Below are 57,671 nucleotides of genomic sequence, written 5' to 3'. Positions count from 1 at the left end.
ACCCCATCATCAACTTCCTCGGCTCGAAGGTCGCGGGCGGCCAGCCGCCGGACATCGCGATGCTGCCGCAGCCCGGCGCCATCAAGCAGGCCGTCGACAAGAAGTGGGCCAAGCCGCTCGGCGCCGACGCGGTCAAGGAGCTGCAGGAGAACTACTCCCAGGGCTGGCAGGACATCGGCAAGGTCGACAACAAGCAGTACGGCGTCTACTACAAGGCCGCCAACAAGTCCCTGATCTGGTACAACAACGCGGTCTTCGAGAACGCGGGGGCCGACGAGCCCAAGACGTGGGACGAACTGCTCACCACCGCGCAGACGGTGTACGACTCCGGCGTCACCCCGTTCTCCGTGGGCGGTGCCGAGGGGTGGACCCTGACCGACTGGTTCGAGAACGTCTACCTCTCCCAGGCCGGTCCCGAGAAGTACGACCAGCTGGCGAAGCACGAGATCAAGTGGACCGACCCGTCCGTGAAGGACGCGCTGACCACCCTCGCCCAGATCTGGGGCAAGAAGGACTATGTGGCGGGCGGCGCGAAGGGCGCGCTGCAGACGGACTTCCCGGCGTCCGTCACCCAGGTCTTCACCGGCGGTGACCAGCCGAAGGCCGCCATGGTCTACGAGGGCGACTTCGCGCAGGTCAACATCACACAGGCCAAGGCGGAGGTCGGCTCGGACGCGAAGGTGTTCCCGTTCCCGGCCGTCGGTGACACCGCGCCCGTCGTCTCCGGCGGCGACGCGGCCGTCATCCTGCAGGACTCCAAGGCGGCGCAGGCACTGGCCACCTGGCTGGCCTCCCCGGACGCGGCGACGATCCAGGCGAAGCTGGGCGGCTACCTCTCGCCGAACAAGAACGTCGACAACTCGGCGTACCCGAACGACGTCCAGCGGAAGATCGCCAAGGCTCTCATCGACTCCGGCGACGACTTCCGCTTCGACATGTCCGACCAGGCCCCGCAGGCCTTCGGCGGCACGCCCGGCAAGGGCGAGTGGAAAGCGCTGCAGGACTTCCTGAAGAACCCCTCGGACATCGCGGGCACGCAGCGCAAGCTGGAAGCCGACGCGGCCGCGGCGTACGGAAACTGACGCCATGGCGTCGGCGGAAGCGGCAGGGATCTCCTCGAAGAGTCCGGCCCCTGCCGCACCCAAATCGCGCAAGAGCGTGACCGGCACGCGCTGGACGATGGCGGCGCTCTTCCTGCTGCCCGCTCTCCTGCTGCTCGGCGCGCTCGTGGTCTACCCGATCGGGTACTCGGTCGTCCGCAGCTTCTACGACCAGTCCGGCGACGGCTTCGCCGGCTTCGACAACTACGAGTCCCTCTTCACGGACGACGGCATCCGCACCGCCCTCAAGAACAACGTGATCTGGGTGGTGTTCGCCCCGACGATCGCCACCGCGCTCGGTCTGGTCTTCGCGGTGCTGACCGAGCGGGTGCGCTGGGGTACGGCGTTCAAGCTGGTCGTCTTCATGCCGATGGCGATCTCGATGCTGGCGGCGGGCATCATCTTCCGGCTGGTGTACGACCAGGACCCGGACAAGGGCGTCGCGAACGCGGTGTGGGTGGGCGTCCACGACACCTTCGCGCAGGCGTCCGCGTTCCCGAAGGCCCACCCGGGCCGGGAGTCGCCCCTGGAGGCGGCACCGGGCGGCGCCTTCATCACCAAGGCCACCGTCAGCGCCGGCACCCCGGTCACCCTGCCCCTGGTCGGCGTCGCCCCCGACCAGATGCCGGACGACGCCAAGAAGGCCGTGGCGGCGAAGGCCGAGCCGGGCAAGGTCACCGGCACCACCTGGCAGGACTTCACGCGCGGCAAGGGCGTCGGCACGCTCGGCGGCGTCGACCCGGCCGAGCTGGGCTATGCCGGGATGAAGATCGAGGCGGTCAAGGACGGCAAGGTCGTGGCCTCCACGAAGGCCGCCGACGACGGCACGTTCACGTTGCCGGCCGCTGCCGACGGGGCCCGGCTCCGGCTGCCCGGCAGCAACTTCAAGGAGCCGTACAACGGGCTGGACTGGCTCGGCCCGTCCCTCGTCACGCCGTCCATCATCGGGTCGTACATCTGGATGTGGGCCGGCTTCGCGATGGTGCTGATAGCGGCCGGGCTCGCGGGCATCCCCCGCGATCTGCTGGAGGCGGCACGGGTCGACGGCGCCAACGAGTGGCAGGTGTTCCGCAGGGTCACGGTGCCGCTGCTGGCCCCCGTGCTCGCGGTCGTCACCGTCACCCTGATGATCAACGTCCTGAAGATCTTCGACCTGGTCTTCATCATCGCCCCGGGCTCCTCCCAGGACGACGCGAACGTGCTCGCGCTGGAGCTGTACCGCAAGGGCTTCTCCGAGGACCAGCCGGGCATCGCCAGCGCGATCGCGGTGTTCCTGCTGCTGCTCGTGATCCCGGTGATGTGGTTCAACGTCCGTCGGTTGAGGCGGGAGGGCAGGCGATGACCACCGACGTAGGCGGGCTCAGGAAGAACACACCCGAGCCCCTCACTGTCGTCAAGGCCGAGCAGTCCCTCGGCGCCCGGCTCGCCGCGTTCGTCAGCGGCGGGCTGGTGCGGGTGTTCCTGATCGTCGTCGGCCTGTTCTGGCTGGTCCCGACGATCGGTGTGCTGCTGTCCTCGCTCCGCTCGCCGGGGGACATCGGGGCCAGCGGCTGGTGGGAGGTCTTCAGCAAGCCCTCCCAACTCACCTTCGACAACTACGACAAGCTGCTGAGCAACAGCGACATCACCGACTCGATCCTCAACACCGTGCTGATCACGGTCCCGGCGACGGTCCTCGTCGTCGTGATCGGCTCGCTCGCGGGCTACGCGTTCGCGTGGATGGAGTTCCCGGGCCGCGACTGGTGGTTCCTGGCCGTGGTCGGTCTGCTGGTCGTGCCCGTGCAGGTGGCGCTGATCCCGATCGCCGAACTCTTCGGCGACATCGGCATCTTCGGCTCCCTGACCGGCGTGATCCTCTTCCACGTCGGCTTCGGGCTGCCGTTCGCGGTGTTCCTGCTGCGCAACTTCTTCGCGGAGATCCCGAGGGAGCTGCTGGAGGCGGCCCGCCTGGACGGCGCCGGTGAACTGCGCCTGTTCTTCCGGGTCGTGATGCCGCTGGGCGGGCCGGCGATCGCCGCGCTCGGCATCTTCCAGTTCCTGTGGGTGTGGAACGACATGCTGGTCGCGCTGATCTTCACGGACGCCGACAGCCAGCCGATCACGGTCGCCCTGCAGACGCAGGTACGGCAGTTCGGCAACAACGTCGACGTCCTGGCGCCCGGCGCGTTCATCTCCATGGTGATCCCGCTGGTCGTGTTCTTCGCGTTCCAGCGGCAGTTCGTGTCCGGCGTGATGGCGGGCGCGGTCAAATAGACGGAAATTCAGCACACTTGAGGGGGACGGGCCGTCACCGGCCCGTCCCTTTTCGTTTCTTCACCGTCCCCCGTATGCCGTACCACGCCGTAACCAAGTCACTCCATTGGCCGTTCCCGGCAGGGCGACAGCCCCACCGCCCAGGTCGACCCAGTGGATGTCCCTTGCCCAGGTTCAGTGTCATCGTCCCCGCGTACAAGGTCCAGGCGTACCTGCACGAGTGCCTGGAATCGGTGCTCTCCCAGTCGTATCCCGATCTCGAACTGATCGCCGTCGACGACTGCTCGCCGGACGCGTGCGGCGCGATCATCGACGAGTTCGCCGCCCGCGACCCACGGGTACGCCCGGTGCACCTCGCCGAGAACCAGGGGCTGGGGCCAGCCCGCAACGCGGGTATGGCCGAGGCCACCGGCGACTACCTGGTCTTCCTCGACAGCGACGACACTCTCACCCCGGACGCCCTGCACGCGATCGCCGACCGGCTGAAGGAGACCGGCGAACCGGACGTCCTGGTCTACGACTACGCGCGCACCTACTGGACCGGCGAGACGATCCGCAACCAGGCCGCGGCGCAGCTCTCCGAGCAGGGCCCGGCGCCGTTCCGGCTGGCGGACCGGCCGGGGCTGCTGCGGCTGCTGATGGTCGCCTGGAACAAGGCGTACCGGCGGGAGTTCGTCGAGGAAGAAGGCTTCGTCTTCCCGTCCGGCCACTACGAGGACACGCCCTGGACGTACCCGGTCCTGATGACGGCGGAGTCGATCGCGACCCTGGACCGGGTGTGCGTGCACTACCGGCAGCGGCGCCGGGGCGGCATCCTCGGCACGGTCAGCCCGCGGCACTTCGACATCTTCGAGCAGTACGACCGTGTCTTCGCGTACGTCGACCGCACCCCCCGGCTCGACTGCTGGCGGCCGCTGCTGTTCCGCCGGATGGTCGACCACCTGATCGTGGTGTTCGGCCGCCGCGACCGCCTCCCGCGCCGCCGCCGCGCCGAGTTCCTGCGCAAGGCGCGGACGTACTACCGCCGTTACCACTCCCCCGGCGGCGCCCCCGTCCCGGCGCGCACCCGCCTGCACTACACGCTGGTCCGCTTCGGCCTGCACCGCACCTACCACGCCCTGCAACGGACGGGGGCCCTTCTCCGCCGTACCGCCAAGCTCACCGACCGCCTGCTGAAGGGCGTGCGTTCCACCGCCCTGCGCCTCCACTACCGCATCCAGCGCTGCCTCCCGGTGCGCTCCGACCGCGCCGTCTTCGCGGCCGACGGCGTCCGCGGCCACGGGTGCAACCCCGGCGCCCTGGAGCAGGCGTTCCGCACGCACGCCCCGGGCATCCGTACGGCCTGGATCGCCGACACCGGGCAGCACGGCTCCGTCCCCACCGGCACCCGCCGTCTGCGCCCCGACACGGCCGCCTACTGGACGGCCCTCGCCCGCTCCAAGTACCTCGTCCACAACGCCGACTTCGACCGGCGCCTGGTCAAGCGCCCCGGCCAGGTCCTCGTCCAGACCCGGCAGGGCACCCCGCTCAAGCGCATGGGCCTGGACCTGCGGGAACGCCCGGCGGCCTCGGGGGACACGGACTTCGACGAGCTCCTCGACCAGGTCGACAAGTGGGACTACGTCCTGTCGGCCAACCGCCATTCCACCCTGACCTGGGAGCGCGTCTTTCCGGGCGGCTACACGACGCTGGAGTACGGCAGCCCGCGCAACGACCGCTTCCAGCAGGCGACGTCGGCGGACGTGGCCCGGATCCGCGAGTCGCTCGGCGTCCCCGAGGGCGCGGTCGCGATCCTGTACGCCCCCACCCACCGCGACTACCGCCGCACCCAGCGCGGCACCCTCGACCTGCATCGCGTCCTGCGTCGCCTGGGCCCCGGCCACGTCATCCTGGCCCGCGCCCACCACCGGCACGGCGGCCCGCTCGCGCCCACCGGAGGCCAGGTCATCGACGTCACCGACCACCCGAGCGTCGAATCGCTGTGCCTGGCCTCGGACGCCCTGGTGACGGACTACTCGGCGATCATGTTCGACTACGCCAACCTGGACCGGCCGATCGTGATCCACGCCGACGACCGGGAGGCGTACGAGGCGGCCCGCGGCACCTACTTCGACCTGCGGTCCTTCCCGCCGGGGGCGGTGTCGCGCAGCGAGGACGAGCTGATCGACATCTTCGCCACCGGCCACTGGCGCGGGTCGCGCTCCGCGCAGCTGCGGGCGGCGTTCCGGGAGCGTTTCTGCCCGTACGACGACGGTCGCGCCGCCGAGCGGGTCGTACGCCATGTGGTGCTGGGCGAGCGGGGAGTCCCACCCTTCGTCCCACTCGAGCAGCGTCATCCGGTGCCGAGCGCTGTGCCGGCAAGGCCGCGCTAGGCGACCGGCCCGGGTCCCCCGAAGAACCTCGACAGAAAGAGCAGTATGCCCCGCTTCAGCATCATCGTTCCGTCCCATGGGGTCGCGGGCCGGCTGTCCCAGGCGCTGGACTCGGTCCTCGCCCAGTCGTTCGGCGACTTCGAGCTGATCCCGGTCTGCGACGCGCCCGACTCCCCGGCGGCGGACGTCGTCGCCGGGTACGCCGAGCGGGACTGCCGGGTGGCGCCCGTGCACTCGCCGCCGGCAGCGGGGCTGGCCGGGGCGCGCAATGCGGGGATGCGGGCGGCGCTCGGTGCGTGGCTGCTGTTCCTGGACGGTGACGACGTGCTGGTGCCCGGTGCGCTGGCGGCACTGGACGCCCGGCTGCGTGAGACCGGCGACGTGGACGTCCTGCACTTCGAGCACGAGCGGACCCCGTGGTGGGTGGGCGAGCCGACCAACCCGGCCGCGCCGCTGCTGGAGCGGGCACCGGACGGCGTCTTCTCCCCCGCCCGGGCGCCGGAGCTGACGGGGGTCCAGCTCCCGGCCTGGAGCGCGGCCTACCGCCGGGCCTTCCTCACCGAGCGGCATCTCGCCTTCCCCGACGGCCACTTCACCGATGTCGGCTTCGGTGGCCTGGTGATGGCGCGTGCCGAGCGCGTGGCGGTGCTGCGGCAGGTCGTCGTACGGCATCTGCTGCGGCGGCAGGGCAGCCGGCTGGGCCTGCCGGGGGAGCATCATGTCGAGCTGCTCGACCAGGCCGAGCTGGTGCTGACGCGGGCGGCCGAGGAGGGGCTCTCCGGGGAGCGGTTCGCGGCGCTGTTCGAGCAGCTCTTCGCCGCCGTACTGAAGACGGCGGCCCATCCGCGCCGGCTGCCGCGCGGGCGGCGTGCCTTCTTCCGCCGGGCGAGCAGGCTCTACCGGCGGCACTGTCCCGCCGGGTTCCGGGTCCCGGGCGGCAGCCTCGGCGTGCAGCACCGGCTGCTGGCGAAGGGGGCGTACGCGGCGTTCCGGGCGCTGCGCGGGGCCAACCAGGCGGCGGCGCGGATGGCGGCGGGTGTGCCGCGCCCGCACGGGCTGCGCACCCGGCTGCGCTACCGGCGTCAGCTGCGGCGCCCGCTGGACCACAACCTCGCCGTGTACTGCGCGTACTGGGGCCGCGGCTACGTCTGCAACCCGGCCGCGATCCACGCCAAGGCGCGCGAACTCGCCCCGCACCTGCGCTCGGTGTTCCTCGTCGAGGCGGACCAGGCGCACACCATGCCGAAGGACGTGGAGTACGCGGTCATCGGCAGCCGTGAGTACTGGGACGTGCTCGCCCGGGCCAAGTACCTGGTCAACAACGCCAACTTCGCGGACGCCGTCGTCAAGCGCAAGGGCAGCGTGCATCTGTCCACCCAGCACGGCACCCCGCTGAAGAAGATGGGCGCCGACCAGTCGACGTATCCCGTGGTGGCCGCGGCGACCGGCAGCTTCGCCAAGCTGCTGGCCCGCGTCGACCGCTGGGACTACAACCTCACCTCCAACCGGCACTCGACCGAGATGTGGGAGAGCGCGTACCCGTCGGCGCACGAGCCGCTGGAGTACGGCTATCCGCGCAACGACGTCTACTACACGGCGACCGCCGCCGACGTCGCCCGCGTCCGCCGCGAACTCGGCGTCCCCGACGGCAAGAAGGCCCTCCTGTACGCGCCCACGCACCGCGACTACGCCACCGGCTTCGAGACGAGCCTCGACCTGGAGGCCCTCTGCGAGGAGATCGGCGACGAGTACGTGGTGCTGCTGCGCGCCCACTACTTCTACGACCAGGGCAACGCGCGCGGCACCGGCCGGATCATCGACGTCACCGCGCACCGCTCCTCCGAGGACGTGTGCCTGGCCGCCGACGCGCTGATCACCGACTACTCGTCCATCATGTTCGACTACGCCAATCTGGACCGGCCGATCGTCGTCTACGCCGACGACTGGGACGTCTACCGGGAGCTGCGGGGCGTCTACTTCGACCTGATGGAGGCCCCGCCGGGCCGGGTGGCGCGGACGCCGGGGGAGCTGGCGGCCGTGTTCCGCGACGGCTCGTACGCGGACGAGGAGGCCCGGGCCCTGCGCGCCGCGTTCCGGGAGCGCTTCTGCCAGTTCGACGACGGACGCGCCGCCGAGCGCGTCGTACGCCGGGTGCTGCTCGGCGAGCCGCCCGAGGCGATCCCGCCGGTGATCCCGCTCGCCGAGCGCATCCCCGCCCCCGCCGCGACGACCCTCGTGAGGAACTGACGTGCCCCGCTTCAGCATCATCGTCCCCGTCTTCAAGGTGCAGGGCTTCCTGCGGGAGTGCCTGGACTCGGTGCTCGGGCAGTCGTACCGGGACTTCGAGGTGATCGCCGTCGACGACCGCTCCCCCGACGGCTGCCCCGAGATCCTGGACGCCTACGCCGAGCGCGACGCACGCATGCGCGTGCTGCACCTCCCCGAGAACGTGGGCCTCGGCCGGGCCCGCAACGCCGGTCTGGAGCAGGCGAGCGGCGACTACGTCCTCTTCCTCGACAGCGACGACGCCTACACGCCGGGCCTGCTGGCGGCGGTGGCGGCCCGTCTGGAGGCGTCCGAGGACCCGGACATCCTGGTCTTCGACCATGTGCGCACCCACTGGTGGGGGCGCGGCGGCCGCAGTTCGGCGGCGGACCTGCTGGCCGCGGCCGGCACCGGCACCTTCACCGTCCGCGAGAGCCCCGAGTACCTGCATCTGTTCCTGGTCGCCTGGAACAAGGCGTACCGGCGTGACTTCTTCATCAAGCACGAGCTGCGCTACGCACCCGGCCTGTACGAGGACGCGCCCGTGACCTACCGCTCGATGGTGCTGGCCGACCGCATCGCCTGTCTGGAGCGCATCGGGGTCGAGTACCGGCAGCGCCGGCAGGGTGCGATCACGAAGACGCCGGGGCGGCGGCACTTCGACATCTTTCCGCAGTACGAGGGCCTGTTCGCGTTCCTGGAGGGGCGCCCGGACCTGGCGTGGGCGCGTCCGCTGCTGTTCGAACGGGCCCTGGACCACATGCTGTTCGTGCTCGCGCGCGAGGACCGGGTGCTGCCGAAGGACCGCGGGGCCTTCTACCGCGGGATCCGCTCCTTCTACACCCGTCACGTCCCGGAGGGCTTCACCCCGCCCGACGGCTGGCGCGGCAAGGAGATGCGGCTGCTGGCGACGGCGCCCTACGCGCGGTACGCCGTGGCACGCGGTCTGCACGAGGCGCGCAGGACGGCGGGGAACGGCAAGCGGCGGGTGACGCGGGCGGCGTCGGAGCGGGCCGGGCGGGTCTGGTACGGCGCCCGGTGCAGGCTGCCGCTCGATCCGCACCTGGCCGTCTACTCTTCGTTCTCGCACCGCGGCGTGCTGGGCGACCCGGCGGCGATCCACGCCAAGGCGCGCGAGATCGCCCCGCACCTCAAGGGCGTCTGGGTCGTCCAGGAGGACGCGGTGGACGCGCTGCCGCCCGGCACCGACTTCGTGCTGCCGGGCTCGCGGCGCTACCACGAGGTCATGGCGCGGGCCACGTACTGGGTGAACAACGTCAACTGGCCGGGCACCCTGGCCAAGCGTCCCGGCAGCGTCCACATCCACACCCACCAGGGCACCCCGCTCAAGTACATGGCGGCCGACCTGCTCACCAAGCCCGGAGCGCGGCACGGCTTCGACGTGCCGAAGATGCTGTGGCGCGCCGACCGCTGGGACTACAGCCTGGTGGCCAACCGGCACTCGGAGCTGGTGTGGGAGCGGGCGTATCCCTGTCACTTCACGTCGCTCAGGACGGGGAGCCCGCGCAATGACGTGCTGGTCGGTGCGGGACCGGAGGCGGGTGAGGCCGCCCGTGCGCGGCTCGGCGTCCCCGCCGGGCACACCGTCGTGCTGTACGCGCCGACCCGCCGCGACTACCGGCGGGGCGGCCATGTCGACCGGATCGACCTGGCCCGGTTCGCCGAGGACCTGGGCGCGGGCCATACGCTCGTCGTACGGCTGCACCCGTCGCTGGCGAAGGGCACGGCACGCGGGATGGGCCTGGCCGATCTGCACCGGCGGGGCGTGCTGATCGACGCGACGGACGAGCCGCACGTCGAGGACGTGATGCTCGCCGCGGACGTCCTGGTCACCGACTACTCCGCCCTGATGTTCGACTACGCCAACCTGGACCGGCCGATCGTGATCCACGCCGACGACTGGGGGGCGTACGCGGCGAGCCGGGGCGCCTACTTCGACATCACGGCCGACGCGCCGGGTCATGTCTCGTGCTCCTACCGGGAGTTGGCGTGGCTGTTCACGTCCGGGACGTGGCGGGACGAGGAGTCGGCGCGGTTGCGGGCGGGATTCCGGGAGCGGTTCTGCGAGTTCGACGACGGGATGGCCGCGGAGCGGGTCGTACGGTCGCTGATGCTGGGCGAGCCGGTGCCGGAGCGTCCGGTCGGGACGGAGCGGGTGCCGGCTCCGGCGGCACCGCGGGCTCACTCGATGAGGTGACGTGAGGCAAAGCCGTTGACCCGACCGACCCGGCCGGGAACATACGGCAAATGCCTCAAACCCACACAACCTCCAAGAACAAGACTGCGGGCGCCGCTGCCGGTGTCCTCATCCGGAGGACCGTGCGCGGCGCGAGTGCCCTGCGCGGCGGCCGCAGTTGGCGTCCGACGCCGTACCAGGTCTTCGGTTTTCTGTTCTTCCTGGTGATGACGCTGGCGTACTGTGCCGTGCCGCTGTGCTGCGACGCGGGCCAGCACGCGGCCGTCGTCGAACGCCTCAAGGCGAACCTGCTCCACCCGCGCCATCCGATGGCGGACCTGCCGGGCGCGGGCAGCCCGTACTACTCGCCGTACGCGGTCGCACAGGGCGTGTTCGCCCGGCTGACCGGGCTGGGCGGCTGGGAGGTGGTGCGGCTGGCCGGCCCGCTGAACCTGCTCGTGCTGCTGACCGGCATCGGCCGCCTCGTGCGGGTGCTGACGCCCCGGCCCTGGGCGCCGGTGCTCGCGCTGGGCGCGATGACGCTGCTGTGGGGGACCGAGCGGGCCTGGTGGAGCGGCTATCTGAGCCTGATGTCGATGACGGGGAACCTCGGCTACCCGTCGGCCTTCGCCATCGGGCTGACCTTCTGGGCCTGGGCGCTGACGGGTTCGCGAGCGCGCGGCGAGGGGCTCGTGCGGTACGTGGGGCCGAGCGGACTGCCGGGGTACGCCGGGTACGCGGGGATCGGGGCGCTGTACGGGCTGATCCTGCTGATCCATCCGATCACCGCGGCGGCCGCGCTGCTGGGGGCGGTGGCGTTCGTCGCCGGGTGGCAGCGGGGGTGGCGGGAGGGGCGGGATGCCGTGGGCGTGCGGTGGGGGGTGGTAGTGCGGTGGGGGGTGGCGGCGGCTGCGGCGGTGCTGGTCGCCGGGGTCTGGCCGTACTTCGATGTGTTCGCGCTGGCCGGGGACCGCAGCGTGGACGGGATTCACCGGCAGCTGTACGAGCACCTGGCCGGACAGTTCTGGCTCGCACTGCTCGGGCTGCCGGCGCTGTGGCTGCGATGGCGGCGAGGCCCCTGGCGGGATCCGCTGGTGCTGCTGTTCGCGCTCGACTGCCTGCTCGTGGCGTACGGCTGGGTCAGCGGCCACTACACCTACGGCCGCATCCTCGGGCTCACCCTGGTGCCGTTGCAGTTCGCGCTCGCCGTGGAGCTGGCGGCGCCCCGGCCGTGGGGCAGGGCGCGCCGGGCGCTGGGCGGGGCCGCGGCCGTCGGGGCCTGCGTCGGGTTCCTCACCGTGCAGGGCGGGGCGGTGGTGCCGGGCGCGCTGGATCCGGTCGGGCTGGAGCAGCCGTCGATCTGGCCGTCGTACGCGTGGGCGGCACGGCACATCAAGAAGGGCGAAGTGGTCATCTCCGACGGGCACTTCGCCCCGCGCTCCCTCCCCGGGTACGGGCCGGACCTCGCCGCGCCCATCTGGCCCGACCCCGCCCTGGACGAGCGGGAACGGAAGCGCCGGCTCGCCGACGTCCGCGCCTACCTGTCCGTCACGTCGACCCGCGCCGAGCGCACGGCCGTCGCCCGGCGCTATCACGCGCGCTGGCTGCTGCTGACGCGGTGGAAGCGGGTGCCGGAGGAGGCGGTGGTGGTGGCGTGGAGCCGGGAGACGGGGGAGGTGCTGGCGCGGATCGGGTGACGGGCCGGCGGATCCGGTGACGGTCTGTCCGGTGACGGTTGATCCGGTGACGTCGAACCGGTGACGGTCGATCCGGTGACGGTCGATCCGGGGTGGGGTTACTCGATGACGAGGTCGACGTCGATGTTGCCGCGGGTGGCGTTGGAGTAGGGGCAGACCTGGTGGGCCTGCTCGACCAGCTTGCGGCCGGTCGCCTCGTCCAGGGTGTCGGGCAGCTCCACGCGCAGCGTCACCTTCAGACCGAAGCCCTCGCCCTGCTTGCCTATGCCGACCTCGGCGGTGACGGCGGCGTCGGAGACGTCGACCTTGGCGGCACGGCCGACGAGGCCGAGGGCGCTGCCGAAGCAGGCGGCGTACCCGGCGGCGAACAGCTGCTCCGGGTTCGTGCCCTGGCCGTTGCCGCCCAGCGCCACCGGCATGGCGAGCGCGAGGTCGATCTGGCCGTCGTTGCTGACGGCGCGGCCCTCGCGGCCGTGGGTGGCGGTGGCGACAGCGGTGTAGAGCGCGTCCATGGAAAACCATCCCTCTCGAGTCGAGTCACGGTCCGGCGGCTCTGTTGGCGGCCGCCGCACGACGACAAGTAGAGCACACAATTCAATTGCACACAACTGAATGGCGAGCGCGAGCTACCCTGGAGGCATGACGACCACGCCCACGGCCGACTGGCTCCGCCTCGACCAGCAGATCTGCTTCTCCCTGAACGCCGCGTCGCGCGCCTTCGGCGGCGTCTACCGCGTGGTCCTGAAGGACCTGGGGCTCACCTACCCGCAGTACCTGGTGATGCTGGTGCTGTGGGAGCACGGCGACCTGCCCGTGAAGAAGCTGGGCGAACACCTGCGCCTCGACTCCGGCACCCTGTCACCGCTGCTCAAGCGGCTGGAGGCGGCGGGCCTGGTCCGCCGGGAGCGCAGCGCGCGCGACGAGCGCTCGGTGGAGGTGCGGCTGACGGAGGACGGCGCCGCGATGCGCGAGCGGGCCCTGCAGGTGCCGCGCCGGATCGCCGCGGCGACGGGCTTCGACGTGGACGAGATCCGCGAGCTGCGGGCGCGACTGGACGAGCTCACGGCGGCGCTGGACGCGGCGGCACTGAGGGAAGAGGAGGAGGCGGCGGGACACGGGGCGTAGACGGCGGGGCGCGAGGCGTAGGCGGCGGCCCGCGCCGCCGCAGGGCCGACTTTGTGCTATTAAACGACACGTTCTACTTATTGCTGCCTCATTACCCCTGATGCGGCATTCCGGCAGCTTACGATCCGCGGTGAGGAACTCAACGAGCGATCTCCGACCACTCCCACGATTCCGGAACTCGGCCCCATGCACCCTCGCACCCCCCACACCGCGCGCGACGCGCGGGCCGAAGCCGGCATCGATGTCGGTGTCGGTGTCGTCGTCATCGGCTACAACGACGCCGCACACGTGACGTCCGCCGTCCGCTCGGCGCTCGCGCAGGGGCCCGTCGTCCGGGAGGTCATCGCCGTCGACGACTGCTCGACGGACGGCAGCGCGGAGCTCCTCACCCGCCTCGCCGCGACCGAACCACGCGTCACGGCGGTCCGGCGCCGGGTCAACAGCGGCGGCTGCGGCAGCCCCCGCAACACCGGGCTCGACCGGGTGACCTCGCCGTACGTGATGTTCCTGGACAGCGACGACGTCCTGCCGCCGGACGCGGTGGACACGCTGCTCGCGGCGGCGACGGGGGCGGATGCGGAGGTGGCGGGCGGGCTGTGTGTGCGACGGGAGCTGCCCGAGGGGCGCACGGTGCCCTGGGAGGCATCGCTCTACGCAGCGCACGCCGTGTTCGAGCGCCCCGCACAGCGCCCTCGCCTGGTCCACGACACGCTCTGCGTCAACAAGCTCTACCGCACGGACTTCCTGCGCGGCCACGGCATCCGTTTCCCCGAAGGCCGCTTCCCCTACGAGGACGTCGTCTTCAGCGCGCGCGTGCTGGCCGCCGGTCCGCGCGTCGCCCTCGTCCCGGACCGCGTGTACATCTGGCACGTGCGCCGCTCCGCCGACCGGCTGTCGATCTCCCTGGACCGCGCCAGCATCGCCAACTGGCGGGCGCGCACGCAGGCGTGCCGGCTGGCGTACGAGATCCTGCTGGGCGCCGGGCAGAAGGAGCTGGCACGGGCGGCCCGCGCCAAGTTCCTGGATCACGAACTGCGCATGTACACCCGCGAGTTGGGGTTGCGCGACGCGGACTACCAACGTGCGTGGTGGGCGCACACCCGGGCGTACCTCGCCGAGTACGACGCCGCCGACTGGGCGCACAACCCCACCGCCCCCGGCCGCCTCATCGGCCGCGTCGTCCTCGCCTCCCCGGAGCCCCGCGACCTGCCCCGCCTGAGGGACCTCGCCTCCCGCCCCGCCCGCCTGCTCCCTCCCTACGCCCACACCCCCGACGGCACCCCCGTCTGGTCCCCCGCCCTCCCCCAGGTCACCCTGGAGCCACTGCTGACCCGCCCGGTCCGCCTCCTCCCCCTCACCGTGGACGCGGAACTGCGCCCACGCGCGCGTGCCGCCGTTCTCCGGCTGCGCCTGCATGAGCTGTACGGCAGGGTCGCGCAGGCGGGCCCGCAGGCGCTGGAGGTGGAGTGGCGGTGCCGGGAGACGGGGCGGGCGGCGGGACCGCCCACGACCGTGGCACTCGCGCACTCGGCCGACGGGGGCTTGTGGTCGGCTGAGACGACGGTCTCCTGGACGGCGTTTCCCGGAGCGTCCCCGGCGGGCCGGTCGGCCACCTGGGATTTACGCCTGCGCGTGGGCTTCCGGGGCGGCGCGTACCGCGAGGTCACGGCGCACGCCCGCACGGGCGCCGGCCTGCTGCGCCGCAGAGCCGTGATCACCGCCCGGCACGCCGTAGTACTCGTGCACCCGTACATCACGCACTCAGGCGCGCTGGCTCTCCGCGTGGCCCCCGGCATACAGGGAGCCATGACAGTGGCCCGCGGCAGACTCCGCCGCCTGCTTCACTGGCACTGACACCGCAGCCCCACTGACAAGGACTGACGAGGAGACGGCCGCATGACCTGGCTGATCACCGGCGGCGCCGGTTACATCGGAGCGCATGTCGTACGGGCGATGACCGAGGCGGGCGAGCGCGCCGTGGTGTACGACGACCTGTCGACCGGCATCAAATCCCGCGTACCCGACGGCGTCCCGCTGGTCGTCGGCTCGACGCTCGACGGCGAGCGCGTCGCCCGCGCAATCGCGGCCCATCGCATCACCGGTGTCGTCCATCTCGCGGCGAAGAAGCAGGTCGGCGAGTCCGTCGACCGCCCCCTGCACTACTACCGGGAAAACGTCGAGGGCCTGCGAGCCCTCCTGGAGGCCGTGACGGCGGCGAGAAACGTGAGAGCCTTCGTCTTCTCGTCCTCCGCGGCGGTCTACGGCATGCCGGACGTCGACCTGGTGACGGAGGAGACGCCGTGCGCACCGATGTCGCCGTACGGCGAGACGAAGCTGGCCGGCGAGTGGCTGGTCCGGGCGACGAACCGCGCCACAGGCCTCTCCACGGCATCCCTCCGCTACTTCAACGTGGCGGGCGCGGCCACCCCGGCGCTCGCCGACACCGGCGTCTTCAACCTCATCCCGATGGTCTTCGAGAAGCTGACGGAGAACGCGCCCCCGCGCATCTTCGGCGACGACTACCCGACCCCCGACGGCACGTGCATCCGCGACTACATCCACGTGGTCGACCTGGCCGAGGCCCACGTGGCCGCGGCCCGCGCCCTGCGCTCCACGCCCGGCCTCGACCTCACCCTCAACATCGGCCGCGGCGAGGGCGTCTCGGTCCGCGAAATGATCGACATGATCAACGCCATCACCGGCTACGACCATCCCCCGACCGTCACTCCCCGCCGCCCCGGCGACCCGGCCCGCGTCGTCGCCTCGGCGGATCGCATCGCCACGGAGCTGGACTGGAAGGCCAAGCACGATGTGCAGGACATGATCGCGTCGGCTTGGGAGGGCTGGGTGCGGGCGCATCCGGGGGCGGCGCGGGACTGAACCTCCGGCTTGGCCGACATCGTCGAGCCGCCGTCAGCGGCCCCGCCCGACGGCGGCTCGAAGCTCAGCCGAGCCAGGTCACACGCTGGATGCATACGCGCTTGCGGTAGTCGATGACCTGGTACCACACCATGAGCGGCCCCATGGCAATCACCCGCGAACGAACCGCGCCCTCGGCACAGTCATCGGCTCGGCCGTCGGCGACGCCCTGGGCGCCCCCTTCGAGTTCGGCCCCGAAGGCGCCTTCTCGGCCCGCTTCCCGGAGCTCGGCCACGGCGGCGAGATGTGCGGGGGCGGCGGCTGGGACCCTGGCGAGGCGACCGACGACACGCAGATGGCCGTACTGCTCGGCGAGTCAGTGCTGGAGTGCGGCGGACTCGAACTCCCGGACGTCTTCCGGCGCTTCCAGCGCTTCCAGCGCTGGGCGGCGGCGGGCCCGAAGGACATCGGGCTCCAGACGGAAGCGGTACTGACCGGCGGCGACCCCTGGGACATGGCCGCCGCGCTGCACTTCCAGGTGAATCAACGCGCGGCGGGGAACGGCGCGTTGATGCGTGCCGCCACCTCCGCCGTGCACTTCGCCCGCCACGGCCGCAAGGCCACCATGGACGCGGCTCGGCACCTCGCCGCGCTCACCCACGGAGACCGGGCAACCTGGAAGGTACCGCCATCTTCCATGAGCTGGTCCGGGTCGCCCTGACCGGAGAAGACCCGCTCACCGCCGTCCCCGACACCCTCGACGCGGTCCACCCCGCCACCGCGAGCGCTACACCACCGTCCTCGCCCCCGACTGGCACCCCGACCAGGCAACGGAGTTCAACGGCGCCGTGTGGCCCTGCCTCGGCTCCGCCGTCTGGGCCCTGCGCACCACCTCCTCCTACGAGGACGCCGTACGCGCCGCCGTCGACCTCGGTGGCGACACGGTCACCGTCGCGGCGGTGACCGGCGGGCCGGCCGGGGCGGTGTACGGCATCGACACGGTACCGGCGCGGTGGGCGGCGGCGCTGCATGTGCCGTTGCCGGGGTTCGGCGAGCGGGTGCTGCTGGTACGGGACTTGACCGAGCTCGCGCTGCGACTGAGCGACTGAGTCGCGCACCGCGGCCGTATTGCACTCGATCAGGCCGGCGGCGTGCGACGGCAAAATCCGCACCGAGGTTCCGGAATGTGACGTTCCGCTCAGCCGCAGAACAGGGGCGAATTTCAGCCATAAGGGCTTGATAAGTTTGCGCCGACCATGTGGCCGGGGGCTTGCGCTCCCGGCCTCCTGTGCACTCACTGTGCACTCGCTCCAGGGGGAAACCCAATGATCGCGAGGAAACTCGCCGTGCTCACGGCAGCGGGCGCCTGCGCTGTCGCCGGCCTTCTCAACGTGCCCGCATCCCAGGCGGCGACAGGGGACCCGGTGGCCTTCACCGGGTCGGTCGACACGCAGATACCGCTGGACAGGGCCCTGTTCACGCTGCGCGCCGACCTTCCCGCCGCCCGGACCGCCGGCCTCGCCGACGGCGACGACGTCCCGATGCTGAAGCTGCCGACCGCGGGGATCAGCACCAGCGGCACCTCCTTCAGCGTCGCGGTCGACCCGGCCGACGTGCCCGAGAACTACATCGGATCCAACGGCCTGGTGTCGCTGGAGCTGGAGATCTACGACCCGCAGAGCAACAGCTACGCCTGGACGACCCAGTCCGTGCGGCTCGTCGGCGGACAGTCCACGCGGTCCGCGGGCGCGGCAGGACGGAGCTGGGCGGACCCGCTCATCCCCGGACAGGCCTCGGCCGGCACCCGCTCCGCCGCAAGTCGGCCACCCAAGGTCAAGGTCCACCTGGGCAGGGCACCCAAGGGTGTGAAGAACGCCTTCGTGTCCCGCGCCGACACCTGCCGCACCACGAAGATCGGTCAGAACGACGCCTGGGCCACCATCGGCGAGGGCTACCCGGCCGCCCCCGGTTACGGCACGAAGCGCGGCACGGTGTGGATGACCCACAGCAACGGCTCCGAGATCACCTACGGCGCGGCGGTCACGACGGACGGCCACAAGTGGTCCGCCGAGGGCAGCTCCTCGGTGGCCAACACCCAGGGCTTCGACTTCCAGTGGGACCCCGACAACTTCATGTCCATCTCGTACCGGACCGAGGTGCGCTACTACAAGTACAAGTACGACTGCGGCGGCGTCATCATCAACCGCAAGGTGAAGGCCGCGCTGGAGACCGGCGGCGTCAAGACCATCCACACGGACGGACTTCCGCCGCACTGGCTGTCCCGCTCGAAGTGCACCTTCAACATGCCGTCGGGCACGTGGACGAAGACCACCGGCAAGGCGTACGCCAACTCCGGCGGCGTCAAGATCAGTTCGGTGATCGGCATCGAGCTGAGTACGGCCCGCACCTACACCAAGGGGTCCACGCTCAGCTACAAGATGGACGCCGGACACGACTCCCTGTGCGGCAACACCGACAAGCCGAATCCCGCGTCCAAGGTGCAGCAGTACTACAACCGCATCGAAGAGGAACTGTGATCCGCGGCAGGGCCACGCTGATTCTGGTCGCGACCGGGGCAGCGGTCGCAGTGGCTGTGGCCGTGGCCCTGCTGGTCGTCCGGCCCCTCGGCGATGAGCGGGTGGAACACGCCGACGGGAAGGGCCCGCTCAGCTCCCAGAGCTCCTCGGGCACCACGTCGGTGTACGCGCCCAAGAACATTCCGTGGACGGCGACGTTCGGCAGTTTCCTGCTGTGCTCCGCCGACGGGGATCCCCTCACCATCGACGGCGTCCGGTACCGCGCGCCCGTCAAGCCGACGTCGGTCGCCCTGAAGCTGAGGACCGTAACCCCTCGGATGTGGAAGGACACCATTGACGCGGGCTGGATCGGCGCCGCCGTGGGGCAGCCTCCGCACTTCCAGAACCGGGAGGCACCCGGCCACTACGAGAACGTCCGAGCCGGGGCACGCATCACCCAGAGGTGCGAGGACCAGAAGAAGGACGGCGCCGGTTTCACCGAGTTGCTGTTCGTCCTGGATGTGGGCAAACAGGGCGGCTACATCGACGCGGCATGGGTCGACTACCACGTGGGCGGAAAACCCTACACGCTGCGCCTGGAGTGGAAGATGGTCGCCTGCGGAAACCGCGTCCCGCACACGGTGGACGGCACCGTCGTGTGCGACGGCCGACAGAGCTGACGGTCACCCGAGTCCGTCTACGTCCGGTACGAGGCCGCTCAGGAGTATGAGGAGCTCGGCGACGACCTCGGGGGCCAGGGCGGCGCCGCCGTCAGCGACCCGCTCCAGCGCGTCGAGGAACTCGTCGACCCGGCCGACCCGCCCGTGAGCAGACAACCGACGCCGCTCACGTCGAGGACCGGCAGGCAGGGCATCTCCTTGCCGCGGTGAGAGCGGCGCGCAGTCCCTCGTCACGGAGGTCCGGCGGCATGCGGGCGTCGAGCACGGGGGCGTCGGGGCGGTGGTCCCGCAGGGCGGGCAGGTCATCGCCGCAGCAGCGCGTCGTCCTGGGCGATCGCAGTCCGCTCACAACGCCTTGAGCGCCTGAGCGGTGGCCCGGGCCAGGGCGTCCAGATAGCCCTTGGGCAGCTTGGGGGTGCGGGCCACCACCGAGCGCCAGTACAGAGGGCCCGAGATGATGTCCAGGGCCAGCGCGTCGTCGACGCCGGCGCGGAGCTCGCCGCGCTGTTCGGCCGCCTTCACGATCCCGCTGGCGACGCCCTCCTGCCCCTGCTCCAGCGCCTTCTGCAGAGCCTCGGCGATCTCGGGGTTGCGGGCCGCCTCCGCCTGCAGGTCCGGGATGATCTGCGAGGCCACGGGGTGGCGCAGCGCACGCGAGGTCACCTCGTACAGCAGCCGCAGATCGCCCTCCAGAGAGCCCGTGTCCGGTGCGGGCAGACCCATCACCGCGATCGCGGACACCACGTCGAGCACGAGGTGCAGCTTGGAACGCCAGCGGCGGTACACCGCCGTCTTGCCGACACCCGCGCGACGCGCGATCCCCTCGATGGACATCCGCGCATAGCCGACGGCCGCGAGTTCCTCGAAGACGGCCGCCCGGATGGCCTCCGTCACGTCCTCCCGGAGCACGGCTGCCCCGGCAGGGCTCCGACGGCGCGGACGCGTCTGCGGTTGGTCGGCGTTGGTCGTCATACCGACCAGCATAGGGCGTAGCGACGAAACGGTTGCGTTCCGACGTCTAGTCGGCCTACGCTCACGTTGCGACGATACGGTCCCGTCCCGACGTAAGAGAACGTGAAGAGGAGCGTAAGGAACCGCCGAACCCCACCGGCACCCTCACGCCCACCCCCCGCCCCCCGAACGAAAGCAGCGGATGTGAGCCAGGTCCTCGACACACCGCCCCCGACGACACCCGCCCCGGCCGAAGCCGACCTCAAGGTCCTCGCCGCCCGTCACGGCCTCGCGGTCAGCGGCGCCCGCCCCTCCCTCACCGAGTACGTCCGCCAGCTGTGGGCGCGCCGCCACTTCATCACGGCGTTCGCCACGGCCAAGCTCACCGCCCAGTACAGCCAGGCGAAGCTCGGCCAGGTGTGGCAGGTGCTGACGCCGTTGCTGAACGCGGCGGTGTACTACTTCATCTTCGGCAAACTGATGGGCACCAGCCGCGGCATACCGGACTTCGTCCCCTTCCTGGTGACCGGGGTGTTCGTCTGGACCTTCACGCAGAGCTCGATCATGGCGGGCACCCGCGCGATCTCCGGCAACCTCGGCCTTGTCCGGGCCTTGCACTTCCCGCGGGCCGCGCTGCCGATCTCCTTCGCGCTGCAGCAGCTCCAGCAGCTGCTGTTCTCGATGGCGGCCCTGGTCGTGATCCTGCTCTGCTTCGGCGTCCCGGTCACGGCGTCCTGGACGCTGGCGGTCCCGGCGCTGGTGCTGCAGTCCGTCTTCAACGCGGGCGTCGCGATGATCGTGGCCCGGATGGGTGCGAAGACGCCGGACATCGCACAGCTGATGCCTTTCGTGCTGCGTACCTGGATGTACACGTCGGGCGTGATGTTCAGCATCACCCACATGATGAGCAAGCACCACCACCTGCCGTCCTGGGTGACCCCGGCGTTGCAGGCCAACCCGGCCGCCGTCTATATCGACCTGATGCGCTTCGCACTCATCGACAGCTTCCAGGCGAGCCAGCTCCCGCCGCACGTGTGGGCGATCGCGACGGGCTGGGCGCTGCTCGCCGGAGTCGGCGGCTTCATCTACTTCTGGAAGGCTGAGGAGACGTACGGCCGTGGCTGACAACGCAAAGCTCGCACAGGAGCCGATCCCCACCGTCATCGCCGACGGCGTCGACATCGTCTACCGCGTCAACGGCACGGGCGCCGGCCGCGGCTCCGCCACCGCCGCCCTCAACCGCATCCTGCGCCGCAAGCAGACCGAGAAGGCGGCGGGCGTGCGCAAGGTGCACGCGGTCAAGAAGGTGTCCTTCGTGGCGTACCGGGGCGAGGCCATCGGCCTCATCGGCACCAACGGCTCCGGCAAGTCGACCCTGCTCAAGGCGGTCGCCGGACTCCTCCCGGTGGAGAACGGCCACATCTACACCGACGGCCAGCCCTCCCTCCTCGGCGTGAACGCGGCCCTGATGAACGACCTGACCGGCGAGCGCAACGTGCACCTCGGCGGCCTCGCCATGGGCATGTCCCGCGAGCAGGTCAAGGAGCGCTACCAGGAGATCGTCGACTTCTCCGGCATCAACGAGAAGGGCGACTTCATCACCCTCCCGATGCGCACGTACTCCTCCGGCATGGCGGCCCGCCTGCGCTTCTCCATCGCCGCGGCCAAGGACCACGACGTCCTGCTCATCGACGAGGCGCTGGCGACGGGCGACCGCTCCTTCCAGAAGCGTTCCGAGGCCCGCATCCGCGAGCTGCGCAAGCACGCGGGCACGGTGTTCCTGGTCAGCCACAACAACAAGTCGATCCGCGACACCTGCGACCGCGTCCTGTGGCTGGAGCGCGGCGAGCTGCGCATGGACGGCCCGACGGACGAGGTCCTGAAGGAGTACGAGGCCTTCACGGGCGACAAGTCGGCCAAGCCGAAGCCGAAGACTCCTGTTCCCGCGTGAAGCTCCTACCGGAGGCCTCCCTCGTGAGGCGCAACTCCGGAGGCCCCTTTCATCCTATTAGTGCCACTATGGCGGACACAGGGTCCCCGGCGTGATGCCAAAGGTGAAGGAGTCCCCGCGATGCCCGAGCTCAGCGTCATCGTCCACGGGCCGAACACCCAGGACCGCCTGACCGGGCTCCTCGCCTCCCTGGCCGCGCACCCCCACCCCGAGGTCGAGGTGATCGTGGCCGCGGTCGGCGACTGGGCGCAGGAGGCGGCCCGGGCGTACGCCTCCGAGACGCTGGTGCTGCCCCTGCCGGACGGGACGGACGACACCGTGGCGCGGTCGGCGGGGGCGGCCCAGGCCTCCGGCCGTTGGCTGCAGTTCGTGCACGCCAAGGACGGTCTGCCCGCCGGCGCGCCCCGCACTCTCGCCGAGCGCCTCGCGGATCTCCCGGACGAGGTGGACGTCCTCCTCTTCGACCACGTCCGCTCCACCTGGGACACCTCCGGCCTGCCCTCCGAGGACGGCCCCCTTCTGGCCCGCACGGGTCGCGCCGCCCACCAGCTCGACACCATCGCCCGCACCGCGCTCCGCATCACCCCGCTCCTGGGCAACCGCGCGCTGCGCACCCCCTTCTGGCAGGCGCACGAACAACAACTCACCACCCCCGACGAGCCGTTCGCGGCCTACGCCGCCCTCCTCCTCGCCGACGAGATCGCGGCCCTGAACCAGGTGGCGTACGAGCACTACGAGCTGCGTCCCGAGAGCCTCCCCCCGGTCATCCCCGAGCAGCGCTACGCCCTGATCGACCGCTACGAGGCGCTCCTCACCCTCGCCCGCAACCGCCCCGACTCCCTCCCCACCGCCGGCCCCGCCCCGGACGCCGTCCTGTACGACCTCATGGTCCAGGACTGCCTGCGCACGTTTGCCCGCACCGCCATGCCGGAGGTGGTGGCCAGGGAGTTCTTCCGCCGGGCCGGCGAGGCGGCCGTCCGGCACCGCCCGCCCGGGCACCGTCCCCCCAGCGGCCCCGAGGCCATCCGCCGTGCCCTCCTCGAAGAGAACGCCTACACCAGGTACCGCGCCTTCCAGAGCGCCAACCGAGCCCGCCGCGCCGCGAAGTCGGCCGTACGAACCCGTGGACGCCAGGTCGCCGCCGCCCTCGGCGACCACCACTACCGCAAGTCCCTGTCCCGCCCGGTCGACCCCAACCTGGCGGTCTTCGCGGCGTACTGGAACCGCGGGGTCGCCTGCAACCCGGCGGCGATCGCGGCCAAGCTCACCGAACTCGCCCCGCAGATCCACCCGGTGTGGGTGGTGACCCCGGAGAACGCCCCCCTCCTCCCGCCCCACACCGACCACGTACTCCCCGGTACCCGCCGCTACCGTGAGGTGCTGGCCACGGCGAAGTACCTGGTCAACAACGTCAACTACCCCAACGCGGTGGTGAAGCGCCCGGACGCGATCCACCTCCAGACCCACCACGGCACACCGCTCAAACGCATGGGCGTGGACCAGCTGGACTTCCCCGCGGCGGCCAAGGGCCTCGACTTCCAGGCCCTGCTGGCCCGCATCGACAAGTGGGACTACAGCGTCTCCGCGAACAGCCACTCCACCCGCATGTGGGAGCGCGCGTACCCCTCCCGCTTCGTCTCGCTCGACTACGGCTATCCGCGCAATGACGTCTTCTACTCGGCCACAGCGGCCGACATCCGGACGATCCGCGACCGCCTGGGCATCGCCCCGGCCCACCGCGCGATCCTCTACGCCCCCACCCACCGCGACTACGAGGCCGCCTGGACCCCCCGCCTCGACCTCGCCACCCTCGCCGACCAACTCGGCGAGGACACGGTCCTGCTGGTCCGCGGCCACTACTTCTACGACGGCACGCCGTCCCCCCTGACCGCCCTGCGCCGCACCGGCCGGATCATCGACGTCTCCGCCTACGACCCGGTCGAGGACCTGGCCCTGGCCGCGGACGCGCTGGTCACGGACTACTCGTCCATCATGTTCGACTACGCCAACCTCGACCGCCCGATCGTCGTCTACGCCGACGACTGGGAGACGTACCGCTCCACCCGCGGCGTCTACTTCGACCTGATGGCCGAGCCGCCGGGCCAGGTGGCCCGCACCCAGCAGGAGCTGACGGAGATCCTGGCCACCGACGCCTGGCAGGACGAGGGCGCGACGAAGGCACGGACGGCCTTCCGCCGCCGTTTCTGCGAGTACGACGACGGACGCGCCGCCGAACGGGTCGTACGCCACGTGTTCCTGGGCGAGAGCGAGGACGCCCTGCCGCCGGTGATCCCGCTGGAGGACCGCACACCGGCACCGAGCCCTCGGGAGGCCGTATGAACCCCGAAGTCATGGCCTCCGACGTCATGACCCCCGACGTCACCGTCACGGTGATCGTCCACAACGACGCGGAACGCCTCCCGCGAGCCGTGGAGTCGGTGCGCCGCCAGACCCACGCCGCCGTCGAGATCATCATCAGCGACGACCACTCCACGGACGAGACCCCGTACGTGGCAAGGCGGTTGGCGGCCGAGGACCCCCGCATCCGCCACCTGCGCCTGCCGCAGAACAGCGGCGGCTGCAGCGCCCCGCGCAACCGAGCCCTGGAGATCGCGCGAGCGCCGTACGTGATGTTCCTCGACAGCGACGACGAACTCACCGACAACGCCGTGGAGCTGCTCCTGGCGGCGCACCGCGAACGGGAGATCGACTTCGCGATGGGCGCGGTGGAACGGGTCCGGGAGGACAGCGGCCGCCGCAGACGATGGATGCCGCACCTGGTCGCCGAACGCCGCACAGTGCTCGGCATCGACTCCGAACCCCGGCTGCTCTTCGAGCACTTGGCGACGAGCAAGATGTACGCCCGCGCGTTCCTGGACCGCCACGACCTGCGGTTCCCGGAAGGCATCCACTACGAGGACCAACTCTTCACCACGCAGGCGTACTGTCTGGCCAAGGAGTTCACGATCATCCCGGAGCCGGTGTACCGCTGGCACATCGCGCCGTACGCGGCCACGGACGCGGCATCGATCTCCAACCAGCGCCACAAACTGGACAACGTCCACGACCGCGTCCACGTGCAGCGCCTCATCGACGACTTCCTCGCCGAGAGCGGGCACGGGGCGCTGCGCGAGGACAAGGACTACAAGTTCCTCAAGCACGACTTCCGGATGTACGCCGGGGACCTGCCGTACCGCGACGAGGACTGGCTCGCGTCCTTCGCGGACATCATGCTCCCCTACCTGGAAACCCTCTCCCCCACGGCCTACGCCCGCCTGCCCCGCACCGACCGGGTGGTCCTGCAGCTGATCCGCGAACGCCGCTTCCCCGAGGCGCAGCTGGCGGCACGCGGCCTGGGCCGCGCCGTCGCACCGCGCCAGGTGACCCCTGACACGGAAGGCAACGTGTACTGGGGCGACACCGTCCCCACCACCGACTGGGCCCGCCGCGAACTGGACGTCACGGACCTCGACCTGGACACCCGGCCCTTCCGCAGCGCCCAGTTCCGCCACGAGATCACGGAACTCACCCGCGGCCCCGGCGCGTCGATCGACCTCACCGTCCGGACCTACGACCCCGGCCTGCGCCTCCCGGTGGGCCCCCACCGCGCCAGCCTCCTCCTCACCCCCGGCCGGCGCCGCCTCACCACCCCCTTCCGCCTCTCCCCCGTCCGCCCCGGCATCTTCGAAGGCCAGGTCCACCTGGACCTGACCTCGGCCCCCGTCCCCCACCACGGCTTCGAGGGCGTCCGCCACCCCCTCCTCCGCATCGACCACCAGGGCCAGACCCACACGGCCGTACTCCTGGCCCCCCTGTCCTTCCCACCCCTGACGGCCCACATCAACTACCACACCGGCACGGCCCCCCACCGCCTCACCATCGAACCCGAGGGCCGCGGCCCAGGCCGCCTCCAGCTCCGCTGGCAACCGGTGGGCGTCACGGCAAGGCTGGTACGCCCAGTGGTACGCCACATGGCACGCCCGAGGGTGAGAAGGGCAGCCCGCTTGCTGAGGAGCGCACTGAGATAGAGCAAGGACTTCGGCGCCGGGCTCCGCCTTTCAGCCCCCCTCGACACCGGCCAGCTCCACTCAGCCCGGGGCTCCACCTCTCCTCGCCGGCCGCGTCATCCAGCCCGTCCGACGTCCGAGGGCGAGACCACACCATCCCCAACCCCCACCCACCCACAGAGACGCGGCCACCTATCAACGCCGGCCCGCACACTTCAGCCCGTCCGGCGTTTGAGGACGAGGCCCCTTCAGGGCCGAAAGCGGGGGTCTGGGGGCCGCAGGCACCCAGGGACCGGGGTCGAAGGGGCAGAGCCCCTGGAGGATGGGACGGGTAGGGGCGGCGGGGGCGAGAACCCTCCTTACCGCACCACCTCATACAGCACCTGCCCACCCGGCCCCCAAGCCACCACCCGCAACCCCGCATCCCTCCGCACAGCCCCCCGATCCACCACCCACCGCACCCGATACGCCTCCGCAATCCCCCGCCGCACACCCCCCGAAGTCCCCTCGGCGAAATACCGCCGCACAGCCGCCACCCGCCGCCCTTCATCCGGCAGGAAGAAGTCGGGATACCCAGGCGCCACGGTGTACGCCCCATACGCCGGAATCTGCCGCGCCGGAACCGTCCGCGCCATCACCACATCCCCGTACTTCACCCACGGCGTGACCCAGTGATACCCCACCCAAGGCGCCCGGTACTTCTCCGCGACCACCCCCGGCAGCACGCCTCGCGGAACGACATACCCCACCGTCCCGACCTGCGTCCAAGCCCCCACGACCAGCGCCCCGACCAGCACCACCGCCCCCACCCCACGCCGCCGGCCCCGCCACCCCTCGACCACCCCCACCGCGGCAGCGACCTGCGCCGGAATCACCACCGCAGGCAGCGCCCGCCCCCACGAGTAGTGCCCACTGACCCCACCCACCCCCACAACCACCACTCCCGCCGCAAAGAACAGCACCAGCGGATCCCACCGATCCCGCCACCACCGCACCCCCAGCGCGGCCACCCCCAGCAGGACCAGCCAGTACCTCCCCACCAGATCCCGATACAGCCCCCGATGCACCGACTCCAGCTCACCGCCCGCCCCGAACAACGCGAAGAAGTCGTAGTAGGGCCACCCCCACAGCACCACCATCCCCACGGCCAGCCCACCCGCCGCCCGCAACCACACCCGTCGCCCCACCCGCGCAGCGACCACCGTGGCCAGCGCCCCCAGAGAAGCCACCACCCCGGAGAACTGATGGCAGAGCAAAATCACCGCCCACAGCGCCCCGAGCCCGATCCACACCCCCCACCCCGCCGCCGGCTCGCGCACCGCCCCCGCCAGCCACGCCCAGAAGTGAAAGGCCAGCCCCAGCGCGAACACACTCGGATACGACACGGTGAGCGCCAGGGAGTTCAGGCCGAGAAACCCGCTCCACGCGAACAGCGACGTCCCCCACAGGAACACCAGACACAGCACGGCAAGCGCAGGCGCGGCCCGATGCGCGCTCAGCGTCCGCACGTACCGCCACACCCCGCTGACGAGCAGCCCCAGCCCGACCACCGCGCCGATCCGCAGCACGACGAAGACCGAAACCCCCGTCACCCGCGCGACGCACCCGAGCACCAGCATCCAGGGCGAGTAGTACGGGCTCGATGTATCGGCGTCGACCAGCGGATTGCCGGGGTCGACGAGGTCGTGCCGCAACCGTTCGACGGTCGCCGCGTGCATCCCGAGGTCACCGGCCCAGGGAAGCCGAACGATCACCAGAAGCAGCAGAACGACGACCAGCGCGGCGGCGACCTGCGGAACGACCGTGGTTCTCCGCAACGCGGCCCGCATCGTGCTCACCCGAGCACTGTAATTCCCGTTTTGTCCCGAATGCGTGAGCGCCCCGGGCTGTCACAGCCCGGGGCGCCCTGACGCACATACGGCCTACGAATGCTGCCGCAGCAACGTCCGCATCGTCCGCATGGCCACCGACAGGTTGGCCAGGTCGAAGGCCTCCGACCCCTGGATCTCCTCCAGAGTCGTCCGCGCCCGGCCCAGAATCGCCGCGTTCCTCTGCTCCCACGCCTTGAAGCGCTGCTCGGGCGTCGCACTGCCGTTGCCGGCCGCGAGCACGTCCGAGGTCAGGGCCGCGTGGGCGGCGTAGAGGTCCTCACGGATGGAGGCGCGGGCCATGGACTGCCAGCGGTCGGCGCGCGGCAGCTCGATGATGCGGTCCATGAGCTGGGTGATGTGGAGGCGGTCGGCGAGGTCGTAGTAGACCTCGGCGACGTCCATCGGGTCCTTGCCCATGCGGTCGGCCACGGACACGATGTCCAGCGTCGGGAAGGCGGAGGAGAACCCGGCCACCCGGCTGGCCAGTTCGTCCGGGACGCCGGCGCCGGTCAGCTCGTCGTAGATCTGCTGGTACCACTCCAGGTCCGCGCCGCGCAGCAGCTTCGGCAGCTGCGACCACACCTGCTCGACCCGCTCGGCGAAGAAGTCGACGGTCTCGGCGAGCTCCAGCGGCTGCGGCCGGTTGTTGAGCAGCCAGCGCGTGCCGCGCTCGACGAGACGGCGCGAGTGCAGCCGGATCCGGGTCTGGACGTCGGCCTCGACCTTGTTGTCGAGCGCCTCGACCGCGTCCCACACCGCCGCCGAGCGGAAGATCGCGCGGGCCACGGTCTGCGCCCGGACGATCTCCTCCAGCGAGGCGCCGGTCTCCTCGCGCAGCCGGTGCAGATACGTCGTACCGCCCGTGTTGACCGTGTCGTTGACCAGCACGGTCGTGGTGATCTCACGGCGCAGCGGGTGGCTGACGAGGTGCTCCGGGAACCGCTCGCGCAGCGCACTCGGGAAGTACGCGTGCAGCAGGGTGCTCAGATACGGGTCGTCCGGCAGCGAGGTGTGCAGCAGCTCCTCGGCGACCGTGATCTTCGTGTACGCCAGCAGGACGGCCGTCTCCGGGCCGGTCAGGCCGTGGCCGGTGCCGAGGCGTTCGCGGATCTGGCGGTCGGTGGGCAGGAACTCCAGCGCACGGTCCAGGTGCCCCTCCCTGACCAGGTGCTTCATGAAGCGCTGCTGGGCGTGGAGCATGTCCTTGGACTGGGCGAGGGCGTTGGCGATCGCCGTGTTCTGCGCGTAGTTGTTGCGCAGCACCAGGCGGCCGACCTCGTCGGTCATCTCGGCGAGCAGCTTGTTGCGCTGCTTGACCGTCATGTCGCCGTCCGCGACCAGGCTGTTGAGCAGGATCTTGATGTTCACCTCGTGGTCGGAGGTGTCGACGCCCGCGCTGTTGTCGATGGCGTCGGTGTTGATCTTGCCGCCCTGCCGTGCGAACTCGATCCGGCCGAGCTGGGTCAGGCCCAGGTTGCCGCCCTCGCCGACGACCTTGACGCACAGGTCTGCGCCGTCGACGCGGATCGGGTCGTTGGCCTTGTCGCCGACGTCCGCGTGGGACTCGGTGGAGGCCTTGACGTACGTACCGATGCCGCCGTTCCACAGCAGGTCCACCGGCGCCTTGAGGATGGCCCTCATCAGATCGGCCGGCGTCATCTTGGAGACCTTGCCCTCGATGCCGAGGGCCTCGCGGATGTGCGCGTTGACCGGGATCGCCTTGGCGCTGCGGGGGAAGATGCCGCCGCCGGCCGACAGCAGGTCGGTGTTGTAGTCCTCCCAGCTGGAGCGGGGCAGCTCGAACAGGCGGCGGCGCTCGGCGTAGGAGGTGGCCGCGTCCGGGTTCGGGTCGATGAAGATGTGCCGGTGGTCGAAGGCGGCGACCAGGCGGATGTGCTCGCTGAGCAGCATGCCGTTGCCGAACACGTCACCGGACATGTCGCCGATGCCGACGACCGTGAAGTCCTCGCTCTGCGTGTCGACGCCCAGCTCGCGGAAGTGCCGCTTGACGGACTCCCAGGCGCCGCGGGCGGTGATGCCCATGCCCTTGTGGTCGTAACCCGCGCTGCCGCCGGAGGCGAAGGCGTCCCCGAGCCAGAAGTTGTACTGCTCGGCGACCCCGTTGGCGATGTCGGAGAAGGTCGCGGTGCCCTTGTCGGCGGCCACGACGAGGTAGGTGTCGTCCTCGTCGTGCCGTACGACGTCGGCGGGCGGCACGACCTCTCCGGCCACCATGTTGTCGGTGATGTCGAGCAGCGCCGAGATGAACGTCTTGTACGACGCCACGCCCTCCGCGAGCCACGCGTCCCGGTCCACGCTCGGGTCCGGCAGCTGCTTGGCGACGAAGCCGCCCTTGGCGCCGACCGGCACGATGACGGTGTTCTTCACCATCTGCGCCTTGACCAGGCCGAGGATCTCGGTCCGGAAGTCCTCACGCCGGTCGGACCAGCGCAGGCCTCCGCGCGCGACCTTGCCGAACCGCAGGTGCACGCCCTCGACGCGCGGCGAGTACACCCAGATCTCGAACGCCGGGCGCGGCGCCGGCAGGTCGGGGATGGCCTGGGGGTCGAACTTCATGGAGACGTAGTCGTGCGGGTGTCCGCCGGCCGCCTCCTGGAAGAAGTTCGTGCGGAGCGTGGCCTTGATGACGGTGAGGAAGGACCGCAGGATCCGGTCCTCGTCGAGGCTCGCCACCTGGTCGAGCGCCGCGTCGACCTCTTCGAGCAGCGCGTCGACGATCTCGCGGCCCGCGCGCTGGCGGTCCGGCGACATCCGTGCCTCGAACAGGGAGACGAGGAGGCGGGTGGTGTGGACGTTGTTGCGGAGGGTGTCCTCCATATAGTCCTGCGAGAAGGTGGAGCCCGCCTGCCGCAGGTACTTCGCGTACGCCCGCAGCACCATCGCCTGCCGCCAGGTCAGCCCGGCGCTGAGCACGAGGGCGTTGAAGCCGTCGTTCTCCGCCTTGCCGGTCCAGGTCGCGGCGAACGCCTCCGAGAACCGCTCGCGTGCGTCGTCGCCGAGATAGTCGCCGCCCTGGAACTTGGGCATGCGCAGACCGAAGTCGTAGATCCAGGCGACGCTGCGGTCGGTGCAGCGCAGTTCGTACGGCCGCTCGTCCACGACCTCGACACCGAGCCGGTTGAGGACCGGCAGAACGGCGGACAGGGAGACGGCCGCACCCTTGCGGTAGATCTTGAACCGGCGCTCCTCGGGGGCGGCACCGACCGGCTCGTACAGGCTCAGCGAGAAGTTGTTGTCCTCGGTGAGCTGTTCCAGGTGGACGAGGTCGGAGACCGCCGAGCGCGGGGAGTGGTCGGCCTTGTAGCCCTCGGGGAAGGCGTTGGAGTAGCGGCGCAGCAGTTCGGCGGCGTGCTCCTCGCCGAGTTCGGCGTTCAGCGCGTCGGCGAAGCCGTCGGCCCAGGAACGCGCGGCCTCGACCAGGCGGGCCTCGATGCGCTCCTTGTCGCTGTCGCTGAGCTGCGGCAGCTCGGTGCCCTGCGGGACGCGGACGACGAAGTGCAGCCGGGAGAGGATCGACTCGGTGTTCCAGGCGGTGAAGTCGACGCTGGTGCCGCCGAGCTCCTCCTTCAGGATGTCGATGATCCGCAGGCGCACGCCGGTGGTGTAGCGGTCGCGCGGGAGGTAGACGAGGGCGGAGTAGTAGCGGCCGTACTCGTCCTGGCGGAGGTAGAGGCGCAGCCGCCTGCGCTCCTGGAGGTAGAGGACGGAGGTGGCGATGCGCTGGAGCTCGGGGACCGGGGTCTGGAAGAGCTCGTCGCGCGGGTACGTCTCCAGGATCTGCAGCAGGTCGCGCCCGTCGTGGCTGTTGGGCGAGAACCCGGAGAGCTGCAGCACGTCGTCGACCTTGCGCCGGACGACGGGCACGCGGCGCACGGACTCGGTGTAGGCGGCGGAGGAGAACAGGCCGAGGAAGCGCCGCTCGCCGACGACCTCACCGTTCTCGTCGAACTTCTTCACTCCGACGTAGTCGAGGTACGACGGCCGGTGCACGGTCGCCCGGCTGTTGGCCTTGGTCAGGACGAGGAGCTTGTGCTCACGGGCCTTGGCGCGGGCGTCGGCGGGCAGCCGCTCGAAGGACGGGCTGACGGGGTGCTTCTCGTCCTCGGCGTGGTGCGGGTCGGAGCGCAGGATGCCCAGACCGGTGCCGGGCACGGCGGCCAGCGAGTCGTCCTCGCGCAGCTGGTACTCGCGGTAGCCGAGGAAGGTGAAGTGGTCGTCGGCCAGCCAGCGCAGCAGCTCGCGGGCCTCCTCGATCTCCTGCTCACGCAGGTCGGAGGTGGGCTCCCGGGGCAGCTCGTCGGCCATGCGCAGGGCCGCGTCCCGCATCTTGCTCCAGTCCTCGACGGCCTCGCGGACATCGGACAGGACGCGCAGCAGGTCGGCGGTGATCTGCTTCAGGTCGCCGCGGTCGGTCTCGCGGTCGAACTCGACGTGGATCCAGGACTCGGCGTGCGTGTCGTGCGGCAGCTCGCCGGCGGGCGCTGCGGGGAGCACCTCGATGAGCTTGCCGGTGAGATCGCGGCGGACGTGGACCAGCGGGTGGATGACCACATGGATCCCCCGCCCCTGCCGGGTCAGCTCGTTGGTGACGGAGTCGACGAGGAAGGGCATGTCGTCGGTGACGACCTCGACGACGGAGTGGCTGCAGGTCCACCCGTTCTCTTCGACGGTGGGCGTGTGCACCCGCACGTTGGCCGTGCCCTGGGGGCGGTTCTCGGCCAGACGGTAGTGCGAGAAGGCGGCTCCGAAGATGTCGACCGGGTCGCGGTCGGTGAGGTCCTCCGGGGCGGTGTGCAGGTAGTAGCGCTGGAGGAACGCGAGCACGGTGTCGTGGTCCGGGGTGCCGGGCGTGCTCTCGTCCGTCGTCCCGGTCGGTAGATACCCCCCGACCGGGCTGTTCTCAGCTACCCGGGCAGCCCTCTCGAGCAGCTCGGCCTTGGCTTCGTCCAGCTTGGTCTGCATTGTCCTCTGGCTCCTGTCGCGCGCCGTTGCGTGACGTTGAAGGAAGTACGGTCTCTTCCCCTCCGGCGTAACGCCGCGACGCGGGGTGTCCGGTCTGCTTCGACGCTATGCCGCGAGGTGAGATGAGCGGGGATATATGAGCCAATTTTGAGCTGCCCACGGGGTGTGACGCTGCTCTCTGCGACGTCCGGGCCCAGGGTGTGCATGACGTCCCGGGAACCCTTACGCCCCCCTCCCGCCCGCGAAGACCAGCGACCGCCGCCCGGTCACGGATGTCGTCCGTGCTCGCCGGGCGCAGGGCAGGGGCTCCAGTGCCCCCGCGAGCTATCGCGCTGATCACGCCACTAAGGCTATCGCTCCTTACAGGGGGCCCGTCATGAGCCGTATGTGTACAAAACCAGGGGTGGAACTTTGACGTTCTGCACAGGGGCAAACGGGGCGGGCAGGGCGTAACTGGCGAGGTGGGGCGGCGAGCGCGAGGCTGGTATCCACGGCCGAGGCGGAGCTTGAACGGCGAACCAAGACGAAAGCACGCCACCTGGAGGCAGCCCGTGTCCGAAAACAGACGGTGACCCGAAGCCGCACGGCAACACCCACGGCAGCGGCAACACCCACGGCACCGGCGAACGGTTCCGTAGCGCCCGTAGCTGCGGGCAGTCGTGCCGCTGGGGCGGTCCCGACCCAAAGAAAGGCGGCACCCCGCAGCGCCGGACTGCGCAACGGCCAGGCCTCAGCTACAACGCCCGGCACCCAGCAAACACCGCCAAGCGAAACCCACCGTCCCGGCACCCCCGACGACGCACGGCCCCTTGGCAAGACCCCGCCCCCGAGGCACGTTGCCCATAAGGCCCCACGGAGACGCAGACCACGGCCAAAAAGAGGAGCGCACCCGACATGACAGCGAAAATCCTCATCGTCACCGGCGACGCCGCAGAGTCCCTGGAGGTCCTCTACCCCTACCAGCGCCTCCGCGAAGAGGGCTACGACGTCCACATCGCCGCCCCCACCCGCAAAAAGCTCCAGTTCGTCGTCCACGACTTCGAACCCGGCTTCGACACCTACACCGAGAAACCCGGCTACACCTGGCCCGCCGACCTCGCCTTCTCCGAGGTCGACCCCGGCGACTACGTCGCCCTCGTCATCCCCGGCGGCCGGGCCCCCGAGTACCTCCGCAACGACCTCGAACTCCGCAAGATCCTCAAGTCGTTCTTCGACGCCGACAAGCCGGTCGCCCAGATCTGCCACGGCCCCCTGCTCACCGCCGCGATCGACAGCCTCCGCGGCCGCCGCGTCACGGCGTACCCCGCCCTGGAGCTGGACATGCAGGCCGCCGGCGCCACCTTCCAGGACGCCGAGGCCGTGGTCGACGGCACCCTGGTCTCCTCCCGCGCCTGGCCGGACCACTCCCGCTGGATGCGGGAGTTCCTGACGGTGCTACGGGCGAAGGCACCGGTGACGTGATGTCCACGGCACCGATGACCTGACCGGCCCAGCACCATGGCTGCGGGCAGTCGTACCAACCGGGTACCTCACCGCCGAACCCAGCGGCACCACCGGACCCGGCGGAACCACTGAACCCGGTTGCGCCCACCGGACACCGGCTGCCCGCCGCCTACGCCGCCAGCCGCTCCGCCTCCGCGACCGCCTCACCGAGCGTGTCCACCACCGGCACGCCCACCTCCTCAAGGCTCGCCCGGCTGTGCGATCCCCCGGTGTAGAGCACGGCCCGCGCCCCCACGTGCAACGCCGCCACCGCATCGTCGGCGGCGTCCCCGATGACCACCGTGCGAGCGGGATCCACGCTCGCCAGCGCCGCGATGTGCCGCACCATGTGCTCGGCCTTGCTGCCCCCGGACGGCCCGGTCCGCCCGTCGACGCGTATGAAGTGCTCCTCGATCCCGAACCCCCGTACCAGCGGCACGAGTTCGTCATGCACATACATGCTGAGGATCGACTGACTGCGCCCCGCCGACCGCCACTCCACGAGCAGCTCCGCCACGCCTTCGGTGAGACCGCACCGCACCCGGTGCTCGGCGTAGTACCGGTGGAAGGTCACGTCCATGACCTCCCACTCGGCCTCGGTCGGCAGCCGCCCCATCAGCCGCTCGTAGAACTTCGGCACCGGCACGCAGTACAGCGACCGGTACTGCTCCATCGTGATCGGCTCCAGCCCCAGCTCGGCGAACGCCGCGTTCGTCGCCCCGATGATCGCGTCATTGTCGTGGAACAGGGTCCCGTTCCAGTCCCAGACAATGTGCGCCCCTACTCGCATCCCCATGCCAAAAACCGTACCCGCCACCACTGACAATCAAGAGAACAGCAGGTCAACGAGGCATCCGGACGAGCGGGCGGGCGCCGGCCTCAGTCCCCCAGCCCCACCAGATTCGCAATCTCCTGGGTCGCGTACCACAGCAGCTCGTGATCCTCGGCTCCGTCCACGATGAACTGCGCGTCGTCGTCCCCACCGTCCGCCGCCTCGAGCGCCTCGGCGGCCGCCGCCACATCCGCCTCCGCGTCACCCGAGTCGACATGCACCGCGGCCGCCTTGGCCAGTGCGACACCCCCGGCGATCCGCACCTCACCCAGCGCGGCCGGATCCAGCCCCCGGTCGGGGTCGGCGACCGCCGCCCCGTCGGGCACGTCGACGGCGACCACGACCCGACGCCGCGCCGCCCCGGCGTCCGCCGCCAGCAGCCGCAGCGAGGCGAGTGCGGCCCGGTTCAGCGCCGCGTACTCCAACTCCTCGATGTCGTCCGAGAGATACCACTCACGCAACGCGGGCGTGACGGCGTACGCGACGAGCGGCCCGGTCCCCAACTCGCCCGTCTTGTACGCCTCGGCGAGACCGGGGAGGGTCAGGGGGACGTAGACGCGCATGGCTGACCGCTTTCGTGTTCGTAAGGCTCCGCAAGGAACCGAGAGGGCGGTCCCGCACCTCCCGGAGAGCCTTCAGGATACGTGCGGGCGTCCCCTTTCGAGTCCCCGCCGCCACCTCGCCCGGCGTCCACTCCAGTCCGGAAACTCACCCGGCACCGCCCCATCAACACGGGCCTTCCACACCCTTCGGTCACCCGGATAAGTGAAGTTTCCTGCCGCCCGATCCAGGTCCCCGCTTCCTTGCCGCCGACACCCGGAACCCCGTACAAGATCACCGACCGCGAAGTTACCGCCCGGTACAAGGCCGGGCTCACCGAACGGGGACCCCATGAACAAGGTCATGACCAGGGCCCAACTCCGCCCCGGCACCCGCCCCCCGAGCCGCCGAGACCCCCGCCGCCCCGGCACCACGCCACCCCGCACACCGAGCGCAGGAACGGCCCACACACCGGCTCCCCTCACCCCCGCCACAGGCACGCCCCACAGGACGGCTCCCGACGGCCACCCGCCGCACACACCTGACAGCGACACGACCCGTACGACGTCCCCGAACGGCCGCCCGCCCCGTACCCCGGGCAGTGGCACCCCCCGCACAACCTCCCCCGACGGCCGCCCACCCCGCACACCGGGCAGTGGCACCTCCCGCACAACCTCCCCCGACGGCCGCCCGCCACGCGCCCCGGGCAGTGGCACCTCCCGTACGACCTCCCCGGGCGGCCGCCCGCCACGCACACCAGGTGCCGGCGCCTCCCGCACGACACCCCCGGACGGCCGCCCACCCGCCTCACCGGGCGCGATGGCAACCCGCACCCGCACCAGGCCCACCGACCCGCGCCCACCAGCCGCCCCCGGCCGGCTGCGCCCCATCACGCCGCCGACAGCCCCGGTCCAGTCGCAGCCCATCACGCCGCCCCCAGCCACCGCTTTGCCTCGCCCCATCGCACCCCCGCAGCCTGCGGGCAGTCGTGCCGCTGGGGCGGCACGGGTGGGCGCAGGCGGCACCCCGTCAGCGCCGGGCTGCGCGACCCACCCGGCCTCAGCCCCCACGCCGGGAAACCTCCACACGCGAGCCGGCGAAACCACGCCTCACCGACCCGCCGTCCCCCAACCCCGCCCCACCGACGTCTTCGCCGACCGCCTGCTCCTGGTCCTGAGCGGCCAACGCCCCGTCCACTCGATGCTCCGCCACACCGCCGGCCGCGCCTACGACGAACTCGCCTGGCTGGCCGAACGCAGCCCCCTGCGCACCCGCGGCACCCGCCCCGTCGTCCGCGACATCGGCTACTTCGAACCCCGCCCCGGCGCCGTGGAAGTCTTCGCCCGCATCGGAGCCGGCGACCAACTGCGCGCGATGGCATTCCGCCTGGAACGGGGCCAGGACCTCCGCTGGCGCTGCACGGCGGTCGAACTGGGCGGTCCTCGCAGGCCACACACGGGCGACGACTGACCCCTCCCACAGAGCCACAGGGCACGCACGGACGACGACAGACCACCGCGTCGGACCGCAAGCCGAAGGGCCGGGCCCCCAACGGGAGACCCGGCCCTTCCGGCTGCTACGGCACCGCGGGCACCGTCGCTGTCTGCTCGACGGCGCTGTCTGCTCGGGGCACCTTCATCCGGCGTTGCTTCTTACGGCGTTACTTCTTACGACGCCGCCCACCACGCGACTGCTTGCGCCGCTCCGCGCGCGTGAGCCCGTCGGCCTCGGAACGCACCGGCTCGTCGCCGTTGGCGAAGTCGCCCTCGACGATGTCGCCCTCGCCGTCCACCTTGGGCGCGGTGAAGTGCAGCCGGTCGGGACGGCGCGGAGCCTCGAGCCCCTTGGCACGGATCTCGGGACGCGCGCCCGCCTGCGCCGGCACCGCGTCCTGCTTCTCCAGGTCGGCCACCGGCTTGGCGTCCTCGACGGGAACCTCCTCGACCTGCTGCTCGACCTGGACCTCCAGGTTGAACAGGTAGCCGACGGACTCCTCCTTGATGCCCTCCATCATGGCGGTGAACATGTCGAAGCCCTCGCGCTGGTACTCGACCAGCGGGTCCTTCTGCGCCATCGCGCGCAGGCCGATGCCCTCCTGGAGGTAGTCCATCTCGTAGAGGTGCTCGCGCCACTTGCGGTCCAGGACCGACAGCACGACCCGGCGCTCCAGCTCACGCATGATCTCGGAGCCGAGCTGCGCCTCGCGCTGCTCGTACTGCTCGTGGATGTCGTCCTTGATGGACTCGGCGATGAACTCGGCGGTGAGACCGGCCCGGTCGCCGGCCGCCTCCTCCAGCTCCTCGATGGTCACCTTCACCGGGTAGAGCTGCTTGAAGGCGCCCCACAGCCGGTCGAGGTCCCACTCCTCGGCGAAGCCCTCGGCGGTCTCCGCGGAGACGTACGCGTCGATCGTGTCGTCCATGAAGTGCTGCACCTGCTCGTGCAGGTCCTCGCCCTCCAGGACGCGGCGCCGCTCGCCGTAGATGACCTCACGCTGCCGGTTGAGGACCTCGTCGTACTTCAGAACGTTCTTACGGGTCTCGAAGTTCTGCTGCTCGACCTGCGACTGGGCGGACGCGATCGCGCGCGTGACCATCTTGTTCTCGATCGGCACGTCGTCGGGGACGTTCGCCATCGACATCACACGCTCGACCATCTGCGCCTTGAACAGCCGCATCAGGTCGTCGCCGAGGGACAGGTAGAAGCGGGACTCGCCCGGGTCGCCCTGACGGCCGGAACGTCCGCGCAGCTGGTTGTCGATACGCCGCGACTCGTGCCGCTCGGTACCGAGCACGTACAGGCCGCCGAGGGACTCGACCTCTTCCTTCTCGGCCTTGACGGCCGCCTCGGCCCGCTCCAGGGCGGCGGGCAGGGCGTGGGCCCACTCCTCGATGTGCTCCTCGGGGTCGAGGCCGCGCTGGCGCAGCTCGGCCTCGGCGAGGTCCTCGGGGTTGCCGCCGAGCTTGATGTCCGTACCACGGCCGGCCATGTTGGTGGCCACGGTGACGGCACCCTTGCGGCCGGCCTGCGCGACGATCGTCGCCTCACGGTCGTGCTGCTTGGCGTTCAGCACCTCGTGCTGGATGCCGCGCTTGCTCAGCTGCTGCGACAGGTACTCGGACTTCTCGACCGACGTCGTACCGACGAGGATCGGCTGGCCCTTCTCGTGCTTCTCGGCGATGTCGTCGACGACGGCCTCGAACTTGGCGACCTCGGTGCGGTAGATCAGGTCCGACTGGTCCTTGCGGATCATCGGCCGGTTGGTCGGGATCGGGACCACGCCGAGCTTGTAGATCTGGTGGAACTCGGCGGCCTCGGTCATCGCCGTACCGGTCATGCCGGAGAGCTTGCTGTAGAGGCGGAAGAAGTTCTGCAGGGTGATCGTGGCGAGCGTCTGGTTCTCGTCCTTGATGTCCACCCCTTCCTTCGCCTCGATCGCCTGGTGCATGCCCTCGTTGTAACGGCGGCCTGCGAGGATACGGCCGGTGTGCTCGTCGACGATCATGACCTCGCCGTCGATGACGACGTAGTCCTTGTCCTTCTTGAACAGTTCCTTGGCCTTGATGGCGTTGTTCAGGTAACCGACGAGCGGCGTGTTCACCGACTCGTACAGGTTGTCGATGCCCAGCCAGTCCTCGACCTTGGAGACGCCGGACTCGTGGATGGCGACGGTGCGCTTCTTCTCGTCGACGTCGTAGTCGCCGGTCTCCTCGATGCCCTTGAGGGGGTTTCCGGCCTCGCCCTTCTTCAGGCGCGTGACCAGCTTGGCGAAGTCGCCGTACCACTTGGTTGCCTGGTCGGCCGGGCCGGAGATGATCAGCGGCGTACGGGCCTCGTCGACCAGGATGGAGTCGACCTCGTCGACGATGGCGTAGTTGTGACCGCGCTGGACCAACTCGTCCTTCGACCAGGCCATGTTGTCGCGCAGGTAGTCGAAGCCGAACTCGTTGTTCGTGCCGTACGTGATGTCGCAGTTGTACTGCTCGCGGCGCTGCGCCGGGGTCATGTTGGCGAGGATGCAGCCGACGGACAGACCCAGGAACTTGTGGACGCGGCCCATCATCTCCGAGTCGCGCTCGGCCAGGTAGTCGTTGACCGTGATGAGGTGAACGCCGTCTCCGGAAAGAGCGTTCAGATACGCGGGCAGCGTGCCGACCAGGGTCTTGCCCTCACCGGTCTTCATCTCGGCGACATAGCCGAGGTGGAGGGCGGCGCCACCCATCAGCTGGACGTCGTAGTGCCGCTGTCCGAGGACGCGCTTGGCGGCCTCGCGGACGGTGGCGAAGGCCTCGGGCAGCAGGTCGTCCAGGCTCTCACCATCGGCGTAGCGCTGCTTGTACTCATCGGTGAGGGCTCGCAGCTCGGCGTCGGAGAGGTCGACGAAGTCCTCTTCGATGGAGTTGACCTGGTCCGCGATGCGGTGCAGCTTGCGCAGGATCTTGCCTTCGCCTGCACGCATGATCTTCGAGAGGACGGACACGGGGGTTGGTCTCCTTGCCGGTCGGGCCTGGGACGGTCGGTTTCCATTTGACTTGTCTGAGCAACGGCCATCGTATGCGAGGACCCCGCCGCGCCGGGAGCCTGCCGGGGACGACGACGGTCCGCTGCTTCAAATCTCCGTCAAAGGGACAACGGCCGGGGGTCGCGGATGGTGCCGCGTTCCGCCAACGAATTGTGCGAGACGCGATCGCACGGTCACGCACCGCATGGTTCACGCACCGCATAAAAAATGGCGTTCGCACCGCCCCCCGAGCAGAATCGGTCGATGGAACCCGTCACGCTCACCACCGACCGCCTCCTCATGCGCACGGTCGGCCCCCAGGACACCGATGCCGTGTACGAGGCCGTCCAGGACCCCGACATCCTGCGCTGGACCACGATCCCCTCGCCCTACCTGTACGAGCACGCCCACAGCTTCACGCACCAAATGGTCCCCGAGGGTTGGCGCCACGGTTCGATGTTCACCTGGGGGCTCTTTCTCCCCGAAGGGGAGGAACTGGTGGGCATGCTCGGTCTCACGATGCGTTCCATGAGCGATGCCGAGATCGGTTTCTGGGGCACCAAGGAACACCGCGGCAACGGCTACATCACCGAGGCCGTCCTCGCCGCGTCCCGCTGGGCCTTCGTCCACGTCTCGATCGACCGCGTGGAATGGCGCGCGGAGGTCGGCAACCTCCCCTCCCGCGCGGTGGCCACCCGCACCGGCTTCACCCCGGAGGGCACCCTCCGCTCCGCCATGGTCCACCAGGGCGTACGCCGTGACTGCTGGGTGGGCTCCCTGCTCCCCTCAGACCTGAGCCTGCCATCGACAGCGCCATACCTGCCGGCCCCCACACCCCCCAGAGCCTGACCACACGAGCGGGTCCACACGTGTCGGCGCCGGTCGGCTGTATCCAGCCCGTCCGGCGATCGAGAACGAGACACCACCGTCCCCCCACGACGCCGGTCACGGCATTTTCAGCCCGTCCGGCGTTTGAGGACGAGGCCGCTTCAGGGCCCGAAGCGGGGGTCTGGGGGCCGCAGGCCCCCAGGGACCGGGGTCGAAGGGGCAGCGCCCCTTCAGGATGGGACGGGTAGGGGCGGCGGGGGCGAATCCACCAACCCCACCCCAACACCGGCCGCCCTCCCACAAACCCCAGCTCACTCCCCATTGTCAGTGCCACCCCCTATCGTCCGAACCCATGACGACCCCGCGCCCCACCGCCACCCTCTCGGCAGACGAAGCCCGCCGCATCGCCCTGAGAGCCCAAGGCTTCCTAGGCAGTCCCGACCGCCGCTCCGGCGTCCGCGGCATACTCCGTCACCTCGGCGCGGTCCAACTCGACACCATCTCGGTCCTGGCCCGCTCCCACGAACTCATCCCGTACGCCCGCCTGGGCGCGGTAGGCCGCAAGACGGTCGAGAAGGCGTACTGGACGGACACACACGCCTTCGAGTACTGGTCCCACGCCGCCTGCATCCTCCCGGTGGAGGAGTGGCCCCACTTCGCCTTCCGCCGCCGCGCCTACCGCAACCGCCCCCACTGGAACCACGAACTCCCCGACGGCGCCTACGACCAGGTGATCAAACAGCTCCGCACCGAAGGCCCCCTCACCGCCACAGAGCTGGGCGGCGCGAAGAGGACCAGCGAGTGGTGGGACTGGTCGGGCGCGAAGGTCGCCGTCGAACGGGCCCTCATGTACGGCGAGGTGGTCTGCGTGGAGCGCCGCGGCTGGAAGCGGGTCTACGACCTCGCCGAGCGCGCCGTCCCCCCGTCACTGCTGCATGACGAACTGGACGACACCGAGTGCCTGCGCCGCCTGGTCCGCCTGGCGGGCCAGTCCCTCGGCGTCGGCACACGCGCGGACATCGCCGACTACCACCGCCTCAAGGGCGAGCAGGTGGACGCGGTGATCGCCGACTCGGGCCTGGTCCCGGTGACGGTGGAGGGCTGGGGCAAGGCGGCCTGGGCCGACCCCACGGCCCTGGAGACGCCCCCGCGCGGCCGCCACCGCACCACGCTCCTCTCCCCCTTCGACTCCCTGATCTGGGAAAGGGCCCGCACGGAGCGCATCTTCGGCTTCACCCACCGCTTGGAGGCCTACGTCCCCAAGCAGAAGCGGGTCTACGGCTACTTCGCGATGCCGGTGCTGGCCAGCGGCCATCTGGTCGGCCGCGTGGACCCGGCCCGCGAGGGCCGCACGCTGGTGGCCAAGCAGGTCACCCTGAACGGCCCGAAGGCCGTCCCCGCGGTGGCCCAGGCCCTGGCCGAGGCGGCGAGCTGGGTCGACTGCACGGACGTACGCGTGGAACGGGTCGACGCACCCGAACTGCGCGAGCCACTCGCCAGGGAGCTCACACGCATACTGGCGTGACCGTCGGGCCCGCCAGACCAGCCATCAGCCGGCCGCCTTATCGGATCTCGAGGATCTTCTCCCGCATCGCGTACACCACGGCCTCCATCCTGGAGTGCAGCTGCAACTTCTCCAGGATGTTGCGCACATGGTTCTTCACGGTGTTCTCGGAGATGAACAACTCCTTGGCGATGTCGCGGTTGTTCATCCCCGTGGCGACGAGCTTGAGGACCTCCAGCTCACGGTCCGTCAGCCGCGGCGCGGGCACGAGCCGGCGCTCGTCCGTCCGCTGGATCATCGACTTGAACTCGGTGAGCAGCTTCGACGCCATGGACGGGCTGATCTGTGACTGCCCGTCGGCCACCGCGCGAATGGCGGTGGCCACCTCGTCGGTGGAGATCTCCTTGAGGAGATAACCGGTCGCGCCCGCCTTGATCGCGTCGTAGAGGTCGGCCTCCTCGTCGCTGATCGTCAGCATGATGATCTTCGCGCTGGGGGCGACCTCCTTGATGGAGGTGCAGGCCTCGATCCCGCCCCGCTTGGGCATGCGGACATCCATCAGGACGATGTCCGGCAGGAGATCCGCGGCCTTGTCCACGGCCTCCGCGCCGTCACCCGCCTCGCCCACGACCTGGATGTCCTCCTCGGCCGCGAGCACGATCTCCAGTCCACGACGGAAGAGGGCATGGTCGTCCACGACGAGGACTCTGATCGGCTCCTTGCGTGGAGAGCCCGCCTCCGGGCCCATGCCGACGACGTCGCCGTCGGCATCCTCGTCCCGCATCGGTCCGAAGCTGTCCGCCATCGTTCCTCCCCCTGAAGGCTGTGGCTGGTCCTGTGCCATCGCCAACCCAAGGCAACGACCCACCGGTTGGGCCGGTGCGGCCATGATTTCATGCCCGGCCGACACTACGGTGACGAGCGGGGCGCGAAGTGGTCGCACACCGGTGCCCCTGGGGGCGCACACGCGCTCCAGGGGCACCGGCTCAGCCGTCAGCCGGATGGATCAGCCGCCCAGCGTGCCACCTGCCGCCGGGGCCTGCGCCTGGGCGACCATCGGGTCCGTGCTGAGGTGGATGACGCCGTAGTCGTAGGCGTGCCGCCGGTAGACGACACTCGGTTCCTTGGTCTCGGAGTCGACGAACAGGTAGAAGTCGTGCCCGACCAGCTCCATCTCGTAGAGAGCCTGGTCGAGGGTCATCGGGGAGGCGACGTGCGTCTTCTCGCGCACGACGAGGGGTCCTTCGCCCTTCACTTCCAGCGAGCCGATCTTCTTGGTGGGAATTCCCTCCGGCTCTTCTTCCTGGAAGGTGTGGCCGTTGCCATTGAGCGTCGCCGCGCCCGGAACGTGGTCGGGGACCTCGGCCGCCGAGATCCGACGTGCGCCGCGGCGCGAGAAACGCTTGTCGTGCTGTTTGCGCAGCCGCGCATCCAGCTTCTCCGCCGCCAGGTCGAGTGCCGCGTACGGATCACTGGCCGCTGCCTCCGCCCGGATCACCGGACCGCGGGAGCGGAGCGTGATCTCCACTCGATCGCTACGGTCGGCCTGTCGGGGGTTGGGCTCCTTGGACACCTCGACGTCGAGGCTGATCACCTTGGCATCGAGCCTCTGGATCTTCTCCAGCTTCAGCTTCTCGGCCACGTGCTTGCGGAACCGCTCGGGCACCTCGGTCTTGCGGCCTTTGACGACGATGTCCACGCAGAACTCCGTTCCCGGATCGCTCCGCTCGATCGGCGGAGCATCTCCCTTTTGCACCCGGCTCCGGGGAACCCCGGAACCTCGGACTCGGTGACTTCCACCTCCTCCTCCCCCATGGGCAAGATCTCCACCCCATGGTCGCGGGTGATTGCGCAAAACCCGCGGCACGGCATTCGGATAGGAGAGGGATGGCCTGCGCCTTTCTCTCACAACCGAACATATCTCGCCCGGACGGATGTCGTCACCCTCTACTGCGGCGTACCTCCGTTCAGGTGAATTGACCCTCTCGTTACCTGCAACGATGCAAGTTCGCAGTCAGTTCCGGTTTATCTCGAAAGAATCCGGCGACGCAGCGACCACGGCCGCGCAGATCACGTCACCGGCCCGTCCGGTATCCATGATTCCCGGCATCTCACGCGTCCGCCGCACCACGCCCTCCGTCGAGCCCACACTCCGTTCCCCAGTGCTTTCCCGACTTCCCGCCAGGTACACAGCGGACCTCCCGTCACCGCACGCTCCGTGCGCGGTCACCCATCCATACGCATCCACCCCCTCCTCCGTTCTGCCGTATCCGCACGTTCCTCCCGCCGCACCGCCGCAACTGCCCCTGCCGTCGGGGCGGCAGGCGTCCACCGCCCGCTCCGGGCTTCGGGAGTCCACCGCCGCCGCCAGGGCCGCCCGCACGGCACGCGCCGCCTCCGCCAGGGAAGCACCCGTCGTCGTGAGGTCGTCGACGAGCACGACCGCACCACCGGCGAGGAGCCGGCCTCCTCCCGGGGCCACGGTCAGCGCGCCCGCGAGATTGCCCCACCGCTGCCGGGAGTCGAGCCCCGACTGATCGGCCACCGGCCGCCGTTGCCGCAGCACGGCGAGCACCCGCGCCGACGTCCCGGCCCGCCGCAGTTCGCCCGCGGCCGCGAGTGCGATCCGCCGGGCCGGATCATGCCCTCGTGCCCGTACCGCCCCGCGCCCGGAAGGAACGGGTACGAGCAGCACCGGCACACCGGCGCTCCCGAACCGCCCTGCCCCGCCGGCCCGTACCTGAGAGCCGCAGGACCGCACGCCCCGCACCGATGCCCCACCGCCCTCCGCACGGGCGTCCCCAAGCCCCGCGCGCACAGCCCCCGCCAGAGCCGTCCCGAGCGGCGCCGCGAGCGCCAGCGCGCCGCGCTCCTTGTGGGCCAGCAGCACAGCCCGCACCTCGTCCGCGTACCGGGCAGCCGCGTGCACGACCGGCAACCCGGGCGGTTCCGGCACCGGCCGCACCCGGCTCGGTGCGACCCCGCTCAGGACCGCACGGCACTTCGGACAGAGCACCGTACGCGGCCTGCCACAGCCCCCGCACTCGGCCGGCAGCACCAGGTCGGTGAGGTCCTGCCACCACCCCCGCATGCCCACCACTGTGCCAACGCCCGCGCCGGCCGACCACCCCTGTGGACAACTGCCTGTGGAAAACTCCGGCCACCGCCCAAAGTCGCACTTCAACCCCGCAACCACGCCGGATTCCCCCGGCCCGAGGAAGAACCGGCCGCCCACCTCGCAACGAAAGAAGCGGCCGCTTCCGGCCGGAGTCCCCTCCGGCCGGAAGCGGCCGCGACGCTCACCGGGCCCGAGCCTCAACGGCCCGCCCCGGACACGACGTCACCCCGGATAAACCGGCGCGGTCCCGTCCGTCACCACCTTCTGCCACTGCATCCCGGACGGCAGCCGTACGATCCCGTCCTCCGAGTAGCCGACCAGCGGCAGCCGAGCGTCCTCGGACGCGGTGATCTCCTTCACGCCGCTGAGGGCCGCGGGCACCGGCCCGTCCGGTGTCGAGCCGTCGACCTGGACGTAGCGCATCGTCTGGACGCCGCCCCGCTCACGCCCGACCACCACGAGCCGGCTGTCACCGGCCCACGACATGGTGGTGACCTCCTCCAGCTCCGGCGTCGCGGAGCGCAGTTCGTGCACCGATACGGCCGCGGGCTCCCCGGCCTTCACGTTCTCGCTGTGCTCGATCCGCCCGATGAGCAGCGACGACCTGTCGCCCTGCTTCACCACGAGCGCGATCCGCACGCCGTCCGCGGCAACCCGGACGGACTCGATGCGCCCCTCCAGCCCCGGCGGCGTCTTCACCACCAGCGGATCGCCCACGCCCTCCTTCAGCATCAACAGCCGGGGATGGCGGGGATCGCGATCGGCCACCCAGAGGTCGCCCTGGGCGTCCCAGCTGGGCGCCGACAGCCGCTCCTCGGCCGTCCTGCCCGCGCTGGTGAGCTCTGGCTCCCCCAGCGGACCACCCGACACCAGCGCCCCGACATACAGGTTCTTGCCGTCGCGGCCCACCCCGGCCGCCATGTCCTCGTCGCGCGACACAGCCACCGACTCCAGCTCGGTGTCGCCCTCACCCAGGGCACCCGGCACGGGATCGGGATGCGTGTCGTTGGTGGCGGCGGCCAGCCGTGCGAGCCGGTGCTCGGCGTCGAGGAAGTACAGGTATTCGGCGCGCTCGACCGACCCGCGCGCGGCGATGGCCTCCGCATCGTTCTCGGTGAGCGCGCACAGCTGCCTGCCGCCCGCCCGCAGCTCGACCTCGTCCACCGTGGGAGTGAGGTTCTGCAGGGTGAACAGGAGCTGCGCCGCCATCTCGTTGCACTGGGTCAGCCCGACCCGGGCCGCCTTGTCGTTCAACAGCACCGTCAGCCGGTTCTGGTCGTCCGGCGGCAGCGAGGCGACGTCCTTCGTCAGCGCCGTACCGGTGGGGAAGCTCGACCTGACCACCGGGTCGAGCCAACTGGTGGGCCCCTTGAGCAGGGACCGCACCATCTCGGACATCGGGTCCACGTTCCTGCGCACATAGACGGGATCAGCGACGGCCGCAGTGTGCGGGGAAGTCCCGAGCGTGGTGTTCGTGGCGAAGTAGTACTTGTCGACGGACATGTAATTGCGCTGGAAGTCCGACTTGCCCATGACGACGCCGCGCGGCGGCACGTCGATGCGCCACTGCCTGGTCTTCTTGTCCCGGGTGAGATGCATCGTCTCGCTGTAGTCCCCGTCGGCGGGCGAGTACGACTGCTGCGCATCGACCGTGGCGACCCTGGCGCCGGTCAGCGTGTACGACAGGCCGTCGCTCTCCTCCCGTCCCGGCACACGGTCGGCTTCAGCACCTGGCCCGTCGGCGAGCACCGTCGTGGACAGCAAGGGCCGCCACTTGTCCGACGCCTCCTTGGTCAGGTACTTGCGTGCTATCTCATAGTCCGGATCGTCGCTGGTCAGCGCCTCCAGGAAGCCGGTCACGATCTCCGCCGACGAAGCGTCCTCGTGCGGCGGCATGGCGAAGACCCGCACTTGGGTGTCCTGGCGCGGCGTGGACTCGACGCCACGCAGATCGCCGCTGTCGGGCATCGAGGCGCACCCCGCGAGCAGTACGACACCACATGCGGCGAACACCACCGCGCGTCCCGGCCCGCGCCGGGCACCCCCTTCGCGGTCAGCGCCCACGAAATGCCTCCCCATGCTTGTTCGGCTCCTCTGCCCGCCCGGCTTCCTCCTTCGGCGGCCCTTCCGCGCCGGCTGCGTCGTCCGGCGGCCGTGCGCCCGAGGCGGGCCGGGGGACCACGCGCGCGCCGTTGCCGGGCAGCGCCGTCGGATCAGCCTTGGGGGCCGCCGTGCCGAGCCGCGCGGCGAACGGGTCCCTGGACGGCATCGAAGGCACCTGGTCACCCGTGGACTGGGAGGGCACCGTCGCGGCCTTCTCACCGCCGCCACGCGGCAGACCGGCGTCATTAAGTCCACGATTGCGTCGCGAGTCCTTGGGCTCCAGCGGTATCGGCGAACCCCGCAGGGGCTCGTCCGCGGTCCGCGGCAGCGTCAGCCGGAACTGCGAACCGCCTCCCGGCTCACCCCATGCCTGCAGCCAGCCGCCGTGCAGCCGCGCGTCCTCCAGCGCGATGGACAGCCCGAGCCCCGTACCGCCCGTCGTACGCGCGCGTGCCGGGTCAGCCCGCCAGAAGCGGCTGAAGACCCGGGTCGCCTCGCCGGGCTTGAGCCCGACGCCGTAGTCGCGCACCGCGACCGCGACCGCCCCGCCCGCCGCCGCGAGCTTGACGACGACGTCCCTGCCCTCGCCGTGCTCGACGGCGTTGACGACGAGGTTGCGCAGCACACGCTCGACGCGCCGTGCATCGGCTTCGGCCACGATCGGCTGCTGGTCGCCGAGGATCCGTATCCGGGTGCCCTTGCGCTCCGCGAGGGGCTCGGCACCGGTGACGACGCGCCGTACGACCTCCCTCAGGTCGATCGGCTCGGCCTCCAGCGCCGCCGCGCCCGCGTCGAAGCGGCTGATCTCCAGCAGGTCGGCGAGCAGCGACTCGAACCGGTCCAGCTGGTCGGCGAGCAGTTCCGCCGACCGCGCGGTCACCGGATCGAAATCCTCCCGCGCCTCATGGATGACGTCGGCAGCCATGCGTACGGTCGTCAGCGGCGTACGCAACTCGTGCGACACGTCGGACACGAACCGCCGCTGCATCCGCGACAGGTCCTCCAGCTGCTGGATCTTCAGCTGCAGGTTCTGCGCCATCTTGTTGAAGGCCTCACCGAGCCGCGCGATGTCGTCCTCGCCGGTGACCTTCATCCGTTCCTGCAGACGCCCGGCCGACAGCCGCTCGGCGATCCCGGCCGCCATCCGCACCGGCGTGACGACCTGCCGCACCACGAGCCAGGCGATGGCCCCGAGCAGTACGACCACGAAGAGACCGGCGGTGGCGAGCGTCCCCTTGACCAGGCTGAGCGACTTCTCCTCCTGGGTGAGCGGGAAGAGGTAGTACAGCTGGTACGGGTCGTCGTTGGGGTCGTTGACCTGCTTGCCGATGACCAGGGCCGGCTGCGATTCCTTGTGCGCCGCGCGCAGGTAGACGATGCGGGTGTAGCTCTGGAACGCGCCTGTAGCGCTGTCGATCCGCTCACGCAGTGCCTCGGGCACGCTCGCCGTCGGGTCGACAAGGCCGGAGCCACGCCGCCCGCGCCCTCCGCTGTCACTTCCCGCGGAGGCGGGGAGCGTCACCACCTCGAAGGCGCCCTGCCCGCCACTGGAGAGCGAGGAGACGAGATCGGTCATCCACGGGCTGACGTTCTGGTCGAAAGGCTCGTCCGCCGCCGAACGGTCGTCAGCGGTCCCGGCCGCCGCCTCCTCCGCCCGCTGCTTGGCCGCCGCGAACCCGCCCGTGGCCTGGCTCTGCGAGGCCTTCACCTTGGCGTCCAGCAGGCCGTTGCGCACCTGCCCGATGACGACGAAGCCCAGCAGAAGAACCACGCCCAGCGACATCAACAGAGTCGTGACGACGACCTTGAGCTGGATATTGCGCCGCCACAACCGCATGACGGGCAGCAGCGGCCGGCGCACCCAGCGCAGTACCAGCCGAAGGACCGGGCTGCCCTGGACTCCGCCCTGCAGCAGCCCGCCTTCAAGGAACCGTCCCCAGCGGGAGCCCGCCTTCTTCGGACCGACAGGCCGCTCCGGACGGGCCCCGGTCCGACCGGGGGCCGAAGCGGCACTGTCCCCGGACATGTCAGCTCGGCCCTGCCTTGTAGCCGACGCCACGAACGGTCACCACGATCTCCGGACGCTCCGGGTCCTTCTCGACCTTGGAGCGCAGTCGCTGCACATGCACATTGACCAGACGGGTGTCGGCCGCGTGCCGGTAGCCCCACACCTGCTCGAGGAGCACCTCACGCGTGAACACCTGCCACGGCTTGCGGGCCAGCGCGACCAGCAGGTCGAACTCCAGCGGCGTCAGCGCGATGGACTGCCCGTCCCGCTTCACGGAGTGCCCGGCCACATCGATGACCAGGTCACCGATGGCCAGCTGCTCGGGCGCCGGCTCCTCCGACCTCCTCAGCCGCGCCCGGATCCGGGCGACAAGCTCCTTCGGCTTGAACGGCTTCACGATGTAGTCGTCCGCGCCGGACTCCAGACCGACCACCACGTCCACGGTGTCGCTCTTGGCCGTGAGCATCACGATCGGCACCCCGGACTCCGCCCTGATCAGGCGGCACACCTCGATACCGTCCCGCCCGGGCAGCATCAGGTCGAGCAGCACCAGATCGGGCTTGGTCTCCCTGAATGCGGCCAGCGCCTTGTCGCCGTCGGCTACGAAAGACGGCTCAAAACCTTCACCACGCAGCACGATGCCGAGCATCTCGGCCAGTGCGGTGTCGTCGTCGACGACAAGGACTCGTCCCTTCATGGATGCCATCATCCCATTCTCATAACAGTGGCGAAGGCAGTGGTGAGATAGGTCACCGGCCAGTGACCTTAGTCGTACGCGATGGCTACTGTCTGCCCTCGCCGACAGGACGGAGTGTGACCTCTGGGCGCATTCACCCACCCTTGCCCCGACTGGTCCCGACCCCTACTTCACAACGTCTGTGTCACCTGACGCGACCTGGCACACAACTCCGCCAGCGCCTCAGCAGTCACCGGCGACACAGCGCCCTCCTCAGTGACGATCGCCGTCACCAGCTCGGGCGGCGTCACATCGAACGCCGGGTTGTACGCCTGCGTCCCCAGAGGCGCCACCGGAATCCCGCCACCCGCCTCCGCTCCCGCCACCGGCACCTGAGGCGCCACGATCTCGGTCACCTCGAACCCAGGACGCTGCTCGACCTCGATGGACACCCCGTCCGGCGTCTGCGGATCCACCGTCGTCAGCGGCGCCACCACGATGAACGGCACATGGTGGTACCGCGCGAGCACGGCGAGCGGATAGCTCCCCACCTTGTTCGCCACCGAGCCGTCGGCCGCGATCCGGTCCGCCCCGATCAGCACCGCGTCCACCTCACCGGCAGCGAACAGCGAGCCCGCCGCATTGTCCGTGAGCAAGGTGTACGCCATCCCGTTGCGCGCGGCCTCGTACGCCGTCAGACGAGCCCCTTGCAGCAACGGCCGCGTCTCGTCCACCCACAGCCGCCTCAGCCGCCCGGCCCGGTGCGCCGCAAGCGCCACCGCGAACGCGGTGCCCTCGCCTCCCGACACCAGCGCCCCTGTGTTGCAGTGCGTGAGGATGCGGTGCCCACCACCGGGCAGCAGCTCGTCCAGCAGTGCCAGCCCACGCTCGGCCATCCGGGCGCTGGCCGCGGCGTCCTCCTTGTGCAACGCCCGCGCAGCAGCCAGTGCCGCCGCGGCGGCCTGCGCGACATCACCACTTTCGGCGAGCTCGGCCCGGTAGGCGGACTGAGCCCTGCGCACGCCGACGGCGAGGTTCACCGCGGTGGGCCGGGCACCCGCCAGCGACTCCGCCGCGGCATCCACGTCGAACCCGCGCGCGGCGGCGAGCGCGACACCGTACGCCCCGGCGATCCCGAGCAGCGGCGCCCCGCGCACGGCGAGCGAACGGATCGCCTCCACCAGCGCGGGCGCGTCCGTACAGACCAGCTCGACCTCCTCGGCCGGCAGCCTCGTCTGGTCGAGAAGGACCAGAACGGGGCCCTCGGGTGGCTCGTCCCACCGGATCGCCGGTATCCCTGTCGGTTTGCTGTCCTCGCCGAATTGCGCGTGCTGATCAGCCATGCGGCCAGTCTGCCCTTTGTCCGCCGGACAATTGAAGGTGTGCAGCCGATACCGCGGCCGGTACCTCGCCGACCGCCCCATGGCACGATGGCTGCCAACCTGCCGCCGCGACCGCGGACGGGCACCGTGAAGGAGCGACGATGAAAGACACTCCGGGCTGGGCCTCGCCCGGATCCGCCCCGTCCGACGGGCAGGAACCGGCGGCGTCCGGACCTGCCGAGCCCGCAGACCGTCCCGATCCCGAACAGCAGCCGGGACCGGACCCACAGGGCCCCGGCACGAAGTGGTCCAAGGAGCAGCCGCCGCCCGGCCAGTGGTCCGCCCCGACGGGACCCCAGGCTCAAGGCCAGACCCCGCCACCCCCACCGCCCGGCCCGGGCTGGGGCACTCCCCCGCCCGCCGGCCCCGGGGGATACGGCGGCGGCCACCCCGGCTACGGCGCCCCCGGCGGTTACGGCGCCTGGGGAAGCGGCTGGGGCGGCCCACCGCCCGCTGCCAAGCCCGGCGTGATCCCGCTGCGCCCCCTCGGCGTCGGCGAGATCCTCGACGGCGCGGTCTCCACCATGCGCACCTACTGGCGCACGGTCCTCGGCATCTCGCTGACCGTCGCGATCGTGACGGAGATCCTCGTCATCCTCCTCCAGGGCTTCGTCCTGAACGACCGCACCAACACCGAGGCCCTCAACGACCCGAGCGCCACCCTCAGCGAGCTCGCTCGCGCCACGCGCGACGCCCTGCTCAGCTCCAGCGTGATCTTCCTGATCTCGGTGATCGGCGCGATCGCCGCGACCGCTCTGCTCACGACGGTCACCAGCCGCGCGGTGCTCGGCAAGTCGGTGACCACCGGCGAGGCCTGGCACGATGCCCGCCCTCAGGTACTGCGGCTCTTCGGCCTGCTCTTCCTGCTGCTGCTCATGGCCTTCGGCCTGTTGGTCGCAGGTGCCGTGCCCGGCATCCTCGTGGCCGCATCCGGCTCCGGCGACGGAGGAGCGGCGCTCGCCGTCCTGGGCATGTTCGGCACCGGCATCGTCGCGCTGTGGCTGTGGTTCCGCTTCTCCCTCGCCTCGCCCGCGCTGATGCTGGAGAAGCAGGGCATCTTCAAGGCACTGAGCCGCTCCGCGAAGCTCGTCCGCGGCTCCTGGTGGCGCGTCTTCGGCATCCAGTTGCTGGCCACGATCATCGCGAACATCGTCGCGGCGATCGTCGTCATCCCCTTCACCTTCCTCGGCGGCGCCCTCAGCGGCGAGGGCGCGGCCAGCTTCCTCAACGGCACGACCGACTTCGGCTGGACGTTCCTCATCGTCAGCGGCATCGGCTCGGTGATCGGCTCCATGATCACCTTCCCGATCACGGCCGGCGTCACCGTCCTGCTCTACATCGACCAGCGCATCCGCCGCGAGGCCCTCGACCTCGAACTGGCCCGCGCAGCCGGCGTCCAGGGCTACGGCACCACCACCCCGGGGAGCTGAACCGGTGAGCCTGGCGGGGGGAGTTCTCACAACAGCGTCAGCACTGCCGGACGGGGCCATACGCCTGTTGCTGCTGACACGCTCGGACGACGAGCCGCCACTGACGATCCCGCGTGATCCCGCGCGGGAAGCCGCCCGGCGCGAGCTGTCCAAGGGCATGTACCACCAGAACGAACCCAGTTGGTTCCAGCGCGCCCTGGACGCCTTCTGGGACTGGGTCGAGGACCTGTTCAGCAGGGCCTCGACCGTGACGCCCGGAGGACCGCTCGGCCTCATCGTCGTCATCCTGGTCGTCCTCGCGGTCCTCGGTGCCCTCTGGTGGCGCCTGGGCACCCCGCGCCGCGAACCCACCTCCACCACCGCCCTGTTCGACGACCGCCCCCGCACCGCCGCCGAACACCGAGCCACCGCCGAAGCACACGCCGCCCAGGGCCACTGGAACCAGGCCGTCCAGGAACGCATGCGCGCCATCGTCCGCTCCCTCGAGGAACGCGCGCTCCTCGACGTCCGCCCAGGCCGCACCGCGGACGAGGCCGCCGCCGAAGCGGGCCGCTCGCTGCCCTCCCACACGGATCGACTGCGCGCCGCCGCCCGGGACTTCGACGACGTGACATACGGCGGACGGAGCGCGACCCAGCAGGCGTACCAGCGCATCGCCACACTCGACCGCGACCTGGAGAACAGCAAGCCACAGCTCGCGAGCAGCGCCCCCAGCACGGCGCACAACGCCCGCCAGGGAGCCGCCGAATGACCACCGAGGCCCAGCTCCCCTCCACCGCGGCCTCGCCCACGGCACGCCAGATCTGGACCCACGCGCGAGGCGTCGCTCTCGCCGTCGTCGCCCTGCTGGCGGCAGCCGTAGCGATCGCCACGATCCGCTCCGACGCCCGGCACGGCACCCTCGACCCACGCTCCGCCGACCCCAAGGGCAGCCGCGCGGTCACCGAGCTCCTCGCCGACCGCGGCGTGGACACCCGCGTGGTCACCACCCTGGAGGAGGCACGCGCCGCGGCCGCCGCGGACACCACCCTCCTGGTCGCCGTCCCCGATCTGCTGACGCACCGTCAACAGACGTCGCTGCGTTCGTCGACCGCCGGCTCCGGCGGCCGTACCGTCCTCGTCGCCCCGGGCAGCTGGTCCGTCGAAAAACTCGTCCCCGGAGTCACCGCAGACCCCGCCACCAGCCTCGACTCGGAGCTCTCCCCCGACTGCGCCCTGCCCGCGGCCCAGCGCGCGGGCACCGCCGACCTGGGAGGCATCCGCTACACCACGACCCGTCTCGGCGCCGACGAGTGCTACCCCAGCGAACGCCTGGCCACCCTGCTGCGTGTCCCGGAGACCACCGGAGACGGCGACACCGTCGTCCTCGGCGCCCCCGACATCCTCTACAACGAACGTCTCGACGAGCAGGGCAACGCCTCGCTCGCCCTCCAACTCCTCGGCTCCCGCCCCCATCTGGTCTGGTACCTCCCCTCGCTCTCCGACACGTCGGCCGACGCCGCGGACGACGAACGCGGCTTCTTCGACCTGCTCCCCTCGGGCTGGATCTGGGGCACCCTGCAACTCTTCATCGCCGCAGCCCTGGCCGCTCTGTGGAGGGCACGCCGACTCGGCCCCCTCGTACCCGAGAAACTCCCCGTGGCGATCCGCGCCTCCGAGACCGTCGAAGGCCGTGCCCGCCTCTACCGCAAGGCCAACGCCCGCGACCGCGCGGCCGCCGCTCTTCGCTCCACCACCCGCACCCGCCTCGCCCCCCTCGTAGGCGTTCCCGTCTCCCAGGCGCATGCGCCCGAGGCCCTGCTCCCCGCTCTGTCCGCCCACCTCCACAACCACGGAGACGGACAGACCCTGCACACTCTTCTCTTCGGCCCGCCGCCCAGCGACGACGCGGCCCTCATCGCCCTCGCCGACCAACTCGACGCCCTCGAAAGAGAGGTACGCCGTCCATGATGGACCCGACCACTGACAACGCCGGGAACACCGGGGACCCGGGCACCGCCCGCGCCTCCCTGGAAGCCCTGCGCGCCGAGATCGCCAAAGCCGTGGTCGGCCAGGACCCCGCCGTGACCGGCCTCGTCGTCGCCCTCCTCTGCCGCGGACACGTTCTACTGGAAGGAGTCCCTGGGGTCGCCAAAACGTTGCTCGTCCGCGCCCTCGCATCCGCACTCGAACTCGACACCAAGCGCGTCCAGTTCACCCCCGACCTGATGCCGAGCGACGTGACGGGCTCCCTCGTCTACGACACCCGCACCGCCGAGTTCTCCTTCCAGCCCGGCCCGGTCTTCACCAACCTCCTCCTCGCCGACGAGATCAACCGCACCCCGCCGAAGACCCAGTCGTCCCTCCTGGAGGCCATGGAGGAACGCCAGGTAACCGTCGACGGCACCCCCCGCCCGCTCCCCGACCCGTTCCTGGTCGCCGCGACGCAGAACCCGGTGGAATACGAGGGCACCTACCCCCTCCCCGAAGCCCAGCTGGACCGTTTCCTCCTCAAACTCACGATCCCGCTCCCCTCTCGCCAGGACGAGATCAACGTCCTCACCCGCCACGCCGAGGGCTTCAACCCCCGCGACCTGCGCGCCGCCGGCGTGCGCCCCGTAGCAGGCCCCGCAGACCTGGAGGCGGCGCGCGCAGCGGTGGCCAAGACGACGGTCTCCCCGGAGATCACGGCCTACGTCGTCGACATCTGCCGAGCCACCCGCGAATCGCCGTCCCTGACCCTGGGCGTCTCCCCACGCGGCGCCACGGCCCTCCTGGCCACCGCCCGAGCATGGGCATGGCTGACAGGCCGCGACTACGTCATCCCCGACGACGTCAAAGCACTGGCCCTGCCCACTCTCCGCCACCGCGTGCAGCTCCGCCCGGAGGCCGAGATGGAAGGCGTCACGGCCGACTCCGTCATCAACGCGATCCTCGCCCACGTCCCCGTCCCCCGCTGATGGCACTCACCGGACGCGCCGCACTCCTCGCGGCCCTAGGCTCCCTCCCCGTAGCCATCTGGGAACCCAGCTGGACGGGCATCCTCGCGATCAACGGCCCCTTGGTTGCGGCCTGCGCCTGCGACTTCGCCCTGGCGGCACCCGTACGCCGCCTGGGCCTGACCCGCTCCGGCGACACCTCCGTTCGCCTGGGCGAAACGGCCGACGTCACCCTCACGATCACCAACCCGTCCGGCCGCCCCCTCCGCGCCCAACTCCGCGACGCCTGGCCGCCCAGCAGCTGGCAGCCAGGCACAGAGGTGGCGGCCTCCCGTCACCGCGTGACGGTCCCCGCCGGCGAACGCCGCCGCATCACGACCCGCCTACGGCCCACCCGCCGCGGCGACCGCCAGGCCGACCGCGTGACGATTCGCTCGTACGGCCCCCTGCGTCTCTTCTCCCGCCAGGGCACCCACAAAGTTCCCTGGACGGTGCGGGTCCTGCCCCCCTTCACAAGCCGCAAGCACCTGCCCTCCAAACTGGCCCGCCTCCGCGAACTCGACGGCCGCACCAGCGTGCTCACGCGCGGCGAGGGCACAGAATTCGACAGCCTGCGCGAGTACGTCCCCGGCGACGACACCCGCTCCATCGACTGGCGTGCTACGGCCCGCCAGTCAACGGTCGCCGTACGCACCTGGCGCCCCGAGCGCGACCGCCACATCCTCCTCGTCCTGGACACCGGCCGCACCTCCGCAGGACGCGTCGGCGACGCTCCACGCCTCGACGCCGCCATGGACGCGGCACTGCTCCTGGCCGCCCTCGCCTCGCGAGCCGGCGACCGCGTGGACCTCCTGGCCTACGACCGCCGGGTACGTGCCCTCGTCCAGGGCCGCACAGCAGGCGAGGTTCTGCCCTCCCTGGTCAACGCAATGGCCACGATCGAGCCGGAGCTGATCGAAACGGACGCGCGAGGCCTTACGGCCATGGCCCTGCGGACGGCGCCCCGCCACTCCTTGATCGTCCTGCTGACCACCTTGGATGCCGCCCCGATCGAGGAGGGCCTGCTCCCTGTACTCTCCCAGCTCACCCAGCGCCATACGATTCTGCTGGCATCAGTAGCGGATCCTCACATCGCGCGCATGGCAACCGCACGCGGAAACACGGACTCTGTGTACGAGGCCGCAGCCGCCGCCCAGGCCCAGAGCGAACGCCACCGCACAGCGGAACAACTCCGCCGTCACGGCGTCACGGTCGTCGACGCAACGCCGGAAGAACTCGCGCCGGCATTGGCGGACGCCTATCTGGCTCTGAAGACGGCAGGTCGTCTGTAGTCCAACGGGGGAGTCTGACGGACTTCCCCCTGATACTGGGACCCCACCAGATCCCGAACCGGAAATGCAGAAAACCCCCGAACCGGTATCCCCGGCCGGGGGTTTTCTCAAGAATTGTTCGGCGGTGTCCTACTCTCCCACAGGGTCCCCCCTGCAGTACCATCGGCGCTGTAAGGCTTAGCTTCCGGGTT

40 protein-coding genes and 2 pseudogenes (1 of these 42 running past the window's edge) are annotated in these 57,671 nt (G+C 70.6%); 26 read left to right on the top strand and 16 right to left on the bottom strand.

Annotated elements, in window-relative coordinates:
- From ACIBU0_RS43590 to ACIBU0_RS43560, 7 genes are all read left to right on the top strand, one after another.
- Window positions 1–1,082 carry the 3' portion of an ABC transporter substrate-binding protein gene (locus tag ACIBU0_RS43590; protein ID WP_398830274.1) on the top strand. The gene continues 301 nt to the left of window position 1, outside the view, so 1,082 of the gene's 1,383 nt are visible here — the last part of the coding sequence; the start codon falls outside the window, past its left edge; it ends in the stop codon at window positions 1,080–1,082.
- A 4-nt stretch (window positions 1,083–1,086) separates the two neighbouring features.
- Entirely contained in the window at window positions 1,087–2,442 is a 1,356-nt protein-coding gene (locus ACIBU0_RS43585; RefSeq protein ID WP_398830270.1) for a carbohydrate ABC transporter permease, read from the top strand.
- Window positions 2,439–3,353, top strand: a complete 915-nt coding sequence (locus tag ACIBU0_RS43580) for a carbohydrate ABC transporter permease (protein WP_398830267.1) — start codon at window positions 2,439–2,441, stop codon at window positions 3,351–3,353. The genes ACIBU0_RS43585 and ACIBU0_RS43580 overlap by 4 nt, the downstream gene beginning before the upstream one ends.
- Before the next feature lie 164 nt (window positions 3,354–3,517).
- Entirely contained in the window at window positions 3,518–5,725 is a 2,208-nt protein-coding gene (locus tag ACIBU0_RS43575; RefSeq protein WP_398830264.1) for a CDP-glycerol glycerophosphotransferase family protein, read from the top strand.
- Between the two features lie 45 nt (window positions 5,726–5,770).
- Window positions 5,771–7,972, top strand: a complete 2,202-nt coding sequence (locus ACIBU0_RS43570; protein WP_398830261.1) for a CDP-glycerol glycerophosphotransferase family protein — start codon at window positions 5,771–5,773, stop codon at window positions 7,970–7,972.
- Between the two features lies 1 nt (window position 7,973).
- Window positions 7,974–10,208, top strand: coding sequence for a CDP-glycerol glycerophosphotransferase family protein (locus tag ACIBU0_RS43565; protein WP_398830258.1), 2,235 nt, complete (start codon window positions 7,974–7,976; stop codon window positions 10,206–10,208).
- A 50-nt stretch (window positions 10,209–10,258) separates the two neighbouring features.
- Window positions 10,259–11,884, top strand: coding sequence for a hypothetical protein (locus tag ACIBU0_RS43560; protein ID WP_398830255.1), 1,626 nt, complete (start codon window positions 10,259–10,261; stop codon window positions 11,882–11,884).
- Window positions 11,885–11,982: 98 nt separating this feature from the next.
- Here the strand turns inward: ACIBU0_RS43560 and ACIBU0_RS43555 are convergent, their stop codons facing one another.
- Window positions 11,983–12,396: an organic hydroperoxide resistance protein gene (locus tag ACIBU0_RS43555; protein ID WP_398830254.1), complete on the bottom strand. Its 414-nt coding sequence runs from the start codon at window positions 12,394–12,396 to the stop codon at window positions 11,983–11,985.
- Between the two features lie 127 nt (window positions 12,397–12,523).
- Here ACIBU0_RS43555 and ACIBU0_RS43550 point away from each other — a divergent pair, with 127 nt between their 5' ends.
- The 3 genes from ACIBU0_RS43550 to galE all read left to right on the top strand — a co-directional run bounded on the left by ACIBU0_RS43550 (window position 12,524) and on the right by galE (window position 15,889).
- On the top strand, window positions 12,524–13,009 hold the full coding sequence (locus tag ACIBU0_RS43550) for a MarR family winged helix-turn-helix transcriptional regulator (RefSeq protein WP_398830251.1): 486 nt from the start codon (window positions 12,524–12,526) through the stop codon (window positions 13,007–13,009).
- Window positions 13,010–13,195: 186 nt separating this feature from the next.
- Entirely contained in the window at window positions 13,196–14,863 is a 1,668-nt protein-coding gene (locus ACIBU0_RS43545; RefSeq protein WP_398830249.1) for a glycosyltransferase, read from the top strand.
- Window positions 14,864–14,905: 42 nt separating this feature from the next.
- Complete coding sequence (gene galE / locus ACIBU0_RS43540) at window positions 14,906–15,889, top strand: UDP-glucose 4-epimerase GalE (RefSeq protein ID WP_398830246.1); 984 nt, start codon at window positions 14,906–14,908, stop codon at window positions 15,887–15,889.
- 64 nt (window positions 15,890–15,953) lie between these two features.
- On the opposite strand, the gene ACIBU0_RS43535 is transcribed toward galE, so the two are convergent.
- Window positions 15,954–16,163, bottom strand: coding sequence for a hypothetical protein (locus ACIBU0_RS43535; RefSeq protein WP_398830243.1), 210 nt, complete (start codon window positions 16,161–16,163; stop codon window positions 15,954–15,956).
- On the opposite strand from ACIBU0_RS43535, the pseudogene ACIBU0_RS43530 reads away from it, so the two are divergent.
- The 3 genes and pseudogenes from ACIBU0_RS43530 to ACIBU0_RS43520 all read left to right on the top strand — a co-directional run bounded on the left by ACIBU0_RS43530 (window position 16,074) and on the right by ACIBU0_RS43520 (window position 19,064).
- Window positions 16,074–16,977 (top strand): annotated as a pseudogene (locus ACIBU0_RS43530) (ADP-ribosylglycohydrolase family protein). The gene ACIBU0_RS43535 and the pseudogene ACIBU0_RS43530 overlap by 90 nt on opposite strands.
- Window positions 16,978–17,193: 216 nt before the next feature.
- Window positions 17,194–18,405 carry a hypothetical protein gene (locus tag ACIBU0_RS43525; RefSeq protein ID WP_398830241.1) on the top strand — a complete coding sequence of 404 codons (1,212 nt, stop codon included), beginning with the start codon at window positions 17,194–17,196 and terminating at the stop codon, window positions 18,403–18,405.
- Window positions 18,402–19,064, top strand: coding sequence for a hypothetical protein (locus tag ACIBU0_RS43520; protein WP_398830239.1), 663 nt, complete (start codon window positions 18,402–18,404; stop codon window positions 19,062–19,064). The genes ACIBU0_RS43525 and ACIBU0_RS43520 overlap by 4 nt, the downstream gene beginning before the upstream one ends.
- Before the next feature lie 48 nt (window positions 19,065–19,112).
- On the opposite strand, the pseudogene ACIBU0_RS43515 reads toward ACIBU0_RS43520, so the two are convergent.
- Window positions 19,113–19,365, bottom strand: a pseudogene (locus tag ACIBU0_RS43515) (DNA-binding response regulator); the annotation flags it as partial.
- Window positions 19,366–19,409: 44 nt separating this feature from the next.
- Window positions 19,410–20,048 (bottom strand): TetR/AcrR family transcriptional regulator, encoded by a 639-nt coding sequence (locus tag ACIBU0_RS43510; protein WP_398830236.1) that lies wholly within the window; start codon window positions 20,046–20,048, stop codon window positions 19,410–19,412.
- Between the two features lie 171 nt (window positions 20,049–20,219).
- On the opposite strand from ACIBU0_RS43510, the gene ACIBU0_RS43505 reads away from it, so the two are divergent.
- The 4 genes from ACIBU0_RS43505 (at window position 20,220) to ACIBU0_RS43490 (ending at window position 25,994) form a co-directional block, all read left to right on the top strand.
- Window positions 20,220–21,140, top strand: a complete 921-nt coding sequence (locus ACIBU0_RS43505; protein ID WP_398830233.1) for an ABC transporter permease — start codon at window positions 20,220–20,222, stop codon at window positions 21,138–21,140.
- On the top strand, window positions 21,133–21,966 hold the full coding sequence (locus tag ACIBU0_RS43500; protein ID WP_398830230.1) for an ABC transporter ATP-binding protein: 834 nt from the start codon (window positions 21,133–21,135) through the stop codon (window positions 21,964–21,966). The genes ACIBU0_RS43505 and ACIBU0_RS43500 overlap by 8 nt, the downstream gene beginning before the upstream one ends.
- A 120-nt stretch (window positions 21,967–22,086) precedes the next feature.
- Window positions 22,087–24,306, top strand: a complete 2,220-nt coding sequence (locus ACIBU0_RS43495; protein WP_398830227.1) for a CDP-glycerol:glycerophosphate glycerophosphotransferase — start codon at window positions 22,087–22,089, stop codon at window positions 24,304–24,306.
- Window positions 24,303–25,994 carry a glycosyltransferase family 2 protein gene (locus ACIBU0_RS43490; RefSeq protein ID WP_398830224.1) on the top strand — a complete coding sequence of 564 codons (1,692 nt, stop codon included), beginning with the start codon at window positions 24,303–24,305 and terminating at the stop codon, window positions 25,992–25,994. Before ACIBU0_RS43495 ends, ACIBU0_RS43490 begins: the two co-directional genes overlap by 4 nt.
- A gap of 338 nt (window positions 25,995–26,332) precedes the next feature.
- On the opposite strand, the gene ACIBU0_RS43485 is transcribed toward ACIBU0_RS43490, so the two are convergent.
- Together ACIBU0_RS43485 and ACIBU0_RS43480 are read right to left on the bottom strand one after the other, a co-directional pair.
- Entirely contained in the window at window positions 26,333–27,802 is a 1,470-nt protein-coding gene (locus tag ACIBU0_RS43485; RefSeq protein ID WP_398830349.1) for a hypothetical protein, read from the bottom strand.
- Between the two features lie 93 nt (window positions 27,803–27,895).
- Complete coding sequence (locus ACIBU0_RS43480; protein ID WP_398830221.1) at window positions 27,896–32,827, bottom strand: NAD-glutamate dehydrogenase; 4,932 nt, start codon at window positions 32,825–32,827, stop codon at window positions 27,896–27,898.
- Window positions 32,828–33,721: 894 nt separating this feature from the next.
- Between ACIBU0_RS43480 and ACIBU0_RS43475 the strand changes: the two genes are divergently transcribed.
- Window positions 33,722–34,288 carry a DJ-1/PfpI family protein gene (locus ACIBU0_RS43475; RefSeq protein ID WP_398830218.1) on the top strand — a complete coding sequence of 189 codons (567 nt, stop codon included), beginning with the start codon at window positions 33,722–33,724 and terminating at the stop codon, window positions 34,286–34,288.
- A 151-nt stretch (window positions 34,289–34,439) separates the two neighbouring features.
- Here ACIBU0_RS43475 and ACIBU0_RS43470 read toward each other — a convergent pair whose 3' ends face one another.
- Complete coding sequence (locus ACIBU0_RS43470; protein ID WP_398830216.1) at window positions 34,440–35,105, bottom strand: HAD family hydrolase; 666 nt, start codon at window positions 35,103–35,105, stop codon at window positions 34,440–34,442.
- Between the two features lie 83 nt (window positions 35,106–35,188).
- On the bottom strand, window positions 35,189–35,704 hold the full coding sequence (locus tag ACIBU0_RS43465; protein ID WP_398830214.1) for a DUF6912 family protein: 516 nt from the start codon (window positions 35,702–35,704) through the stop codon (window positions 35,189–35,191).
- A 796-nt stretch (window positions 35,705–36,500) separates the two neighbouring features.
- Between ACIBU0_RS43465 and ACIBU0_RS43460 the strand changes: the two genes are divergently transcribed.
- Window positions 36,501–37,151: an Rv3235 family protein gene (locus tag ACIBU0_RS43460; RefSeq protein ID WP_398830212.1), complete on the top strand. Its 651-nt coding sequence runs from the start codon at window positions 36,501–36,503 to the stop codon at window positions 37,149–37,151.
- Between the two features lie 190 nt (window positions 37,152–37,341).
- On the opposite strand, the gene secA is transcribed toward ACIBU0_RS43460, so the two are convergent.
- Complete coding sequence (secA, locus tag ACIBU0_RS43455) at window positions 37,342–40,161, bottom strand: preprotein translocase subunit SecA (RefSeq protein ID WP_398830210.1); 2,820 nt, start codon at window positions 40,159–40,161, stop codon at window positions 37,342–37,344.
- A gap of 285 nt (window positions 40,162–40,446) precedes the next feature.
- Here secA and ACIBU0_RS43450 point away from each other — a divergent pair, with 285 nt between their 5' ends.
- Window positions 40,447–41,031 carry a GNAT family N-acetyltransferase gene (locus ACIBU0_RS43450; protein ID WP_398830207.1) on the top strand — a complete coding sequence of 195 codons (585 nt, stop codon included), beginning with the start codon at window positions 40,447–40,449 and terminating at the stop codon, window positions 41,029–41,031.
- Window positions 41,032–41,362: 331 nt separating this feature from the next.
- Window positions 41,363–42,535: a winged helix-turn-helix domain-containing protein gene (locus ACIBU0_RS43445; RefSeq protein WP_398830204.1), complete on the top strand. Its 1,173-nt coding sequence runs from the start codon at window positions 41,363–41,365 to the stop codon at window positions 42,533–42,535.
- Window positions 42,536–42,572: 37 nt separating this feature from the next.
- Here the strand turns inward: ACIBU0_RS43445 and ACIBU0_RS43440 are convergent, their stop codons facing one another.
- The 7 genes from ACIBU0_RS43440 to mtnA form a co-directional block, all read right to left on the bottom strand.
- Window positions 42,573–43,319: a response regulator gene (locus ACIBU0_RS43440; RefSeq protein ID WP_398830201.1), complete on the bottom strand. Its 747-nt coding sequence runs from the start codon at window positions 43,317–43,319 to the stop codon at window positions 42,573–42,575.
- Between the two features lie 201 nt (window positions 43,320–43,520).
- Entirely contained in the window at window positions 43,521–44,213 is a 693-nt protein-coding gene (hpf, locus tag ACIBU0_RS43435) for a ribosome hibernation-promoting factor, HPF/YfiA family (protein WP_398830199.1), read from the bottom strand.
- A gap of 315 nt (window positions 44,214–44,528) precedes the next feature.
- Window positions 44,529–45,605 carry a ComF family protein gene (locus tag ACIBU0_RS43430; protein ID WP_398830196.1) on the bottom strand — a complete coding sequence of 359 codons (1,077 nt, stop codon included), beginning with the start codon at window positions 45,603–45,605 and terminating at the stop codon, window positions 44,529–44,531.
- Window positions 45,606–45,854: 249 nt separating this feature from the next.
- Window positions 45,855–47,696 carry an LpqB family beta-propeller domain-containing protein gene (locus ACIBU0_RS43425; protein ID WP_398830194.1) on the bottom strand — a complete coding sequence of 614 codons (1,842 nt, stop codon included), beginning with the start codon at window positions 47,694–47,696 and terminating at the stop codon, window positions 45,855–45,857.
- Entirely contained in the window at window positions 47,686–49,761 is a 2,076-nt protein-coding gene (gene mtrB / locus ACIBU0_RS43420) for an MtrAB system histidine kinase MtrB (protein WP_398830191.1), read from the bottom strand. Before mtrB ends, ACIBU0_RS43425 begins: the two co-directional genes overlap by 11 nt.
- Before the next feature lies 1 nt (window position 49,762).
- Window positions 49,763–50,452 (bottom strand): two-component system response regulator MtrA, encoded by a 690-nt coding sequence (gene mtrA / locus ACIBU0_RS43415; protein ID WP_272124745.1) that lies wholly within the window; start codon window positions 50,450–50,452, stop codon window positions 49,763–49,765.
- 158 nt (window positions 50,453–50,610) lie between these two features.
- The gene (gene mtnA, locus ACIBU0_RS43410; RefSeq protein WP_398830187.1) at window positions 50,611–51,762 is read right to left on the bottom strand and encodes an S-methyl-5-thioribose-1-phosphate isomerase; all 1,152 of its coding nucleotides are present in this window, start codon (window positions 51,760–51,762) and stop codon (window positions 50,611–50,613) included.
- 140 nt (window positions 51,763–51,902) lie between these two features.
- Here mtnA and ACIBU0_RS43405 point away from each other — a divergent pair, with 140 nt between their 5' ends.
- Genes ACIBU0_RS43405 through ACIBU0_RS43385 form a run of 5 tightly spaced genes read left to right on the top strand, consistent with a single transcriptional unit; the run spans window position 51,903 to window position 57,480 of the window.
- The gene (locus tag ACIBU0_RS43405) at window positions 51,903–53,231 is read left to right on the top strand and encodes a glycerophosphoryl diester phosphodiesterase membrane domain-containing protein (protein ID WP_398830185.1); all 1,329 of its coding nucleotides are present in this window, start codon (window positions 51,903–51,905) and stop codon (window positions 53,229–53,231) included.
- Window positions 53,232–53,235: 4 nt separating this feature from the next.
- Window positions 53,236–53,982 (top strand): DUF4129 domain-containing protein, encoded by a 747-nt coding sequence (locus ACIBU0_RS43400; RefSeq protein WP_398830183.1) that lies wholly within the window; start codon window positions 53,236–53,238, stop codon window positions 53,980–53,982.
- Window positions 53,979–55,181 carry a DUF4350 domain-containing protein gene (locus tag ACIBU0_RS43395; protein WP_398830181.1) on the top strand — a complete coding sequence of 401 codons (1,203 nt, stop codon included), beginning with the start codon at window positions 53,979–53,981 and terminating at the stop codon, window positions 55,179–55,181. Before ACIBU0_RS43400 ends, ACIBU0_RS43395 begins: the two co-directional genes overlap by 4 nt.
- Complete coding sequence (locus ACIBU0_RS43390) at window positions 55,181–56,170, top strand: AAA family ATPase (RefSeq protein WP_398830346.1); 990 nt, start codon at window positions 55,181–55,183, stop codon at window positions 56,168–56,170. The genes ACIBU0_RS43395 and ACIBU0_RS43390 overlap by 1 nt, the downstream gene beginning before the upstream one ends.
- Window positions 56,170–57,480, top strand: coding sequence for a DUF58 domain-containing protein (locus tag ACIBU0_RS43385; RefSeq protein ID WP_398830178.1), 1,311 nt, complete (start codon window positions 56,170–56,172; stop codon window positions 57,478–57,480). Before ACIBU0_RS43390 ends, ACIBU0_RS43385 begins: the two co-directional genes overlap by 1 nt.
- The last annotated feature ends 191 nt before the right edge of the window (window positions 57,481–57,671 follow it).

Source organism: Streptomyces sp. NPDC049627 (assembly GCF_044465645.1).
Lineage (GTDB): Bacteria > Actinomycetota > Actinomycetes > Streptomycetales > Streptomycetaceae > Streptomyces.
The sequence above is the reverse complement of the archived record's forward strand: the minus strand, read 5'-3'. Positions and strand labels throughout refer to the sequence as shown.

Excerpts from the sequence above, each read along its gene's own strand:
- ACIBU0_RS43490 (WP_398830224.1), top strand. The coding sequence starts at position 24,303 with ATGAACCCCGAAGTCATGGCCTCCGACGTCATGACCCCCGACGTCACC.
- ACIBU0_RS43470 (WP_398830216.1), bottom strand. The coding sequence starts at position 35,105 with ATGGGGATGCGAGTAGGGGCGCACATTGTCTGGGACTGGAACGGGACC.
- ACIBU0_RS43585 (WP_398830270.1), top strand. The coding sequence starts at position 1,087 with ATGGCGTCGGCGGAAGCGGCAGGGATCTCCTCGAAGAGTCCGGCCCCT.
- ACIBU0_RS43405 (WP_398830185.1), top strand. The coding sequence starts at position 51,903 with ATGAAAGACACTCCGGGCTGGGCCTCGCCCGGATCCGCCCCGTCCGAC.
- ACIBU0_RS43465 (WP_398830214.1), bottom strand. The coding sequence starts at position 35,704 with ATGCGCGTCTACGTCCCCCTGACCCTCCCCGGTCTCGCCGAGGCGTAC.
- ACIBU0_RS43525 (WP_398830241.1), top strand. The coding sequence starts at position 17,194 with ATGATCGCGAGGAAACTCGCCGTGCTCACGGCAGCGGGCGCCTGCGCT.
- ACIBU0_RS43570 (WP_398830261.1), top strand. The coding sequence starts at position 5,771 with ATGCCCCGCTTCAGCATCATCGTTCCGTCCCATGGGGTCGCGGGCCGG.
- ACIBU0_RS43510 (WP_398830236.1), bottom strand. The coding sequence starts at position 20,048 with ATGCTGGTCGGTATGACGACCAACGCCGACCAACCGCAGACGCGTCCG.
- ACIBU0_RS43390 (WP_398830346.1), top strand. The coding sequence starts at position 55,181 with ATGGACCCGACCACTGACAACGCCGGGAACACCGGGGACCCGGGCACC.
- mtrB (WP_398830191.1), bottom strand. The coding sequence starts at position 49,761 with ATGTCCGGGGACAGTGCCGCTTCGGCCCCCGGTCGGACCGGGGCCCGT.
- ACIBU0_RS43550 (WP_398830251.1), top strand. The coding sequence starts at position 12,524 with ATGACGACCACGCCCACGGCCGACTGGCTCCGCCTCGACCAGCAGATC.
- ACIBU0_RS43430 (WP_398830196.1), bottom strand. The coding sequence starts at position 45,605 with ATGCGGGGGTGGTGGCAGGACCTCACCGACCTGGTGCTGCCGGCCGAG.
- ACIBU0_RS43495 (WP_398830227.1), top strand. The coding sequence starts at position 22,087 with ATGCCCGAGCTCAGCGTCATCGTCCACGGGCCGAACACCCAGGACCGC.
- ACIBU0_RS43445 (WP_398830204.1), top strand. The coding sequence starts at position 41,363 with ATGACGACCCCGCGCCCCACCGCCACCCTCTCGGCAGACGAAGCCCGC.
- mtnA (WP_398830187.1), bottom strand. The coding sequence starts at position 51,762 with ATGGCTGATCAGCACGCGCAATTCGGCGAGGACAGCAAACCGACAGGG.
- galE (WP_398830246.1), top strand. The coding sequence starts at position 14,906 with ATGACCTGGCTGATCACCGGCGGCGCCGGTTACATCGGAGCGCATGTC.
- ACIBU0_RS43460 (WP_398830212.1), top strand. The coding sequence starts at position 36,501 with ATGGCAACCCGCACCCGCACCAGGCCCACCGACCCGCGCCCACCAGCC.
- ACIBU0_RS43395 (WP_398830181.1), top strand. The coding sequence starts at position 53,979 with ATGACCACCGAGGCCCAGCTCCCCTCCACCGCGGCCTCGCCCACGGCA.
- ACIBU0_RS43555 (WP_398830254.1), bottom strand. The coding sequence starts at position 12,396 with ATGGACGCGCTCTACACCGCTGTCGCCACCGCCACCCACGGCCGCGAG.
- ACIBU0_RS43485 (WP_398830349.1), bottom strand. The coding sequence starts at position 27,802 with ATGCGGGCCGCGTTGCGGAGAACCACGGTCGTTCCGCAGGTCGCCGCC.
- ACIBU0_RS43440 (WP_398830201.1), bottom strand. The coding sequence starts at position 43,319 with ATGGCGGACAGCTTCGGACCGATGCGGGACGAGGATGCCGACGGCGAC.
- ACIBU0_RS43580 (WP_398830267.1), top strand. The coding sequence starts at position 2,439 with ATGACCACCGACGTAGGCGGGCTCAGGAAGAACACACCCGAGCCCCTC.
- ACIBU0_RS43385 (WP_398830178.1), top strand. The coding sequence starts at position 56,170 with ATGGCACTCACCGGACGCGCCGCACTCCTCGCGGCCCTAGGCTCCCTC.
- ACIBU0_RS43475 (WP_398830218.1), top strand. The coding sequence starts at position 33,722 with ATGACAGCGAAAATCCTCATCGTCACCGGCGACGCCGCAGAGTCCCTG.
- ACIBU0_RS43480 (WP_398830221.1), bottom strand. The coding sequence starts at position 32,827 with ATGCAGACCAAGCTGGACGAAGCCAAGGCCGAGCTGCTCGAGAGGGCT.
- mtrA (WP_272124745.1), bottom strand. The coding sequence starts at position 50,452 with ATGATGGCATCCATGAAGGGACGAGTCCTTGTCGTCGACGACGACACC.
- ACIBU0_RS43545 (WP_398830249.1), top strand. The coding sequence starts at position 13,196 with ATGCACCCTCGCACCCCCCACACCGCGCGCGACGCGCGGGCCGAAGCC.
- ACIBU0_RS43560 (WP_398830255.1), top strand. The coding sequence starts at position 10,259 with ATGCCTCAAACCCACACAACCTCCAAGAACAAGACTGCGGGCGCCGCT.
- ACIBU0_RS43450 (WP_398830207.1), top strand. The coding sequence starts at position 40,447 with ATGGAACCCGTCACGCTCACCACCGACCGCCTCCTCATGCGCACGGTC.